This is a genomic window from Streptomyces sp. NPDC092045 (assembly GCF_044756005.1).
Lineage (GTDB): Bacteria > Actinomycetota > Actinomycetes > Streptomycetales > Streptomycetaceae > Streptomyces.
This window is the reverse complement of the sequence record NZ_JBIVSC010000005.1, coordinates 1-54874: the sequence shown is the minus strand read 5'-3', so window position 1 is coordinate 54874 and position 54874 is coordinate 1. Positions and strand designations below refer to the sequence as shown.

Sequence of the window (54874 nt, the reverse complement as noted above, 5' to 3'; positions counted from 1 at the left end):
GCGGCGATGCGGCAGCGCGAGGCCCAGGTGCACGCCTCCTACCGGCGCGACCTCGTGCCGTACCAGGACGTGCAGCAGGCGAGCGCGCTGGTGGTCTGGCGCCCCAAGCGCGGCGAGTAGCGGCGCACTTCGCCCTCACCCCTCACGTCACGAGGCCCCCTCCGCACCCGCGGAGGGGGCCTCGCGCGTTCCGGGGTTCAGGGGATCAGCTCGGCCACGATGTCGCCGACCGTCTCCCACCAGGGGGCCGCCCCCGTGCCGAAGGCGGCGGCGAGGGCGGTGCCGACGGCGAGGTCGAGCGGTTCGGGGGCGCGGTCCGGCAGCCACTCGGCGTCCACGCGCCCGTCCCCGCCGGAGATCAGGGTGCCGAGCCGCCGGCCGTTCCGGGTCAGCCGGCTCTCCGCGTACGAGCAGGGGACGAGCCGGTGGCGGACCCCGCCGACGACGGCGTCCACCCGGTAGGAGCGGCGCAGCAGCCGTCCCCGGGCGGGGTGGAGGACGGCCGGGGCGCCGTCCACGGTGAGCGCGAGGAGGGCCGCCTTGCGGGTGCCGATCGGGACGTGGTCCACGGGCGTGGTCCCGGGGGTCCGCACGAGCTCCACGACGGGCAGTCCCGGCCCGGAGACGCGCAGGGTCCCGGCGGGCCCGTCGAGTTCGATCCGTACGTCCGCGTCCCTGCCCATGGAGGTGTTCACCGTGCTGGTTCGTCCTGTTCGAGGATGCCGGACTGGGCGATGAGGTAGCCGAGCTGGGCCCGGCTGCCGCTGCCGAGGGTGGCGGCGAGTTTGGCGATGTGGGCCCGGCAGGTGCGCACGTTCATGCCGAGCCGGCGGGCGATGGCCTCGTCCACGTGCCCCTCGACGAGGAGCCGGGCGATGGAGCGCTGGACGCCGCCGATGCCGTCCACGGACGGCTTGTAGGGGATCTCCTCGTCCCAGGGCACGCCGTGCAGCCAGAACTGCTCGAAGACGCCGACGAGGTACTGGACGAGCCCTTCGTGGCGCAGTTCCAGGGCGACCTGGCGGTCGCTGCGGGCCGGGACGAACGCCACCTTCCGGTCCACGATGATCAGCCGGTCGATGATCTCTTCCAGGGTGCGCAGGGCGAGCCCGTAGGGGGCGACCCGCTCGACGTAGGCCAGGGTGGCGGGGTGGTGCCGGGCGGTGTGCTGGTAGAGCGTGCGCATGCGGACGCCCCGGTCGAGCAGGGGTTCCATGCGGCGCAGGGCCGCTTCGAGGGTCTCGGGGCGCCGTCCGCTGCCCGGCTGGACGGTGAGGAGTTCCGTCGTGCACTCGTTGATGACGCGGTCCAGCGTGGCGTTGATGACGCTGAGGCCTTCGAGGACGGTGATCGCCTGTGTGGCGGAGGGGTCCGGTGTGTGGATCGCGAGAAACGGCTCGAACACGTCGGCCAGGGCGATGGCGTGCTGGCGGCGCGCCTGGATCTCCTGCTCTATGGGGTGGATGAGCTGGTTCAGGGCGATCGTGGGCGGGATCGGGTGCAGCCACTGGCTGTCGTCCGGGTCCGGGTGCAGGAGCGACAGTTCCTTCAGACAGGGGGCGGCCTCGGCCTCGGAACGGGCTATTCGGCCCGTGCGGAGGGCTTTCGCGTACAGGTCCTTGCCCACGGCGCACAGTTCCCCGTGACTGTGCTTATGTGCGGAAGCGTCACATTCAAGCCCCATTTACACCCCCTCAGGGTCATGCATTACAGGAACATGATGCCCGGCTTGGGTGGTGAAAAGGAGCTGGTGTGAGCCATCGTCTAAAGCGCGGGGGGGAGGTAGTGATCAAAAGAGGTGGAGATCGGCCATGACCAGGATGGTTCGTGCACTTGGCGCCATAGCCGTTGCGGCGGCTGCTCTCGGTGCGCTCGCCGTTGGCGAGCCCTCGTGGGAGACGCACCCGGCGCACTCGGTGGCGGGGCAGAACGAGCCCTCGTGGGAGACCGCCCCGGCGCGCGAGCTGCTCGCCAAGCCCGGTGAGCCCTCGTGGGAGACCGCCCCGGCACGTGAGGTGCTCGCCGAGCCGGGCGAGCCCTCGTGGGAGGTCGCCCCGCTGGAGGGCGAGCCCTCCTGGGAGATCGCGCCCAGGGGTGTCGGAGCGTGAGCGTCCCCCCGGACGACCGCAGGTTCCGCCGGGAGATGGCCTCGGCCTACCGGTCGGGCTGGCACTTCGTCGACCTCGCCACGGCCATCCCCCACCGTGGCGACTCGCTGAAGGTCACCCTCTTCGGAGAACCGATCGTCGTCGCGCGGGAGCAGGACGAGGACGTCCGCGCCTACCGGTGCCTGCGCCGGCCGCGCGGCGCCCCGCAGCCCATCCGCTGTGCCATCCGGTACGGCATGATCTTCGTCAACCTCGATCAGCGGGACCACCAGCTGATCGAACCCGAGACCATCACCGCCACCCCCCGCAGTGCCTGAGCGATCCCCCCGTCGTTGTAGGTCGCCCAGGTACTTCCCCCACACAGCGGCGCCATCGCGGACCTGAAACGCGATGGCGCCGCTGTGCTGCGCCCGTGTTCTCTCCGGGCGCCGCGCCTTCTTCCGGGGTCCTGGCGCCCCGCCGGTCCGAGAGCTCCGGCGGCCCCGGGCGCCCCGCCGGTCCGAGAGCCCCGGCGGCCCCGGGCGCCCCGCGCCCGTCTCAGGCGCGGCCCATCGCCCGCGTGAGGGCGATCTCGATCACGACCCGGTCCGGGTTCGGGGTCGGCGTGCGGCCGTAGCGCTCCGCGTAGCGGGCCACGGCGTCCTCGACGGCCTCCGTCTCCGTGCGGATCCGGGCGACGCCCTCCAGGGTGGCCCAGCGCCCCCTGTCGACCTGGCAGACCGCGACCCGCGCGCCCTCCGCGCCCGCCGCCAGGACGTTGGCGACCTTCCGGCTGTTCTTGTTGGTGATCACGCGCGCGTACCCGCCCTCGGGGTCGTACGTGACGCCGACCGCGACCACGTGCGGGGTGCCGTCCGGCCGCGGGGTGGTCAGGGTGCACATGTGGTACTCGCGCCAGAAGCCGAGGTACGAGTCGGTGGGGTTCCTGGGATCCGTTGCCATGCCCGGAAACTACCCGGGAGGGACTCCCTCCGTTAACTTGAGCGCAAGCGACTCAACTTTGTGTACTCTTGAGGAGTCACAGAAGTCATGGAGCGGATCCGGACGGATCCGCGAGGCACCCGCACGCCGAGGAGGAGCACCGCACATGGACGCCGAACTGACCCACAGGAGCCGGGACGCGATCAACGCGGCCACCGGCCGCGCCGCGTCCGGGGGACACCCGGACCTGACCCCGGCCCATCTGCTGCTCGCCCTCCTCGCGGGTCAGGACAACGAGAACATCACCGACCTGCTCGCCGCCGTCGAGGCCGACCAGGCGGCCGTGCGCTCCGAGGCCGAGCGGCTCCTCGCCGCCCTGCCGAGCGTCACCGGCTCCACGGTCGCGCCCCCGCAGCCCAACCGCGAGCTGCTCGCGGTCATCGCGGACGCCGCGCGGCGGGCCAAGGAGCTCGGGGACGACTTCCTCTCCACCGAGCACCTCCTCATCGGCATCGCGGCCGAGGGCGGCCGGGCCGGTGAGATCCTCGACCGGCAGGGCGCGAGCGCGAAGAGGCTGCTGGACGCCTTCGAGACGAACAGGGGAGGACGCCGGGTGACCACACCCGACCCGGAAGGGCAGTACAAGGCGCTGGAGAAGTTCGGCACGGACTTCACCGCCGCCGCGCGCGAGGGCAAGCTGGACCCGGTCATCGGCCGCGACCACGAGATCCGGCGCGTGGTCCAGGTGCTCTCCCGCCGCACCAAGAACAACCCGGTCCTCATCGGCGAGCCCGGCGTCGGCAAGACCGCCGTCGTCGAGGGCCTCGCCCAGCGGATCGTCAAGGGCGACGTCCCCGAGTCCCTGAAGGACAAGCGGCTCGTCTCGCTCGACCTCGGCGCGATGGTCGCCGGCGCGAAGTACCGCGGCGAGTTCGAGGAGCGCCTGAAGACCGTCCTCTCCGAGATCAAGGAGAGCGACGGCCGGATCATCACCTTCATCGACGAGCTGCACACGGTCGTCGGCGCGGGCGCCGGCGGCGACTCCGCCATGGACGCGGGCAACATGCTCAAGCCGATGCTGGCCCGCGGCGAGCTGCGCATGGTCGGCGCGACCACCCTCGACGAGTACCGCGAGCGGATCGAGAAGGATCCCGCCCTGGAGCGCCGCTTCCAGCAGGTCCTGGTCGCCGAGCCGACGGTCGAGGACACCGTCGCGATCCTGCGCGGCCTCAAGGGCCGGTACGAGGCCCACCACAAGGTGCAGATCAACGACTCCGCCCTGGTGGCCGCCGCGACCCTCTCCGACCGCTACATCACCTCCCGCTTCCTGCCCGACAAGGCCATCGACCTCGTCGACGAGGCCGCCTCCCGGCTCCGCATGGAGATCGACTCGTCCCCGGTCGAGATCGACGAGCTCCAGCGCTCCGTGGACCGGCTCCGCATGGAGGAGCTGGCCCTGAAGAACGAGACGGACGAGGCGAGCAAGCAGCGCCTGGAGAAGCTGCGGCGCGACCTCGCGGACCGCGAGGAGGAGCTGCGCGGCCTCACCGCCCGGTGGGAGAAGGAGAAGCAGTCCCTCAACCGGGTCGGCGAGCTGAAGGAGCGCCTGGACGAGGCCCGCGGCCGCGCCGAGCGCGCCCAGCGCGACGGCGACTTCGACACCGCCTCCAAGCTGCTCTACGGCGAGATCCCGGCCCTGGAGCAGGAGCTGGAGGAGGCCTCCGAGGCCGAGGCCCAGCAGGAGTCCTCGAAGGACACCATGGTCAAGGAGGAGGTCGGTCCCGACGACATCGCGGACGTGGTCGGCTCCTGGACCGGCATCCCCGCCGGCCGCCTCCTGGAGGGCGAGACGCAGAAGCTGCTGCGCATGGAGGACGAGCTCGGCAAGCGGCTCATCGGCCAGTCCGAGGCCGTCCGGGCCGTCTCCGACGCGGTGCGCCGCACCCGCGCCGGGATCGCGGACCCCGACCGGCCCACCGGCTCCTTCCTCTTCCTCGGCCCGACCGGCGTCGGCAAGACCGAGCTGGCGAAGGCGCTCGCGGACTTCCTCTTCGACGACGAGCGGGCCATGATCCGCATCGACATGTCGGAGTACGGCGAGAAGCACTCCGTCGCCCGCCTGGTCGGCGCGCCCCCCGGCTACGTCGGCTACGAGGAGGGCGGCCAGCTCACGGAGGCGGTCCGCCGCCGCCCGTACAGCGTGGTCCTGCTCGACGAGGTCGAGAAGGCGCACCCGGAGGTCTTCGACGTCCTGCTCCAGGTCCTGGACGACGGCCGGCTCACCGACGGGCAGGGCCGGACGGTGGACTTCCGCAACACCATCCTGATCCTGACCTCGAACCTGGGCAGCCAGTACCTGGTCGACCCGGCGACCTCGGAGGAGGTCAAGAAGCAGCAGGTCCTGGAGGTCGTGCGGGCCAGTTTCAAGCCGGAGTTCCTCAACCGGCTGGACGACCTGGTGGTCTTCTCGGCCCTCGACCGGGCCGAGCTGGGCCGGATCGCCCGGCTCCAGATCGACCGGCTCGCCAGGCGGCTCGCCGAGCGGCGCCTCACCCTGGACGTCACCCCGGAGGCCCTGGAGTGGCTGGCCGAGGAGGGCAACGACCCGGCGTACGGAGCCCGGCCGCTGCGCCGTCTGATCCAGACGGCGATCGGCGACCGGCTCGCCCGGAAGATCCTGGCGGGCGAGGTCCGGGACGGCGACACGGTCCGGGTGGAGCGCTCCGGGGGCGACCTGGTCGTGGGCCCGGCGGCCCGCTAGGGCGTGTGTCGAAAGTAGCGCCGTCTGCTCGGAGGGCGGGCCCGGCGGTGTCCGGTGCGTGCGATCGCAAGGCGGAGGGTCGCCCCGATACTGGTTGTATCGGGGTGATCCCGACAACGCGGCGAGCGTGCGTGCCGGGCGCCGCCGGGCAGGCGGGACTTTCGACACACGCCCTAGGCCCCGGTCAGAGGTCGAAGGCGACGACGCGTACGAGGGCGGTCCCCCCGTCCTCGTACGCGATCGAGACGTCCACGAACAGCACCTCGTCGTACGACGCCCGCACGCACGCGTCCGCCTCGCAGAAGGACTCGGGCTCCCCGGCCGGATAGGTCGCGGCCAGCCAGGCCCCGACCCCGGCCCGGTCCGTCCGGAACTCCGCCTCGACCCGCGTGTCCTGGAAGTGCGCCGCCGTGCACCGGGCGTCCCGGGCGTCCGCCGGGAGCGCCCCCCGGGCGAACTCCATGGCCTTCGCGCAGTCGACCCGCTGCGTCCGGCCCGTCTCGCTCCAGGCCGTGGCGCCCCAGGCCAGCAGGGCCGGCGGCCCGCCGCAGACCACCGTCGCCACGGCCGTCGCCCAGACCCAGGTCCACGGGCGCGCCCTCACCGGCTTCCGTTTCGGCACCGCTTCTTCCCCCATGCGCACCAGATCTTGTCAGCCCGCAGCGGATCGCGGGAGCGGGGGTTGCCACGGACCGGCAGGGATGGGGGAGGATGGCGAGCATCCGTACGAAGGGAAATACACGGTGAGCATCGACCCGTCCTCGATTCCGAATTTCGGGGGCCAGCCCCAGCCTCAGGCCGCAGGACCGGCGGGCCCCGTCGTCCCCGACCAGGACCTCGTCAAGCAGCTCCTCGACCAGATGGAGCTGAAGTACGTCGTCGACGACGAGGGTGACCTCGCGGCGCCGTGGGAGGAGTTCCGCACCTACTTCATGTTCCGCGGCGAGGACGAGCAGCAGGTCTTCTCGGTCCGGACGTTCTACGACCGCCCGCACTCGGCCGACGACCGCACGAGGATCCTCGACGCGATCGACGACTGGAACCGCCGCACCCTGTGGCCCAAGGTCTACACCCACCTGCACGAGGAGGAGGACGGCTCCGCCACCCTCCGCCTCATCGGCGAGGCCCAGATGCTGATCGGCACCGGCGTCGCCCTGGAGCACTTCGTGTCCTCCACGGTCAGCTGGGTCCGCGCCTCCATCGAGTTCGACAAGTGGATCGTGGAGCAGTTCGGCCTGGAGTCCCCGGAGGACAAGGCCGACGGCGACGAGGCCTGAGCCCCACCGGCACGCGAAGGAGCCCGGCCCCCCGCCACGGGGGAGCCGGGCTCCTTCGTCCTTTCCCCCGGGCTCTCCTAGGCCAGCCGCCTGAGCCGTGCCACGGCCTCCTCCAACAGCTCGACCCTCTTGCAGAAGGCGAAGCGGACGAAGGGGGCGCCCGCCTCGCGGTCGTCGTAGAAGACGGCGTTGGGGATGGCGACGACGCCGGCGCGCTCCGGGAGGGAGCGGCAGAAGGCGAAGCCGTCGGTGGCGCCGAGGGGGCGGATGTCGGTGGTGACGAAGTAGGTGCCGGACGGGCGGTAGACCTCGAAGCCCGCCTTCGCGAGGCCCTCGGCCAGCAGGTCCCGCTTGGCCGCCAGGTCGGCGCGCAGGCCGTCGAAGTACGCGTCCGGGAGCCGGAGCGCCTCGGCGACCGCGTACTGGAACGGACCGGAGGAGACGTAGGTGAGGAACTGCTTGGCCGAGCGGACGGCCGAGGTCAGCTCGGGGCTCGCGGTGATCCAGCCGACCTTCCAGCCCGTGAACGAGAACGTCTTGCCGGCCGACGAGATGGTGACCGTGCGCTCCCGCATGCCCGGCAGGCTCGCGATCGGCACGTGCTCGGCGCCGTCGAAGACCAGGTGCTCGTAGACCTCGTCCGTGACGACCAGCAGGTCCCGTTCGACCGCGAGCTCGGCGACGGCGGTCAGCTCGGCCCGGGTGAGGACGGTGCCGGTGGGGTTGTGCGGGGTGTTGAGCAGGATCAGCCGCGTCCGGTCGGTGACGGCGGCCCGCAGCTCGTCCAGGTCGAGGACGTAGGCGCCCTGGTGGGGCCGCAGGGTGACGGGGACGCGGGTGCCGCCGGCCATCGCGACGCAGGCCGCGTACGAGTCGTAGTACGGCTCCAGGGCGATCACCTCGTCGCCCGGCTCGACCAGGGCGAGGAGCGAGGCCGCGATCGCCTCGGTGGCGCCCGCCGTGACGAGGACCTCCGTGTCGGGGTCGTACTCCAGGCCGTACCGCTCCCGCTGGTGGTCCGCGATCGCCGTCCGCAGCTCGGGGACGCCCGGCCCCGGCGGGTACTGGTTGCCCCGGCCGTCCCGCAGGGCGCGCACCGCCGCCTCCCTGACCTCCTCCGGTCCGTCGGTGTCCGGGAAGCCCTGGCCGAGGTTGATCGCGCCGGTCCCGGCGGCGAGCGCGGACATCTCGGCGAAGATCGTCGTGCCGAACTCGGCGAGGCGGCGGTTGAGCGGCGGTCGTGTCATGCCCGCCATCCTGGGCCCAAGCTCTGGACTTGCTCAAGTGTGCTTTGGGCCGGGAACGGCGTGGGAATCCCCCTCGCACAGAAGAACGGGGGAAGTACTCATGGCACTCTTCATCGGCATCGTCCTCGTGGTGGCGCTCGTCCTCGTCGTCGTCCTCGTCGCCACCGCCGAGAAGCGGCGCGCGGCCGCCGCGCAGCGCGCCGCCATCCGCAGGTCCCTCGCCGCGTACCGCGTCGCGGCCGCCCGCTCCGGGAGCGCGAAGCGGAGCGGGCGGCGGAAGAACGGCAGCGACAGTGGCGGCAGCGGCGGCTGGGTCGACGGGGGCAGCTCCTGCGGTTCCGGAAGCTCCTGCGGTTCCAGCAGCTCCTGTGGTTCCAGCAGCTCCAGCTGCGGTGGCGGCGGCTGCGGCGGCAGTTGAGCGGGCGGGCCGCCGGCCACGGGGGTGTCGGCGGCCCGTCGGCACGTCCGCGCGGGCGGCGGTCCCGGGTGTGCCCGGGGCCGCCGGCGGCGCCGAGCACACGGGGCCGTCCGCCGGCGTGCGCCGGGCGATCGATTCCGGTTGAACAAGTGAACTGTGGGGTCCCCGAAGGGGTTGGAAACCACGGCAAGTTGGGTAAAAACGCTGCGAGTCGTCCGGCGTCCGTGGTTCTCTCGCTCCTGACAAGACAGCCCTCGGACCGTGTGTGGACCCGAGCCGGCGATTCCCCACTCCCGTTGAAACCCTTCACCGGGGCGCCCCCGGCCCACCCGTCAAACCGTGTTTGCGGAGCCGACCCATGCTCACCACCCTGAAGACCTCCTACACCGACACGCGCGCGGCCGACCTGGCCTGGGCGCTCGGGCGCGAGCCGCTGCCCGCCCTCGCCGTCCTCGACCTCGAACTCTCCGGCGCCAAGCTCCAGTTGAGGCTGCTCGGCGCCTCGCACCAGGTCCTCCTGGAGGAGGGGGGGCGCACCTGTTCGGAGACCGTGGCGTGCATGCCCGGCAGCAGCACCCCGCTCCCGCTCGGCGTCTCCAAGCGCGTCGGCGGCTGGGAGTACGAGTTCGCCGCGCGCGTCGAGACGCTCTCGGAGGGCTCCTTCGCGGGCCGCGCGCAGGAGTTGCTCGCCCTCGTCGCCGACCACCCCCACGGACTCGCCGGCACCTTCCCCGGCTCCCCGCACGCCTTCACCGCGATGCTGGCCCAGCGCCACGAGGGCCAGGTCCGCTGGCGCACCTGGCACGCCTACCCGCAGGAAGGGCAGTTGGTGGTGACCAGGACCAGGATCGGCGCGCGCATGCCCGCCGCACTCTGATGCGCCCCCCGAAAGCCCCCCGCGCACTCGCCCCGGTGACCGGGGGCGTCCGGGGCGTGACGTAGCGTTACGGCATGATCGAGCCGACCCTGACCGTGCCACCCGAGGAACGGGCACGGCGGGCGCCCGCGCGGCGGCCCGTCCGGCCGCGCGAGGCGGTACGGTTCCCGGTCCTCGCGGTGGTCTTCGTCTGCGCCGCCTGCGGCCTGGTCTACGAGCTCGAACTGGTGGCGCTCTCCTCGTACCTGATCGGGGACTCGGTCACCCAGGCCTCCGTCGTGCTCTCCGTGATGGTCTTCGCGATGGGGGTGGGCTCGCTCCTCGCCAAGCGGCTGCGCTGCCGCGCCGCCGTCGGCTTCGGCCTGGTCGAGGCCGCGCTCGCGCTGGTCGGCGGCTGCTCGGCGATGGTGCTGTACGCGGCGTTCGCCTGGCTCGGCGAGTCGCGGTACGTCGTCGTGGCGTTCTCGCTCGCGATCGGGGTGCTCATCGGCGCGGAGATCCCCCTCCTGATGTCGCTGATGCAGCGGACCGGGCGGAAGGCCGGGGCCGGGGACCCGGACGACGCGGCCGGGACGGTCGCCGACCTCTTCGCCGCCGACTACGTCGGCGCGCTGGTCGGCGGCCTCGCCTTCCCGTTCCTGCTGCTTCCCTGGCTCGGCCAGCTCACCGGCGCGCTCGTCACCGGAGCGGTGAACGCCGTCGCGGGCGGCGGGCTCGTCCTCTGGGTGTTCCGCCGCGACCTGACCGCCCGCTCCCGGGCCCTGCTCCTCGCCGTGAACCTGGGCGTCCTGGCCGTCCTCGCCACCGCGACCGTCCTCGTCGACGACTTCGAACAGGCCGCGCGCCGGGCCGTGTACGGGGAGGACGTGCGGGTCGCCGTCCACACCGACCTCCAGGAGGTCGTGGTGACCGGGGGCCCGGAGGGGCCGCCCGACCTGTTCCTCGACGGCCGGCTGCGGGTCTCGGGCCGGGACGAGTACCGCTACCACGAGGCGCTCGTCCACCCCGCGATGAACGGCCCGCACGCGCGCGTCCTGATCGTCGGCGGCGGGGACGGGATGGCCGTCCGCGAGGTGCTGCGCCACCCCGGCGTCCGGTCCGTGACCGTGGTGGAGCTCGACCCCGGGGTCGTCCGCCTCGCCCGCACCGATCCGGCGCTCGCCCGGCTCAACGCGCGGGCGTTCCTCGACCCGCGCGTCCGGGTCGTCCACGAGGACGCCTTCCACTGGCTGCGGGGCGCCGCCGACCGGGTGCGGGAACGTTACGACGTGGTGCTCTCCGACCTGCCCGACCCCGGGATCACCTCCAGCACCAAGCTGTACTCGGAGGAGTTCTACGGGCTCGTGGCCCGGGTCCTCGGCCCGTCCGGGCGGTTCGCCGTCCACGCCGGCTCGGTCACCGACCGGCCCCGCACCTACTGGACGGTCGACGCCACCCTGCGCGCCGCCGGGTTCGCGACCCGGCCCTACAGCGCGAGCGGCCGCACCCCCGGCTTCGCCGCCGGCCCCGACCGCGCCGACCGCTCCGCCGGTACGGGGCCGGGGCCCTGCGACTGGGGCTTCCTCCTGGCGGTCCCGGGCGACCGGCCGCCCGTCCTCGGTCTCGCCCCCGACGCGCCCCGGCCGCGCTCGCTCGGCGCGGACGCCCTGGCGGTCGCCGCCGCCCGCGCCGAACGCACCCGGGGCGCCGCACCGCCCTCCTCGACGCTGGTGCACCCGCGGTACGGCGACTGAGGGACGGGCCCGGGGCCTTCGACGCGGGGCGAACAGGCGACGCGGAGCCCCGGTCTGAGTAGGCTCGGCTCCCATGGAGCATGAGGTGTTCGTCCCGGTACCGGCCGAGGCCCTGCGCGCGACGCTCACGGACCCGGCCCGCGTGGTGCGCTGCGTGCCCGGTCTCCAGCGGGACGCCGACGCGGAGCCCCTGGCGGGCAGGCTCAGGGTCCGGGTCGGCGGTCACACCATCACCTACCGGGGCGCGCTGCGGATCGTCGAGCGGGACGGCGCCATCACCTACGAGGGCGAGGGCGCCGAGGTCCGGGGCGGGGGCGCGGCGGAACTGTCCCTCACCGTGGTCCTCACCCCGCTGGCCGAGGGCACGAACCTGAGCTTCACGGGCGCCCTGACGGCGACCGGCCGGCTCGCCGACGAGACGGACGCGACCAGGGCGGCGACGGGCACGCGGCTGCTCGAACGGTTCGTGGAGTCGCTGACGGAGGCCGCGGGGGAGGGGGCGGGCGAGAGCGCCGGTGCGGGCGTCGTCGCCGGTGCCGGTCCCGGGCTCGACGTGCCCGACGCCTTCGACGCCCTCGGTACCGAAGACACCGAAGACACCGGAGGCACAGGAGGTGCCGGGGACGCTGCGGGCGCCGCCGCCGCCGCCGACGACGACGACGGCGCCGCCGACGACGACGGTGTCGACGACGGGGTGGAGGAGCCCGCCGACCACGGCGCCGTCTTCGACGCCCCGGTGCCGCCGCCCGCCCTCGATCCCCTCCCCGACGAGGGCTTCGGGGACGCGCCGGTCGAGTTCCCCGCCCCGCAGCCCGCCGCCGAGGCCGCCCACGCGCGCCGGACCATGATCGGCCGGAGCGCCGAGGAGGTCGACCACGCCCCGCCGCGCGGCCGGTACGCCCCCGTTCCCGCGCCGGAGGCGACCAGCGCCGGGGCCGCCCTGCGCTGGATCGCCCCGGCCGCGGCCCTCGCGCTCGCCTCCGCCGTGGTCGTCGGCCGGGCCCTGCGGCGACGCCGCTGAGGAATCGCCAGGCGAAGCCGCCGGGGGCGCCTCGCGGAACGCTCCGGCGACGCCCCCGAAACGGTCGGCCGCGTTCCGTGCCGCGCGGGCTTAGGGTCGAAGCGTGAGCATGCAGACGCGACTGACGGCGGGCGACGCCGAGTTGACCATCAACCCCGACAACGGCTGCCGGATCGAGGGCCTGCGCATCGGCGGCACCGAGGTGCTGCGCCAGGGCGAGCGGTACGGAAGCTTCCCGATGGTGCCCTGGTGCGGGCGGACCGGGAACGGGCGCTTCCGCAACGGCGCCACCACCCACCGACTCCCGGTCAACGCGCCTCCGCACGCCATCCACGGCACCGTCCGCGACCTCGCCTGGAAGACCGCCCGCACCTCCGCGACCGAGGCCGTGTTCGTCTGCGAGCTCGGCGACCCCTGGCCGTACGGGGGCCGGGTCACCCAGGTCTTCGAGCTGGCCGAGGACTCCCTCACCCTCCGCTTCGGCGTCGAGGCCTACGACGACTCGTTCCCGGCCCAGGCCGGCTGGCACCCCTGGTTCCTGCGCAACCTGGGGCGGGGCGGCCAGGACGTCCGGGTCGACTTCGCGCCCGCCTGGCAGGAGGAGCGCGGCGAGGACCACCTCCCCACCGGCCGCCGGATCGACCCCCTCCCCGGCCCCTGGGACGACTGCTTCGGCATGCCCGGCGGCGTCGACGTCACCCTCACCTGGCCGGAGGAGCTGGAGCTGAGGGTCACCGGCCGCACCGAGTGGGTCGTGATCTACGACGAGCAGGCGGAGGCGGTCTGCGTCGAGCCGCAGTCCGGCCCCCCGAACGGCCTCAACACCCACCCGCGCCTGGTCACCCCGATCGACCCCCTGGAGATCGAGAGCACGTGGAGCTGGCGGCGCCTCTGACCGGCGGGCCCCCGGGCCCGACCGGCGGGCTCCCAGGACCTGACCGGCGGCCCCCCGGGCCTGACCGGCGGGCCGGGGCCGACCAGGCCCTAAGCTCAGGAGCATGACTGACGTACGCGCTGAGCTGCTCCAGCAGATCAAGGACAAGGCCGTGGTGCACGGCAAGGTGACCCTCTCCTCGGGTCTGGAAGCCGACTACTACATCGACCTGCGCCGGATCACGCTGGACGGCGAGGCCGCGCCGATGGTCGGTCGGGTCATGCTCGACCTCACGGCCGATCTGGACTTCGACTGCGTCGGCGGTCTGACCCTGGGCGCCGACCCGGTCGCCACCTCGATGCTGCACGCCTCCGCCGCGCGCGGGCAGCGCCTGGACGCCTTCGTCGTGCGCAAGGCGCAGAAGGCGCACGGCATGCAGCGCCGCATCGAGGGGACGGACGTCAAGGGCCGCCGCTGCCTCGTCGTCGAGGACACCTCGACCACCGGCGGCTCGCCGCTGACCGCCGTCGAGGCCGTCCGCGAGGCGGGCGGCGAGGTCGTCGCCGTGGCGACGATCGTGGACCGGGGCGCCGCCGGCGCCATCGCGGAGGCGGGGCTGCCGTACCTCACCGGCTACCAGCTCGGCGACCTCGGCCTGGCGTAACTGCCGCGAAGTCGTGACGTAGGGCCCGGGGCGGGGCGAGAACGGCCCTGACCTGCTCTTTCTTCCAGGGGCGGGGTGTTTCACGTGAAACACCCCGCCCCTCGGCGCGCAGGGCCCATGGGAGCCCGCACAAGAGTCTGGAAGGATGGGGGCGACGATGACGTCGCCCCCAGGTCAGGGACAGCAACAGCACACACCCCGCACATCACAAGGAGCGGACGAATGCCCATCGCAACCCCCGAGGTCTACAACGAGATGCTCGACCGGGCGAAGGCAGGCAAGTTCGCCTACCCGGCCATCAACGTGACCTCGTCCCAGACCCTGCACGCTGCTCTGCGCGGCTTCGCGGAGGCCGAGAGCGACGGCATCATCCAGATCTCGACCGGCGGTGCCGAGTTCCTGGGCGGTCAGTACAACAAGGACATGGTCACGGGCGCCGTCGCCCTGGCCGAGTTCGCGCACATCGTCGCCGCGAAGTACGACATCACGGTCGCCCTCCACACCGACCACTGCCCGAAGGACAAGCTGGACGGCTACGTCCGTCCGCTGCTCGACGTCTCCGCCGAGCGCGTCGCCCGGGGCGAGAACCCGCTGTTCCAGTCGCACATGTGGGACGGCTCCGCCGAGACCCTCGCGGACAACCTGGCCATCGGCCAGGAGCTGCTCGCGAAGGCCGCCGCCGCCAAGATCATCCTTGAGGTCGAGATCACCCCGACCGGCGGCGAGGAGGACGGCGTCACGCACGAGATCAACGACGAGCTGTACACCACCGTCGACGACGCCATCCGCACCGCCGAGGCCCTGGGCCTGGGCGAGAAGGGCCGCTACCTGCTCGCCGCGTCCTTCGGCAACGTGCACGGCGTCTACAAGCCGGGCAACGTCGTGCTCCGCCCCGAGCTCCTCAAGGACCTCCAGGCCGGCGTCGCCTCGAAGTTCGGCAAGGCCGACCCGTTCGACTTCGTCTTCCACGGCGGCTCGGGCTCCACGGCCGAGGAGATCGCCACCGCCCTGGAGAACGGCGTCGTGAAGATGAACCTCGACACCGACACCCAGTACGCCTTCACCCGTCCGGTCGTGGACCACATGTTCCGCAACTACGACGGCGTCCTGAAGGTCGACGGCGAGGTCGGCAAGAAGTCCACCTACGACCCGCGCACCTGGGGCAAGCTGGCCGAGGCTGGCATGGCCGTCCGCGTGACCGAGGCGTGCGCCGCGCTGCGCTCGACCGGCACCAAGCTCAAGTAAGCACGTCGTGAGCGAAGGGCCCGGCACCCCCGAGCGGGGATGCCGGGCCCTTCGTCCGTCGGGAGAGAACCGGGAAGAGAGGGACGAGAGGGCCTGATGTACGACTTCGACCGGGAGATCGACCGGCGCGGCACCTGGTCCGTCCAGTGGGACGGGATCGCGGACCGCTTCGGGGTGCCCGACCTGCTCCCCTTCACCATCTCCGACATGGACTTCGCCTCCCCGCCGGAGGTGCTCGCCGCCCTCCGCGAGCGCGTCGGCCACGGGGTCTTCGGCTACACGGACTGGCGGCTCGGCGACTTCCGCGGGGCGATACGCCACTGGTACGCCAGCCGCCACGACACCGCGATCGACCCGGACTCCCTGGTGTACGCCCCCTCCGTGCTCAACCAGCTCTCGCAGCTCCTGCGGATGTGGACGGAGCCCGGTGACGGCGTGGTCGTCCACACCCCCACGTACGACGGCTTCCGCAAGGCCGTCACCGGGCTCGGGCGCGAGCTGCGCGGGGTCCCGGTCGGGGACGCGGAGGCCCTGGAGCGCGAGCTGGCCCGGCCGGACAGCCGGATGCTGCTGCTCTGCTCCCCGCACAACCCGACCGGCCGGGTGTGGACGGAGGCGGAGCTGACCGCCTTCGCGGAGCTCGCCGAGCGGCACGGCGCGAGCGTCGTCAGCGACGAGATCCACGCGGACCTGACCGGCGAGGGCCACCGGCACGTGCCGTGGACCCGGATCGCGGAGCGGGGCCGGGGGCGCCGCTGGGCGCTGGTCACCTCCGCCACCAAGGCCTTCAACTTCCCCGCGCTCTCCGGCTCGTACGGGATCGTCGGCGACCCCGACGAGCGCGAGGCCTTCGTGCGGCGCATGGAGACCGGCGAGGGGCTCGCCTCGCCCGCCGTGCTCTCGCTGACCGCCCACATCGCCGCGTACCGGCAGGGCGCGGCCTGGCTGGACGAGCTGCGCGGCTATGTCGCGGGCACGATGGAGCTGGTCCGGGAACGCCTCGCCGAGGGCCTTCCCGGGGTGGTCTGGGAGCCCCCGCAGGCCGGCTACCTGGCGTGGATCGACCTGCGGCCCCTCGGGATCGAGGAGACCCGGCTCCAGGAGGAGCTGGTGACGGCGGAGAAGGTCGCGATCATGCCGGGCGGGACGTACGGCACGCCGGGCTTCGTCCGGCTGAACGTGGGCTGCCCCCGGAAGAAGGCGGAACGGGGCGTGGAGGCCCTGGTCAGGGCGGCGGGCCGGCTGCGGACCGCCTGAGGGCGCTCCGCACGGGGGCGCGGGGCGGCGCGTTTCGCGGGACCATGCGGACATGGGCGAGCGGAACGTACGGATGGCCTCCGGGACCGGTCGGTGGATCGTCTTCACCACCGTCCTGGGCTCCGGGATGGCGCTGCTCGACTCCACCGTCGTGAACGTCGCCCTGCCGCACATCGGCGAGGACCTCGGCGCCGACCTCGCCGTCCTCCAGTGGACGGTCAACGCCTACATGCTGACCCTGGCCGGGCTCATCCTGCTCGGGGGCTCGCTCGGCGACCGGTTCGGGCGGCGCCGGGTCTTCGTGACCGGGGTGGTGTGGTTCGCCGCCGCCTCGCTGCTCTGCGGGCTCGCCCCGAACGCCGGGGTCCTGATCGCGGCCCGCGCGCTCCAGGGCGTGGGCGGGGCGCTGCTCACGCCGGGCTCGCTCGCGCTGATCCAGGCGAGCTTCCACGAGGACGACCGGGCCAGGGCCGTGGGGCTCTGGTCGGGCTTCGGCGGGGTGGGCGCGGCGATCGGACCGTTCGTCGGCGGCTGGCTGGTGGACGGGCCCGGCTGGCGGTGGGTGTTCCTCCTGAACGTGCCGCTCGCCCTCGTGTGCGTGCCGGTCGCCCTCCGGCACGTGCCCGAGTCGCGGGACGGGGCCGCGCACGGCCGCTTCGACGTGCTCGGCGCGATCCTGGGCGCGGCGGCGCTCGCGCTCGTGACGTACGCGCTGATCGGTTCGGCCTGGTGGGCGGGGGCGGCCGGGGTCGTCACCGGGGCCGGGTTCGTGGTGCTGGAGCGGCGGCGGGGCGAGGCGGCGATGGTGCCGCCGTCGATCTTCCGCTCGAAGACCTTCACCGCCGTCAACCTGGTGACCCTCTGCGTGTACGCCGCTTTCGGCGGGTTCTTCTTCCTGGCGGCCCTCCAGCTCCAGGTGGTCTCCGGCTACTCGGCGCTCGCCGCCGGTACGGCCCTGCTGCCGACGACCGTGCTCATGCTGCTGTTCTCGGCGAGGTCCGGGGAGCTGGGGGAGCGGATCGGCCCCCGGATCCCGCTCACGGCGGGACCGCTGCTGTGCGCCGCCGGAATGCTGCTGATGCTGCGGGTCGGGGAGGACGCCTCGTACGTACGGGACGTGCTGCCGGCCCTGCTCGTGCTCGGGCTCGGTATGACGGCCCTGGTCGCCCCGCTGACCGCGACCGTCCTCGCCTCGGTGGACGTGTCCCGGGCCGGTCTGGCGAGCGGGATCAACAACGCGGCGGCGCGGGCGGCCGGGCTGCTCGCGGTGGCCGCGCTGCCGATGCTGGCCGGGATGGGCCCGGAGGCGTACCGCTCGGCGGCCGAGTTCGGGGAGACCTTCCGGCGCGCGATGCCGATGTGCGCGGGGATCCTGGTGGCGGGCGCGGTCCTGGCGTGGACGACGGTGCGGACGCCGGCCGCGGTGCCGTCCGGGACGGGTGCCGGGGCCGGTGACCGCTGCCATCCGGAGTGCCGGGTGCACTGCGGGGTGCAGGCCCCGCCGCTCGACCCGGGAGGCCGGGGCGGCCGGGACGCGGACCGCTGAGCCGGGGCCGTCGGGCCGGAGGGACCGTGGCGGGGCCGGAGGTGTCGTGACGGGGCCGGGCTGTGGTGGTGCCGGAGGCGTCGTGGCGGGGTCGGGTGACCGGGACGCCGTCGGGCCGTCGGGCCGGGGCGGTTCGGGGCGCGGGTACTGAGGCAGACTGGGCCCATGGCCATCCACGAGAACCTCCTGGGGGGACCCGCCCCCACCCACCTGCCCGACGAACCGGGTCCGCGCGAGCTGCTCGCGAGCGGCACGGCTCCGGCGGAGGTCGCCGCGAAGTACCCGACCTCCTCGCTCGCCTGGGCGCGCCTCGCCGACGACGCCTTCGAGGGCGGCCGGGTCGTCGAGTCGTACGCCTACGCCCGCACCGGCTACCACCGGGGCCTGGACGCCCTGCGCCGCAGCGGCTGGAAGGGCCACGGCCCGGTCCCGTGGGAGCACGAGCCGAACCGCGGCTTCCTGCGCGCGCTGCACGCGCTGGCCCGGGCGGCCGGTGAGATCGGCGAGAAGGAGGAGTACGAGCGCTGCACGACCTTCCTGCGCGACTCCTCGGAGACGGCGGCGGAGACGCTCGGCTGAGACCGGCGGATCCCGGGGCGGCGGCCGTCGAACGGCCGCCGCCCCGGCGCCTTTCCGAGACCCCTCGCCTTTTCGCACCCTCGCCTCTTCGCCCCCGTCTTTTCGAAACCTCCCGCCTTTTCGGAACCGCCCCCGCGCTTTTCGGCTCTGTTCGAACGAGCCCGGTACGATCCCCGGGACCACAGCACCGACGCACGCCGGTACCGAGGCCCCACTTCCTCTTCCCCCAGGCCGGCCGACACAGGGGAGAAGTCTGTCGTGGGCAAACGTGCCGCACCCGCAGGACGGCGACGGGCGCAGAGCCGCCGACGGGGCGGGCGCGGACGCGGCCCCGTGCGCCGGCTCGCCCTCCCCGCCCTGCTCCTGGCGTCCCTCGCGCTCGGCGCCGGCGCGGCCCTCGCCCACTTCAACGGCGGGGTGACCGACGGCCGGGCCGCCCCGGCCCTCCCCGTGCCCGGCCCCGAGGCCGGGAGCGCGGCCCCGGTGACCGGCCCGCCCGCGCCCCGGCCCGCCACGGCGAGACCGGTCCCGGCCCCGACCCCGTCACCGCGGCCGGAACGGACGCGCACCCCGGCCCCGGCGCCGACGCCGACGCCCACCCCGGAACGGGTCCCCACCCCGACGGTCGGGGCCGTCCCGCAGAAGCCCGTCGTGCCGGAGTCCGGCCCCGGCACCTTCACCATCGCGCGGGCCTCCGGCGTCCCCACCGGCGCGAGCGGCGAACTGCGCCGCTACCGGGTCGAGGTCGAGAACGGCATCGACGTCGAGGCGGACGGCACGGCCGCCGAGATCCAGGGGATCCTGGCCCATCCGCGCGGCTGGGCCGCCCACGGGCGGGGCCGCTTCCAGCTCGTCTCCGAGCGGGAGGAGGCCGACTTCGTCATCCGGATCGCCACCCCGGACACGGCCGACGCGCTCTGCCTCCGCGAGGGCCTCGACACCGGCGGCGAGCTGAACTGCGAGACCACCGAGGGCGTCGTCGTGAACCTCCGGCGGTGGATGCTCGGCTCCCCGACCTTCGCGGGCCCGCCCGCCGAGTACCGGCACCTGATCATCAACCACGAGGTCGGCCACGAGCTCGGCATCCGGGAGCACATGGCCTGTCCGGGCCCGGGGAGGCCCGCGCCCGCGATGATGCAGCAGATCAAGGGACTGGACGGCTGCGTTTCGAACGCTTACCCGTATGGCGAAGACGGGAGCTACATCACCGGGCCGATCGTGCCATGATGCGACTGGGACGGCGCGCGACGGAGCGCGCCTCCCGAGGGGACCGGAGCTCCCGTGCCGCACGAGGTGCCGCACGGTGCGAGCGGACCGCTACCCGGTAGAACGTACCGAGGAGACAGAAATGTCCACCTTCCCGGGTTCTCCCGATTCCTCCGGGGCTTCTCCCGACGGCTCGGGGGCCGCTCCGGCCGCCGACGCCCCGAACCTCGACTTCGCGGGCACGACGCCGTACGAGGACTACGTCCAGGCGGACGTCCTCACCCACCTCCAGCACCTCCGCTCGGACGACCCCGGCGAGATGGTCTTCCTGGTCACCACCCAGGTCATGGAGCTGTGGTTCACGGTGATCGTCCACGAGTGGGAGACCGCGAGCCGCGCCCTGCGCGAGGACCGCGTCCCCGTCGCGACGGACGCGCTCAAGCGCTCCGTGCGCGAGCTGGAGGCCCTGAACCACTCCTGGCGGCCGCTCGCCCAGCTCACCCCCGCCCAGTTCAACGCCTACCGGGGCGCGCTCGGCGAGGGCTCCGGGTTCCAGTCCGCGATGTACCGGCGGATGGAGTTCCTGCTCGGCGAGAAGTCCGCGTCCATGCTCGTCCCGCACAGGGGCGCGCCCCGCGTCCACGCCGAGCTGGAGAAGGCGCTCCACGAGCCGAGCCTGTACGACGAGGTCCTCGGCCTGCTCGCCCGGCGCGGCCTGCCCGTCCCCGCCGCCGTCCTGACCCGTGACCTGGCAGGGCGGTACGAGCCCTCGCCCGAGGTCGAGGCGGTCTGGGCCGGGATCTACGCGGACCCCGACCAGAACGCCGAGCTGGTCCGGCTCGGCGAGGCCCTGAGCGACGTGGCCGAGCTGGTCTGGCGCTGGCGCAACGACCACCTGGTGGCGACCCGGCGCGCGATGGGCGCCAAGACCGGCACCGGCGGTTCGGCGGGCGTGGCCTGGCTGGAGAAGCGGGCCCAGAAGAACGTGTTCCCCGAGCTCTGGACGGCCCGCAGCCATGTCTGACCTCCTCAAGGGCCGCCTCAAGGACCAGCTCAAGGACCGCCTCAAGGGCCGCCGCGAGGAGCACCTCGCGGCCCGCGCCGGGGACCTCGACGCGGCCGACGGCCTCGCCGGGCACCGCGCGAGGTTCGTCCTCGACGCGGACACCGTCTACCTCGACGGCAACTCGCTCGGCGCCCTGCCCGCCCACGTCCCCGCCCGCATGGCCGACGTCCTCACCCGCGAGTGGGGCGAGCTGCGCATCCGCTCCTGGGACGAGTCGGGCTGGTGGACCGCTCCCGAACGGATCGGCGAGCGGATCGCGCCGATCGTCGGCGCCGGTCCGGGGCAGGTCGTGGTCGGCGACTCGACCAGCGTGAACGTCTTCAAGGCGGTCGTCGCCGCCGCCCGTCTCGCGGGCGACGGACGCGACGAGATCCTGGTGGACGCCACGACCTTTCCCACGGACGGGTACATCGCGCAGTCGGCCGCGCGGATGACGGGCCACCGGATCGTGCCCCTCGACCCGGCCGCGATGGCGGAGGCGGCGGGCCCGCGCACGGCCGCCGCGCTCGTCAACCACGTCGACTACCGCAGCGGCCGGCTGCACGACCTGCCGGGCGTCACCGCCGCCCTGCACGCGGCCGGCGCGCTCGCCGTCTGGGACCTGTGCCACAGCGCGGGCGCCCTGCCCGTCGGCCTGGACGCCCACGGGGTCGACCTGGCCGTCGGCTGCACGTACAAGTACCTGAACGGCGGACCCGGTTCGCCCGCCTACCTGTACGTCGCCGAGCGCCACCAGGCCGCCTTCGACTCGCCGCTGCCCGGCTGGAACTCGCACGCCGACCCGTTCGGGATGACCTCCGGGTACGAGGCGGCGGCGGGCGCCGTGCGGGGCCGGGTCGGCACCCCCGACATCCTCTCCATGCTGGCGCTCGAAGCGGCGCTCGACGTGTGGGACGGGGTCGCGGTCGAGGACGTGCGGGCCAAGTCCCTGGCCCTCACCGACTTCTTCCTGGAGTGCGTGCGGGCGTACGTCCCCGGGGGCCGGGTCGAGTCGGTCACGCCCGAGGCCCACGGCGAGCGCGGCAGCCAGGTCGCGCTGCGGTGCGCCGGGGCCCCGGCCGTGATGGCCGAGCTGATCCGGCGCGGGGTCGTGGGCGACCTGCGCCGCCCGGACGTGCTGCGGTTCGGCTTCACGCCGCTGTACGTCGGGTTCGCGGACGCGGAGCGGGCGGCCCGGATCCTGGCCGAGGTCCTGGCGGACGTGCCGGCGGGCGCTCCCGCCGGGTGACGGGCGCGAAGGTCCCGTCGTAGCTCCGGGGCCAGGTGCGCGGACGTGCCCGGCCGGTCCCCCGGCCGGGCACACGGTCCGACGACCACCTGATCCGCACGGCTCCGATCCTGGTACCGTCCCCGCAGGTCAGGTCGGCTCGGCCCCGTACCCGAGAGGTTGGAACAGCCCATGGATCCCGCCGCGCGCGACGCCGCCGAAGAGGCGTCGGCCTTCTCGCACCCGGTCGTCGCCCCGGACGCCACCGCCGCGTACGGCGACCACCCGGACCAGGTGGTCGACTTCTACGCCCCGCGCGACGGACGCGACCGGGCCCCGCTCGTCGTCGCCCTGCACGGCGGCGCCTGGCGGGCCCCGTACGACCGGGGGCACCTGACGCCGTTCGCGGACTTCCTGGCCCGGCGCGGCTTCGCCGTCGCCAGCGTCGAGTACCGGCGCGGCGGCGGCCTGCCGCGCCAGGGCGGCACGGCCCCGGTCGCCGGGCGCTGGCCCGAGACCTTCGACGACGTGGCCGCCGCGCTCGACGCCGTACCGGAGCTCGCCGCCGTACACCTGCCGCGGGCCGACACGGGCCGGATCGTGCTCACCGGGCACTCGGCCGGCGGGCACCTGGCCCTGTGGGCCGCCGCCCGGCACGTCCTGCCAGCCGGCTCCCCGTGGCGGCTGCCCGCCCCGCCGCCGCTGCGCGGGGTCGTCGCCCTCGCCCCGATCGCCCACTTCGCGCGGGCGGTCGAGCTCGGGGTGTGCGGCGGCGCGGTCACCGAACTCCTCGGCGGCCCGGAGGCGTACGAGGAGCGCGCGGCCTCCGCCGACCCGGCCGCCCTCCTCCCGACCGGCATCGCGACCACCGTGGTGCAGGGCCGCGAGGACGTCGTCGTGCCGTACGCGGTGGCCGACGCGTACGCGGAGGCGGCGGCGGGGGCGGGCGAGGCGGTCGGCCTGACGCTCCTGGAGGAGACCGGCCACTTCCCGCTCGTCGACCCGGCGACGGACGCGTGCGCGGTGGTGGCGGAGGAGATCGCCCAGCTGGCCTGGTGAGGCCGCCGGTACCGGTCCGGCTCTTCCGTAGTACTCAGGACGGACGGGGAAGGATCCGTACGGAGCGGGACGACCCGCTCCGGCCTCCCCCGTACCGTGAACGGCGTGACTCAGACACAGACCCCCGGGACGAACCGGGCCCCCGAGTTCCACCTGGTCCAGGTCGCGCTCGGCGGGCTGCGGCAGGAACTCCTCCACGACGCCCCGGCCTACCGGCCGCTGGCGCCCGTGCAGGTGACCAGCAGGCTGGCGCGCCTCCTGCCGAAGCGGATACGGGCCCGCGCCGGGTTCTTCCCGCACGCGGTCGTGGTGTTCCTCGCCTTCGTCGCCTTCGCCATGGGATACGAGCGCGTCGACACCCACTTCGGCCCGCTGGCCCTCCTGATCGCCTGCGCGCCGGCCGCGATCGTGCTGCTCACCCTGGTCCGGCCGGTCCTCGCGTTCTGGACCTCGCTCGGCTCCGCGCCCTTCATCGGGTACCTCACCGGCTACGACGGCGGCTGGCCCTGGTCGAACACGACGTTCTTCTCCCACCTGGTGGTCCTCGCCGTGGTCGCGGCCCGCACCCGGCCCCGCGCCGCGGCGTGGATGTGGCTGGTGACGTCGGCCTTCGGCGCCTTCACCGGGATGTTCCTCGGCGCGGGGGGCGACTCCGAATCCGTGGCGATGGCCTTCGCCTCGGCCCTGGTCCTCCTCACCGTCACCGTCTTCCAGGTCCGCCGCCAGGCCGACCGCGAGGTCACCGCGCAGCAGACGGTCACCGCGCAGGAGCGGTCGAAGCGGACGCTCCTGGAGGAGCGGACCACGATCGCCCGCGAGCTGCACGACGTCGTCGCCCACCACATGTCGGTGGTCGCGATCCAGGCGGAGGCCGCGCCGTACCGGGTCGAGAACCCGCCGCCGGAGCTGGAGCAGGCCTTCCTCACCATCCGGGAGAACGCGGTCGCCGCGCTGACCGAGCTGCGCCGCATCCTCGGGGTCGTCCGGGCCGAGGACTACGAGGCGCCCGACGCCCCGCAGCCGACCCTGGCCGATCTGGACGCGCTGGTCGCCAACGTGAGCGAGGCCGGTCTCGACGTGGAGAAGACGGTGACCGGCGCGGTGCGCGAGCTGCCGCAGGGCGTGGAGCTCTCCGCGTACCGGATCGTGCAGGAGGCCCTGTCGAACGTGCTGCGGCACGCGCCGGGCGCGGCGGCGAAGGTCGAGGTGTCGTACGTGCTCGGCGGCCTGGGCCTGCGCATCGCCAACGGTCCGGCGCGCGGCCTGGTGAAGCCGTCGCCGGGTGCGGGCCACGGCATCACGGGCATGCGGGAGCGTGTGACGATGCTGGGCGGTGAGATGACGGCCGAGGCGACCGAGGACGGTGGCTACGAGGTGACGGCCTTCGTCCCCGTGAGCCGTGAGGAGGCCGGGTCGTGATCCGTGTGCTGATCGTCGACGACCAGATGATGGTCCGGGAGGGCTTCTCGGTCCTGCTGGGCGCGATGCCGGACATCGAGGTCGTCGGCGAGGCGGTCAACGGCCGGGAGGCGATCGCCCAGGTGGCGGCCCTGCGTCCGGACGTGGTCCTGATGGACATCCGGATGCCGGAGCTGAACGGGATCGAGGCCACGCGGGAGATCGTCGCGGCCGACGCGGACGCGAAGGTGCTGGTCCTGACCACGTTCGACCTGGACGAGTACGTGTACCAGGCGCTGCGCGCCGGAGCCTCCGGATTCCTGCTCAAGGACGCCTCGGCCCGGCAGCTCGCGGACGGCGTCCGGGTCGTCGCGGCGGGCGAGGCGCTGCTCGCGCCGACCGTCACGAAGCGCCTGATCACCGAGTTCGCGAAGGCGCCGGGGTCCTCCCCGCGCCCGCCGGCGATGGCGCAGATCGGGGAGCTGACCGAGCGCGAGACGGAGGTCCTGGTGCTGATCGCGCAGGGCCTGTCGAACGCGGAGATCGCGGACCACCTGGTCGTCGCGGAGTCCACGATCAAGACGCACGTGAGCCGGATCCTGGTGAAGCTGGGCCTGCGGGACCGGACGCAGGCGGCGGTGTTCGCGTACGAGGCGGGGCTGGTGCGGGTGGGTGGGTAGCGTCCGCCCATGGACACCACCGCGTACGACCCCTGGTCGCCGGAGTTCACCGCCGACCCCTACCCCGCCTACGCCGCGCTGCGGGCGGGAGGCCGGGTCCACTGGCACGAGCCGACCCGCCAGTGGCTGGTCCCGCACCACGAGGACGTCTCGGCGCTCCTCCGGGACCGGCGGCTCGGCCGGACGTACACGCACCGCTTCACGCACGAGGAGTTCGGCCGGGAGGCCCCGGACCCGGCGCACGAGCCCTTCCACACCCTGAACGACCACGGGCTCCTCGACCTGGAGGGAGCGGACCACGCCCGCATCCGCCGCCTGGTCTCGAAGGCGTTCACGCCGAGGACGGTGGAGAACCTGGCCCCGGCGGTACGGCGCCTGGCCGCCGGCCTGGTCGGGGACCTGCTGGCGGCGGGCGGCGGCGACCTCCAGGCGCTGGTGGCGGAGCCGCTGCCGGTCGCGGTGATCGCGGAGATGCTGGGGATTCCGGAGGAGGACGAGGAGCGGGGCCGGCTGCGGCCCTGGTCGGCGGCGATCTGCGGGATGTTCGAGCCGAACCCGTCGGAGGAGACGGCGCGGCGGGCGGTGGGGGCGTCGATCGAGTTCTCGGACTACCTGCGCGGACTGATCGCGAGGCGCCGCAAGGCCCCCGGAGAGGACCTGATCTCGGCGCTCCTCGCCGTTCCGGAGCTGACGGAACAGGAGATGGTCTCGACCTGCGTCCTGCTCCTGAACGCGGGCCACGAGGCGACGGTGAACACCACGGTCAACGGCTGGCGGATCCTCCTCCGGGAGGGCGTCCGCCCGTCTCTCGAAAACTTGTCCACAGCTGTGGAAGAACTCCTGCGCTACGACACCCCGCTCCAGATGTTCGAGCGCTGGGTCCTCGACGACATCGAGCTGGACGGCCGGCTGATCCCCCGGGGCTCGGAGGTCGCCCTCCTCCTGGGCTCGGCCAACCGCGACCCGTCCCGCTTCGGCCCCACGGCCGACGCCCTCGACCTCTCCCGCCCCGACAACCCCCACCTCACCTTCGGCGCGGGCATCCACTACTGCCTGGGCGCCCCCCTGGCCCGCCTGGAACTGACGACGCTCTTCGGCGAACTGCTGAGCCGGGCCCCGGGGATGCGGCTGGTGTCGGAGCCGGTGCGGAGGGCGGGGTACGTGATCAGGGGGTTCGAGGGGTTGGTGGTGGAGGTGTGAGGGCCGGTTCGGGAGAGCGGTGCTCCGCCCTCCGGGGCGGCCCTCCGCCCGGACGACGTGCGCGCGGCTGCGCTTGCCGGGGCGGTGCGCAGGTCGGTGACGTGAGTCGGGAGGAACCCCCTAGGCCGGGGCGCAGCAGGCGGACGCGGCCTCGGTGGCCTTGGCGAGGGTGTCCGCGTCCGCCTTGACCACGTAGATCTCCCACGGCTCCCCGCCGGGGCCCGTGACCCAGACCTTGTCCTGGAGCGCGTAGCAGCAGGACGTGTCGTTCTCCTCGGCGGTGATGAGACCGGCGTCCTTCAGGCGGTTGGTGGCCGCGGTGACCTGCTCGGTGCTCCCGACCTCGACGCCGAGGTGGTCGAGCCGGGCGTCCTCGTCGGCCTCGCCCTCGATCAGGACGAGCTTGAGCGGGGGTTCGACGACGGCGAAGTTGGCGTACCCGGGGCGGCGCTTGGCGGGTTCCACGCCGAAGAGCTTCGTGTAGAAGGCGACCGATCCTTCGAGGTCGGCGACGCGCAGGGCGAGCTGGACGCGGGACATGACCGTCTCCTTGTTTCGATGGTTGTCGATATGGATCGACGGGGTCGAGGTTGCCACCGGGATGGATGACTGTCAATATCGATGCATGTCGAAGTGGGAACTGCCGCTGGTCGGGCAGGAAGAGACGGCGGCCTGCTGCTCGCCGATGGTCCGGGAGCCCCTGGACGAGGCCTCCGCCGTCGACCTGGCGAAGACGTTCAAGGCCCTGTCCGACCCGGTCCGGCTGCGTCTGCTCTCGCTGATCGCCTCGCACGAGGGCGGCGAGGCGTGCGTCTGCGACCTCACCGGGCCGTTCGACGTCTCGCAGCCGACGATCTCCCACCATCTGAAGGTGCTGCGCGACGCCGGACTGGTCGGCTCCGAGCGCCGGGGCACCTGGGTCTACTACTGGGTGCTGCCCGCCGCCCTCGCCCGGCTCTCCTCCCTCCTCCGGGCCCCGGCCGACGCCGTGCCCGCCGGAACGCCCTGATGGAGGCGCCGCTGTGGCGCCGCGCGCTCGCAGAGCTGATCGGCACGGCCGCGCTCGTGGCCGTCGTCGTGGGCTCCGGCATCCAGGCCGCCGAGCTGACCCAGGACGCCGCCGTCCGGCTGCTCGCCAACGCGCTGGCCACCGTCCTCGGCCTCGTCGTGCTGATCGCCCTGCTCGGTCCGGTCTCCGGCGCCCACTTCAACCCGGCGGTCACCCTGGCCCTGTGGTGGACCGGGCGCCGCGACGGGAGCGGACCGGCGGCGCGCGACGTCGCGGCCTACCTGCCCGCCCAGACGGCCGGGGCGGTCGGCGGCGCGATCCTGGCCAATGCCGTGTTCGCCGGCCCCCTCGTCTCCCTCTCCACCCGCGACCGGTCCGCCGGCCACCTCTGGCTGGCCGAGACCGTCGCGACCGGCGCACTCGTCCTCCTGGTCCTCGGACTCGGCCGGACCGGGCAGCGGCACCTCGCCCCGGTGCTGGTGGCCTCCTGCATCGGCGCGGCCTACTGGTGCACCTCGTCCACGAGCTTCGCCAACCCGGCCGTCACCGTCGGCCGGGTCTTCTCCGACACCTTCGCGGGCATCGCCCCGGCCTCCGTACCGCCCTTCGTCGCGGCCCAGGTCCTGGGCACCGGAGCCGGGGTCGCCCTGGCCGCCGCCCTCTTCGGCCGTGCTCCGGAAGCCGGGCGCGCTCCGGAAGCCGGCCGTGCTCCGGAAGCCGGGCCCGTGCCCGTGCCCGCCCCGACCCGGGAAGTACCCACATGACCCCCGCCCCGCCCCCCTCCGTCCTGTTCGTCTGCGTCCACAACGCCGGACGGTCCCAGATGGCCGCCGCCTTCCTCGCCCGCCTCGGCGGCGACCGCGTCGAGGTCCGGTCCGCCGGGTCCGCCCCCGCCGACGCGGTGAACCCGGCCGTCGTGGCCGCCATGGCGGAAGTGGGCGTCGACCTCGCCGCCGAGACCCCCAAGGTGCTCACCGCCGGCGCCGTCCGGGCCTCCGACGTGGTCGTCACCATGGGCTGCGGCGACGCCTGCCCGTACTTCCCCGGCAAGCGCTACCTCGACTGGAAACTGGACGACCCCGCGGGCCGGGACGTGGAAGCGGTCCGGCCCGTCCGCGACGCCGTCGAGCGACACGTCCGCGACCTGCTCGCGGAGCTGGGCGTCGAGGCCCGCGCATGAGCGGCGCCGTACGCCTCGCCGCGATGCGCCCCGAGCACGCCGACCGGGTCCTGGAGATCTACCGGCTCGGCATCGCGACCGGGGACGCGACCTTCGAGACCACCGCGCCCGCCTGGCCCGAGTTCGACGCCTCCCGCCTGCCGGACCACCGCTTCGTCGCCCTGGACCGGGCGGACGGCGTCGTCGGCTGGACCGCCGTCACCCCGGTCTCGGACCGCTGCGCCTACGCGGGCGTCGTCGAGCACTCCGTCTACGTGCACCCCGACGCCCGGGGCCGGGGCGTCGGCCGCGCCCTGCTCACCGCCCTGCTCGCCTCCACCGACGCGGCCGGCGTCTGGACCGTCCAGTCCGGGATCTTCCCGGAGAACACCGCCAGCCTGGCCCTCCACCACCGCGCCGGCTTCCGCACCGTCGGCGTCCGCGAACGCCTCGGCCGCCACCACGGGACCTGGCGCGACGTGGTCCTGCTCGAACGCCGCAGCCCGGTCGTCGGGTAGGGGTCTGCGGCCGCTACGGGAGCGTCCGCGGATCGGGGACCGGCGGCGGCGCGAGCCGGTCCAGGAAGGCCGTGGCCTCCGGCGTGCCCGTCTCCCGGTACGGGCCCGCCGGCCACAGGGGGCGGTCGTCGATCCACGGCACGACGACCGGTCGGCCGTCGTCGGTGCGGTCCAGCCAGCCGCGCAGTTCGGCCGTTCCGGTGGGGACCGGGGGGAGGCCGAGGCGGGAGTCCTTCTGCGTGCCGGGCGGCGCCAGCGACAGGACCGCCTCCGGCAGGTCGTCCGGGCCGCCGTGGGCCGGGAAGAGCACGAGCACGGGGGTGTCGTCGCGCGGGTCGTGCAGCAGCGCGTACCTGCGGACGACGGGTACGGGGGCGGTCGCCGCCCTCGCCAGGAGCCGGGCGGCCCCGGCCCCGCCCCTCAGGACCCGGAAGCTCCAGAGGGCCAGCAGGACCAGGAAGACGGTGCCCAGTCCGAAGAGGTAGACGCGCTGGAACCCCTCCATCGGCAGCAGCAGGGACCCGCCCACGAACGCGCAGCAGGCCGCCGCGGACAGCAGCCCGTTCAGGCCGGAGGCCCGGCGCAGGCCCCGCACCCGCCACCACGGCGCCGACCGTACGTCCGCCTCGGGGCGGCGGGGCCCCGGCACGGGTTGCTGTTCGGCGAGGGCGGCCAGCCGTGCGTACGTCGGGGAGGGCGGAGGTGCGGCGGCGACCGGGGGCGCCATGACCGGCACCGGCGGCCTCGGAACGCGCCGCCGCCACAGGCCCACGGCGCCGCCGGCCAGCCCCGCGAAGAGGCCCAGGGCCCCGCCTACGGCGAAGCCGTCGAGCACTTTCCACGCCCGGGGGCCGCGCAGCTCGTCGTCGTCCCAGCGGTACAGCTCCCCCTTCCAGAAGCCGTCCGACACGACGAAGGCGGTCTCCCAGTCCGCGAGCTGCGGGTCGCGGTCGGGGTCGCACGTGAACGGGCCGGTGCGTTCCCGCCCGTCCCACGGGTCCTTCCAGCGCACCTCGCAGCCGCCGTCGGGTTCCTCGCTCAGCACGGTCAGCTCGATCTGCGGGTCGGCGGGCGACGTGGCGTCCGGGGAGAGGACGACGCAAGCGCCCAGGACCAGGACCGACGCCGACACCAGCCAGCGCCAGCGGCCCCTGCGGCGGGCCTTCGGCCGGGGGACGGTCCCCCCTCCCGCCCGCTGAGGGCCGGACGGGGCCGCGAGGGAGGTCGCGAGGGCCGGCAGCCCCCGCTCCTCCGCCCGCCGTACGATCCGGCGCCGCGCGTCCCCGCCCCGTACCGGCTTCGCCCAGAACAGCTCCCCGCTGTGGGGGCGGGTGAGCACCCCGCCCGTGCGCGGGTCGCCGCACCACCACAGCACGCCGCCCGGGCCCGGCCGGGCCGAGTCCTGGCGCCACCGCACGGCCGTGACGGTGAGCGGCCACCGTTCGCCGGTCGCGGGGGAGCGCAGGACGACCACCGGGGAGTGCAGGCGCCGGGCCACCGGCACGGCGGTGTGCGCCGACCACTCCCCGGCGGCAAGCACGGCCCGCATCCTGCGGGCGATCACCAGGGCCCCGGTCCCGACGAAGACGAGCGCGACGCCGAAGCAGACGGCCCACGCCACCACGTCACCGGTCCACGCGGGCCCCGACAGCACCCCGACGACCACACCCCCGACGAGCGAGACGACGCCCCCGGCCAGCGTCTGCCCGGCCCGCTCCCGGTACCTGTCCAGCGCCTCGGCGGTCCCCGCCGTGTCCAACGCGCGCGTCATCACGCCCCCCTCGGTCTCCCCACCCGTGACGCTATCCCCACCCCGTGGGGAATTCCCTGCGCGCCTCCGGCAATCCCACCCCCTCCCCGACGTCACCCCCTCGGCAGCCTCAACCCCCACGCCCCCTCCCGCACCGCCCACGTCCGCCGCCGCACCGGGCCCGTCAGGCGGCCGTCCGCGCGGTAGCGGAAGTCCGGGCCCGAGACGGTGAGGGTGTGGGCGGTGGCGTGGCGGGGCGGGGCGGACGGGGGGTGGACGGTCACCTCCGCCGTGCCGGCGACCGAGCGGGCCGTCAGGGCCTCCAGGGGGGTGTCCACGTCCGCGAGGAGGACGCCGTCCGCCTCGACCCGCAGGGGGTGGAGGCGGACCGCCGGGGGCACCAGGGTGCGGACCAGGGAGCGGCAGGTGCCCCAGACCGACGGGGCCGCCGGGGCCGGGACCGGGACGGCCGGGACCAGCAGGTCCCCGAGGACGACGCCGTCGCTGTCGTCCACCAGGAGGTCCAGGCGGCGCACCGCCCCGTCCAGGGCCGCCCGCGCCGCCGCCGGCGTGGAGCGCGGCACGCCGAGCGCGCACGCCACCTCCACGGTCTCCGGCGCGCCGATCGGGACCAGGGAGAGGGCCCCCTCCGCGAGGTCCCGCTCGCGGTGCAGCAGCGTCACCGCGCGCAGCAGGGCCCGGTCGTCCCCGAGCAGCACGGGGCGCCGGGAGCCGCGCCGGGACAGGGCCCGGGAGAACTCCTCCGGACCCTCCGGCAGGCATATCTTCGCCTCCGCGCCGGCGGACAGGACATCCTTCGCGATCCGTACGGACTCGCCGTCGCTTCGGCGGGCGACCGGGTCGACGATGACCAGCAGCTGGTCGTGATCCGACACCTCGGTCCTTCCTCGGGTAGCATCTTTGTGCAAGAGCCCCTTGCGCTATTGCGCCAGGGGCTTCGTCTATTCCGGGGCACACCGGTGAGGCGGCGTACGCCCCCTGACCTTGGACATGCCCCACCCGGAAGGGGTGTACGCCTGTGCCCGCACTTGTGCTGCTCGGTGCTCAGTGGGGTGACGAGGGCAAGGGAAAGGCCACCGACCTGCTCGGTGGATCCGTTGACTATGTGGTGCGCTACCAGGGTGGCAACAACGCCGGCCACACGGTCGTCGTGGGCGACCAGAAGTACGCGCTGCATCTTCTCCCTTCCGGAATCCTCTCGCCGGGGTGCACCCCGGTGATCGGAAACGGTGTCGTCGTCGACCCGGCGGTCCTGCTCTCCGAGCTGAGTGGGCTGAACGAGCGCGGCGTCGACACGTCGAAGCTCCTGATCAGCGGCAACGCCCACCTGATCACCCCGTACAACGTCACCCTCGACAAGGTGACGGAACGGTTCCTCGGCAAGCGCAAGATCGGCACCACGGGTCGGGGCATCGGCCCGACCTACGCCGACAAGATCAACCGCGTCGGCATCCGGGTCCAGGACCTGTACGACGAGTCGATCCTCGCCCAGAAGGTCGAAGCGGCCCTGGAGGGGAAGAACCAGCTCCTCGCCAAGCTGTACAACCGGCGGGCCATCGAGGCCGAGCAGATCGTCGAGGAGATGCTCCAGTACGCGGAGCAGCTCAAGCCGTTCGTCGCCGACACCACCCTGATCCTCAACAACGCGCTCGACGAGGACAAGGTCGTGCTCTTCGAGGGCGGCCAGGGCACCCTGCTCGACGTCGACCACGGCACGTACCCCTTCGTCACCTCCTCGAACCCGACCGCAGGCGGCGCCTGCACCGGCACCGGCGTGGGCCCGACGAAGATCAGCCGGGTCATCGGCATCCTCAAGGCCTACACCACCCGCGTCGGCGCCGGTCCGTTCCCGACCGAGCTCTTCGACCAGGACGGCGAGGACCTGCGCCGCATCGGCGGCGAGCGCGGCGTCACCACCGGCCGCGACCGCCGCTGCGGCTGGTTCGACGCGGTCATCGCCCGCTACGCCACCCGCGTCAACGGCCTGACCGACTTCTTCCTCACCAAGCTGGACGTGCTGACCGGCTGGGAGCAGATCCCGGTCTGCGTCGCGTACGAGATCGACGGCAAGCGCGTCGAGGAGCTGCCCTACTCGCAGTCCGACTTCCACCACGCGAAGCCGGTCTACGAGATGCTGCCGGGCTGGTCCGAGGACATCACCAAGGCCAAGACCTTCGCCGACCTGCCGAAGAACGCGCAGGCCTACGTGAAGGCCCTGGAGGAGATGTCGGGGGCTCCGATCTCCGCCATCGGCGTCGGCCCCGGCCGCACCGAGACGATCGAGATCAACTCCTTCCTCTAGGAGCCCCGGAAGAAGTACGCGCGGGGGCCCGTGCCCCGGTCACCGACCGGGGCACGGGCCCCCGTCCGTACTAGGACCGCCGCCGGTACTCGCCCGGCTCCCCGTCGAGCATCGGGTACACCAGGAGCCGTTCCTCGCCCTTCCACCGCACGATCCCCAGGTAGCTGGAGCCGTTCTCGGCGCACTCCGGGTCCCAGGCGGCCTGGTCGCGGACCTGCGGGCCGACGACCAGCAGGTTCCCGGAGCCGCCGAGGACGGCGCTGGAGCCGCAGGAGACCGTCCCGGCGGTGGGGGAGCCCTCCTCGTCCGTGCGGGGGAAGACGTCCCGGAACCGGACGACCCGTGTCCCGACCGGCCCCTGGGTGACCGTCACCCACGTCCCGTACCGCCCGTCCAGGTCGCCGTGGACCTCCGGCCGGGGGACGTTCTGCCACTCGCCGAGGAAGCGGGCGGGGACGACGGACGTGCCGGTGGGGGCCTTGCGGAAGGTGGCCCTCGCGGCGCCCGAGGTCCACTCCAGGACGTCGGGGGAGCGCAGGGAGAGGGTCTGGTGGGCGGCCGGGGTGCAGCGCGCGGCGGGCACGCTGGTGGTCACGTCCGACTCGCCGTAGACGACCTCGTCCTCGTCGGCCGAGACGAGCCGGGAGCGGCCCATGCACAGGCGGCCCTCGGAGACCTGGACGTAGACGGCGTTCTTGGTGCCGGCCGGACCCTGCGTGATCTCGATGCGGGCGGTCTCCCTGGGATGGTCCTCGCCGCCCTGGAGCACGCCCTCCCAGGCGCCGAGGAAGGCGGCCGGGACGATCCCGGCGGGGGCCGTCGTCCGCCCCTTCCCCTGCTTCCCCTTCCCGTCGGTCCCGTCGGCGCCCGCGCCGGTCGCCGGGCCGGGCCAGAAGGCGTACGCGGCGGTGGCCGCGGCCGCCACCGCGAGGGTCGTGAGGGCGGCGAGCAGGGCCCGGCGGCGGTGCCGGGGGCGGGGCGGGGCGACGGTGGATCCGGACGGGTCGGCGGCGGGCGGGGCCGGGGTCGGGGTCGGGTCCACGGGTGCCGGGCGGCCCCCGGCGGTCGGCTTCCCGGCGGCCGCACGGCCCGCGTCCCCGGTGCCCGGATCGCCCGGGGCCCCCGGGGCCGGCTCCGCCCCCGCCTCCGCCCCCGCCTCCGCCCCCGCCTCCGCCCCCGCCTCCGCTTCGAGCAGCCGGGCCGCGTGCCGGCCCAGGCGGGCCAGGACGTCCGCCGGGAGCCAGGGGTCGGCGACCGGGAGCGCGCCGACGAGTTCGCCGGTCGACGGGCGGGCCGCCGGCTCCTTGGCGAGGCAGGCCCGGATCAGGCCGGAGAGTTCGGGCGGCAGGCCCGTCAGGTCGGGCTCGTCGTGGGCGATGCGGAACATCGTGGCGTGGACGCCGCTGTCCGCCGAGCCGAACGGCGCGCGCCCGGTCGCCGCGTAGACGAGGACCGAGCCCAGGCAGAAGACGTCCGACGCGGGCGTCAGGCGCTCGCCGCGCACCTGCTCCGGCGACATGAAGCCGGGCGAGCCGACGACGGCCCCGGTGGCGGTGAGGTCGCCGCCCTCGGCGACCGTGTCGACGGCGCGGGCGATGCCGAAGTCGACGATCTGCGGCCCGTCGACGGTCAGCAGGACGTTCGAGGGCTTGAGGTCGCGGTGGACCAGCCCGGCGGTGTGGATCCGGCCGAGGGAGCGGGCGAGCCCCGACGCCAGCGTCCGTACGGTCTCGGTCGGCAGCGGCCCGTGCTCGTCGCCCACCACCGTCCGCAGCGACGGGCCCGGCACGTACCCGATGGCGACCCACGGGGCCGCGGCGCCGGTGTCCGAGCCGAGGACGGGGGCCGTGCCCGTGCCGCCGACCCGCTCCAGGGCGGCGACCTCGCGGGCGAACCGGCGCCGGAACTCGTCCCGGGCCGCCAGTTCCGCGTGCACCACCTTCACGGCGACCGTGCGGCCCCCGGCCGAGCGCGCCAGGAAGACCCGGCCCATCCCCCCGACCCCGAGGCGGCCGAGCAGTCGGAACGGGCCGATGCCCGCCGGGTCTTCCGGGTTCAATGGCTCCACGTCGTCAGAGCATGCCAGACCGGTCGGCGCCCGTCCCCGGGAGTCGCCGGGCCGCCCGGGGGGGCGCTCAGCCGTCCCCGCAGGCCCTCAGCCCCTTCGGGGTGGCGCAGGGCAGGTGGCCGTGGACGCGGACGACGTCCTGGCCGCCGCCCCGGGTGAGATAGGTGAGGAAGCCGGCCGTCAGGGAGCCGGCCGGCGGCTCGCCCCAGGTGTAGGCGTACTCGATCTCCCGGTACGGGTAGGGGGACGCGCCCGGTTCGTCGGCGTCGGCCCCGCGGCCGTCGATCGCCACCCGGTGCAGGCCCTTCACGGTGCCGCTCGCGCGCAGTTCGCCGTAGCCGACGGCCCCCGGGAGCCCGGCGACGGTGTCCAGGACCTGTTCGGTGGAGTCGAGTTCGCAGCGGGTCACCTTCGCCCGCGGGTCGTCGCGGTGCTCGCAGTCGAGGGAGGAGTGGGCCGGTTCGTTCTCTCCGAGGACCCGGCGCTGGAAGACCTCCCTGGTGCCGGAGCCGGCGTTCCGGCTCACCAGCCGGATCGGCAGGTCCGGGCCGCCGAGCGCGCTCCAGTTGGTGATGTCGCCCCGGTAGACGCGCCGGATCTGGTCCCGGCTCAGGTCGGCGACGGGTATCCCGTCGTGGACGACGAGGGTGAAGAGGGAGACGGCGACCGGGGTCTCGCGCAGCTCCGGGTGGCCGTTCGGCTTGCGGCCGTCGGAGAGCGCGACGACGGCGGGCGGGCCCTTCTTCGCCGCGGCCGCCTTCCTCCCGGCGGCGTCCAGTTCCCGGACGCCGGTGGTCGAGCCGTGCGCGTCCACGATCACCGTGGCGCCCTCGCACTCCTTCTCGTACCGCTTCGCGAGCTCCTTCGCGACGGGCGCGAAGGCCGTCGAGCCGGTGACCGTGAGGGTGCCGCGGGCGCAGCCGATCGGCGGCGGGGCCTCCTCCCGGACGATGATCGCGGCGAGGGCGACGACGCACGCGGTGAGGACGACCGTGACGGTCAGCGCGGCCCGGCTGAAGACGGGCAGCTTGTCGTCCGGGGTGAGGCTGCGGGTGGGGTGGACGCGGCCCTCGGCGATGCTGCCGTCGACCCTGACCGCGCTGCCGATCGGGCCGCCGCCGAGCAGGACGAGCAGCTTGTAGTAGGCGCCCCGGTTGAGCGGGACCTTGGGCAGCGGGATGCTGGTGGCGCCCTCGGCGGGGCCCGTCCAGGTCCCGGGGAAGTGGCTGAGGAGGCGGGGGTGGTCGGGGGCGGTGACGACGACCGCCTTCACGTGCCGCCCCTCGAACTCCACCGTGAGCCCGTGGTCGTCCCCGTCCGTGTAGTGGTCGGCGGTGACGGTCAGGGCCCCGTCGTTCTCGATCCTGAGCAGGACGAGGGTGGCGTCCTCCAGGCCGGGGCTGGCGTCGAAGTAGCCGCGCCGCACGGCCGCGCCGGTGCTGGCGGCGGCGCCGTTCGCCCCGCCGCCGATGGCCGTGTCCAGCTGGACGCGGTAGCCGATCCGCCGCTGGCGCAGCACCCACCACTGGTACCAGGCGACGCCGATCGAGACCAGGACGCCGATGAGCGCGGTGACCACGGCGACGAGGTTCTCGGAGGTGAACCAGTCCATGCGCGTGACGGTACGGACGCGTGTGCGGTTCCGTGGGGGGTGTCGCCACCCGTCACCTGGTGTTCTTCCTTCCGCAAGCCGGATTCCGGACGCGTGTCCGGCGGCCTGCCCGACCGTCCTCCCGCTCGCCTTCCGGCCGCCCCGCCGACCGTCCTCCCGGAGTCGCGCGGCCGGGCCATCAGCGGTTGCCGGAGGTGGGGAGCCTCTGTGTAATGGCCACGAGGGGGCATCCGTACGAGGAGTACACGAGCAGCACCGAGCAGTGCAGGAGTGCCCCATGCGCGTCGTCGAAGTGATCTCCTACGGCGGACCCGAGGTCCTCAGGATCGCCAACCGCCCCGAGCCGGAGGCCGGTGACGTCCCGGGCCGGGTGCGCGTACGGCTCAAGGCCGCCGCCGTGCACCAGGCGGACCTGCGGATCCGCTCCGGGCAGTGGGCCGCCTTCCTGGGCGAGCTGGCCCCGCCCTTCGTCCTCGGCTTCGACTTCGCGGGCGTGCTCCTGGACGCCGCGCCCGGCCTCCCCGAGGGCACCCGGGTGGCCGGTTTCATCCCCTGGGTGTCGGAGGGGACGGGCGAGGGCTCGTACGCGGAGGTGATCCGCGCCGCCCCCGAGTGGCTGGCGCCGATCCCGGACGACATGGACTTCACGACGGCCGCCTCGGTTCCGCTCTCGGCGCTGGTCGCCGACCAGGCCGTCGACCTCCTGGACCTTCCCGAGGGCTCCCCGGTCCTGGTCAGCGGGGCCGGCGGGGTGGTGGGCCGCTTCGCCGTCCAGCACGCCGCCGCCGCGGGGTACCGGGTGGTCGCCCTCGCGGACGAGGACGTCCGGCACGAGCTGCTGAAGCTCGGCGCCGAGGAGCTGGTCCCGCGCGGGGACCCGGCGGACGTCGTCGCCAAGGTGCGCGCCCACGTCCCCGAGGGCGTCGCGGCCGTCCTGGACGCCGCGCTCATCGGCGCCCCGCTGCTGCCCGCCCTGCGGGACGGTGGGAGGTTCGTCTCGGCCTCCGGGGAGCGGCTGCCGGACCGGGTCCGGGACATCGACGTCACCGCGGTCCGGCCCCGCCCGGACGCGGCCCGTCTGAAGGCGATCCTGGACGGCGTCGCCGCCCGCGAGCTGGCCACCCGGACGGCCGACATCGTGCCCCTGGCGTCCGCCGCCGAGGCCCACCGCCGGGCGGAGGCCGGCCACCGGCCGGGCCGGATCGTGCTGCTGATCTGACCGCCGGCGCCCGGGGTTTCCTAGACTCCGGGGATGCTGATCTGGATCAACGGACCGTTCGGCGGGGGCAAGACGCAGACCGCGTACGAGCTGCGGAGGCGGCTTCCGGGGAGCGTGGTCTGCGATCCCGAGCACGTCGGCTTCGGCCTGCACCGCATGACGCCCCCGGGCCTCCGGGGCGACTTCCAGGACCTCCCGGCCTGGCGGCAGGGCGTGTACGAGGTCCTGGACCTGGCGCTCCGGAGGCACCCGGGCGTGGTGATCGCGCCGATGACGGTCGTGGAGCCCCGGTCCTTCGACGAGACGGTCGGGCGGCTGCGCGCGGCCGGACACGACGTGCGGCACTTCGCGCTGCTCGCCGAGCGCGCGACGGTCCTGCGCCGGCTGCGCGAGCGCGGCTTCGGGCACGCGGTGCGGGTCCTGGGCGGGAAGGACGCGCCGCTGCGGCGGGAGAGCTTCGCCGTGTCGAAGCTCGACCTGTGCCTGGAGCGGCTGCGCGGCGAGGAGTTCGCGGAGCACGTCCGCACCGACCGCCTGACGGTCCCGCGGGTGGCCGACCGGATCGCCGCCTCGGCCGGGCTCGACCTCACGCCCGACACCGGCGGCCCGCTCCGGGCGCGGCTGCGCCGGGCGGCGGTCGGGATCCGGCACGTCCGCTTCGACTGAACCCGGGGGCGGAGGAGGGGAGGCAGGGCGGAAGAACTCGTGTGCGTGCTGTCAGACCCGCGTGAGAGGGTCGTGATCACCGGTGGACGCAGCACGCGCCGCCGTGGGGACCTCACAGGGGGGACACCTGATGAAGACCGAACGACGTCTGCGCGCGCTCAGGGCAGCGCTCGTGACCACCGCCGTCGCCGTCGCGGCGGCGACCACCGCCGGCACGGCCTTCGCCACCGGAGCCCCGGGCGGGGCCGACCGGGCGCGGGCCGAGGCCGAGGCCCGGCACCGGGCCGCCGAGCCGCCGAAGGCGGGCGCGCTCACCGGCGAGCCCGGCACGGTGCACACGCCGTCCTTCTCGATGACCGCCGTCGACAGGCAGACGCAGAACCTGTACCTGTACTTCCCGGACGAGGCGGGCGGCTTCGACCCGCGCTACGACGTCGGGGTCTCCTTCGAGGGCTTCGTCAACTCGATCGACGTCGACAACGACAAGGACGGCTGGAGCGACGGCGGTTGGTCCCGCATGGTGGACGGACGGCTGTTCTACTCCTGGATCGACGAGGACCTCGAGTCCCACCGGAGGGACGTCGGCACGGGCTGGAACATCTACACCCAGGTCCTCTCGCCCGGCGACCTCGGCGGGGCCGGGGAGGCCGACCTGCTCGGCCTCGACAAGACCGGCGTCCTGTGGCTGTACCTCGCCTACCCGGAGGGCGCGCTCACCCCGCGCATCCGGGTCGGCGGCGGCTGGGACCAGTACACCCAGCTCGCGGGCCAGGGCGACCTGACCGGTGACGGGAAGGCCGACATCGTCGCCCGGGACAAGAGCGGCGTCCTGTGGCTCTACAAGGGGACCGGCGACTACAAGGCCCCGTTCACGGGCCGCACGAAGATCGGCGGCGGCTGGAACACCTTCGACCGGCTGCTGTCGGTCGGCGACCTCGACTCCGACGGCACGGCGGACCTGATCGCCCGCAAGCCGAGCGGCGACCTGCTCCGCTACTCGGGCACGGGCGAGGGCCAGACCGTGTTCAAGTCGCCGGTGCGGATCGGCACCGGCTTCCAGGTCTACAACCTGCTGTAGGCGGCGCGTTCCGGGCGGGCGGCCTCCAACCGCCCGCCCGGAGAAGCCCGTCGAGGCATCCCACTGTCACGATTTCTGGTCTAGACCTTGACAGGTCCAGACCAATCACGCTTCGCTGGCCCTTCCCGAACCCGGACCCCCCCACCCGGAAGGACGAGCGATGCTCCGTAAGCTGCTCACCCTGTTCGCCGCGCTCTGTACGGCCGTCGGTGTCGCCGTACTGGTGCCCGCGGCCTCGGCAGGGGCGGCTCCCGCCTGCGTGACGGCGTGGAACTCCTCCACGGTCTACACCGGCGGCAAGACCGCCTCGTACAACGGCCACAACTGGTACGCGAAGTGGTGGACGCAGAACGAGCGACCCGGCTCCTCGGACGTCTGGCGCGACGAGGGCGCCTGCGGCACCGGCGGCGGTGGCGACGGCGGCCAGAACAACGGCTTCGTGGTCTCCGAGGCCCAGTTCAACCAGATGTTCCCGAACCGGAACCCGTTCTACACGTACGCGGGCCTGGTCAACGCCCTCAAGTCGTACCCGGCCTTCGCCAACACCGGCAGCGACACGGTGAAGAAGCAGGAGGCCGCGGCCTTCCTCGCCAACGTCTCCCACGAGACCGCCGGGCTCTACTACATCGTCGAGCAGAACACGGCCAACTACCCGCACTACTGCGACGCCGGGAAGCCCTACGGCTGCCCCGCCGGCCAGGCCGCGTACTACGGCCGCGGGCCGATCCAGCTCTCCTGGAACTTCAACTACAAGGCCGCCGGTGACGCCCTCGGCATCGACCTCCTGGGCAACCCGTGGCGCGTCGAGCAGGACCCGGCCGTCGCCATGGCCACCGGCCTCTGGTACTGGAACACCCAGAACGGCCCCGGCACGATGACCGGCCACAACGCCATGGTCAACGGCGCGGGCTTCGGCGAGACGATCCGCTCGATCAACGGCACCCTGGAGTGCAACGGCGGCAACCCGGCCCAGGTCCAGAGCCGGGTCACCAAGTACCAGCAGTACACCCAGATCCTGGGCGTGCCGACCGGCGCGAACCTGTACTGCTAGCGGTCAGCTCTGCCAGGCGACGAACTGGCTCCAGGCGGCGGGCTCCACGGCGAACGTGGGCCCGCCGTCCTGCTGCTTGGAGTCGCGCAGGTGCACGGCGTGGGGGCAGGCGGCGACCTCGACGCAGTTGCCGCCGCTGGCATCGCTGTACGAGGACTTGCGCCACGCGAAAGCCACCTCGATGCAGTTGCCGCCACTGCTGTCGCTGTAGCTGGACTTGAACCACTGCAGGGTGTCGTTCATCTCCGTACTCCCGCCAACTCCTCGATGACGCCCAGCGACCTGCGCGGATCCAGGGCCTGTGCTCGGATCTTCGCATACTGCTGCATGTGCCCACTGACCTTCGCCCGGTCGGTGATCAGCAGGCTCTCTCGCTGCACCTCCAGGTAGGTCACCCGGTCGTGGGCCGAGGTCTCCACGATGTTCAGTTCGCCGTGCGCACCTGCGTACTCTCCGTCCAGCCCTGCGTCCATGGGTAGCACCTGAAGGTTCACGTTCCTCCTCCGCGCGCACTCCGCCAAGTACTCCAGCTGCTCCCGCATGACCTCGTTGTTCCCGAACGGCCGCTTCAACACCGACTCGTCGAGGATCAGCTCGATCTCGCACACCGGCTTCCGGTCGAACAACACCTTCCGCGCCATCCGGCCGACCACCAGCTCCTCGGTCCGCTCCGAAGTCGGCTCCGGGTGGCCGCCCGCGATCAGCGCCCACGCGTACGCCTCCGTCTGGAAGAGGCCGTGGACGACGTGGTTCGCGTACAGCCACAGCGCCACCGCCTTCTGTTCGATCGGCGCGTACCCACGGAACTGCTCCGGCAGTTTTTCCAGCCGTACGAGTTCCCGCAGCTCCTGGAAGATGCCCGTCCCGTTGCTCAGCGCCTCTTCGAGCTGCGCCAGCATTTCGTCGCTCACCGGCTGGATCATCCGCTCCATCGCGCTGATCGCCGCGCCGGTATAACCCATCTCCGTGCCGAGCTGTTCCTGTGTCATGCCTTTCTTCACGCGCATTCTCTTGGCCAACGACGCCGCCATCCGCGCCGCCGGGCCCATCGGTTCCCTGTTCTCCACTCGTGCCATCGCGCTCCCCATTCGAACTCAACCGGTCTCAACCGGTCTCAAATGCTCCCCGCCCAATTCGCCTGCATTCAAGCTGCGTTGACGCAGGTCGACAGAATGCCGACGCACCGTCAGCAGTCGTGGAAAACGCTAGCGTCGGCGCGGGAACATGTCCTGGTGATTGAAGAGAATCGGGAAGTGAACGTCGACTGGATTCCAGTTTCCGGATTCCAGCTTCGTAAGGCCGGCGTACAATTCGACGCCGTTCGAGTGGACGGCGACGACGGGCGTCGGCTGGCCGACTGGATGGAGGCGCTCACCAACGGCGATCCGGGGCCGGTCGTCATCGAGGCGAACGGGCGGCGCGGGGTCTACTTCCTGGTGCCGCCGGGGACGACGTCCCACACGTCGTGGCCGCGCGGGGTGACCCGGTTCGGTGCCGGGCCCGCGCACGTGAGTTACGTGCCGGTGCCCGCGCTGACCGGCCGGACCTGGCCGCTCGCGTGGCGGTGCCCGCCGACAGGACCCGACCGGTTCGTGCATCCGCTGCTCCTGAGGAGCGCCGTCACGGAGCTGATGGATCGGCGTCCGCCGCTCCCGGCGCAGACCCCTCCAGGGCCGTGAGGGCCCGGGAGAGGCGTTCCAGGACCCGTACGGTCTCGTCGAACGCCTCCTGCCCGCCCAGTTCGCGCTGGAGGAGCGCCGCGAGCTCCGCGTGGCCCGGGTCGACGCGGCGGACCGCCGCCCGGCCCGCCTCGGTGGGGGAGAGGAGCTTGGCGCGGCGGTGGGCCGGGTTCGGCTCGTAGGACGCGAGGCCCTCCCGTACGAGGAGGTCGGCCACGCGCTGGACGCTCTGGCGGGTGATGCCCATGACGCGGGCGATCCCGGCGACCGGCAGGGGTTCGGGGAGGACGGCCCCGAGGACCTGCCACCAGGCGGCGGTCAGGCCCGCGGGCTCGGCCAGCTTCTCCGAGACGGCGAGGAACTGGCCGTTCAGGCGGAAGACGCCCAGGGCCGTGCGGGACAGGGCGTCCTGCTGCGCGCGGCTCATCCGTTCAGTTCGGCGAAGGCCGCCGGGTCCGAGTCGTGGAAGAGGCGGAACCAGGCGTCCCGCTTCCCCTCGTACGCCCCGAGGCGGGCGAAGATCTCGCGGGCGAAGGCGACCGGCTCGGTCGGGCCCGCCGTGATGAGGTCGCCGTCCCGCACCGCGTCCGCGTCGACGTAGTGTTCGGCGCCCGCGTAGCCGGTGGCGGCCAGGTAGAAGGAGACCGCGCTGGTGTGGCGGCGGTCGTCGAGCAGGCCCTCGCGGGCCAGGCCCGCCGTGGCGCCGCAGATCGCGGCGACCGGGACCCCGGCGTCGAGGAAGGCGCGGGCCTTGGCGGTGAACGGGGCCAGTTCGTCGCCCTCGTCGTACTTCTCGGCCCCCGGCAGGATCAGCAGGGCGCTGTCCTCGGGGCGCAGGTCGGAGAGGGCCAGGTCGGGGACGATCCGGATGCCGGCGAGCGTGGTGACGGGCTCGCCGGCGACCGGGCCGACGGTCCTGATCGTGTGTCCCGCGCGGGCGAGCCAGGCCGTGGCGTGGCCGGTCTCCCAGTCCGCGAGGGTGTCGTAGACGGCGAGGTGGACGGTCGGGGTGTCGCTCTCGGATGCCATGACAGGAGACTGTCATTTCGACAGTATGCTGTCAATGGTGACGGGCCGGGAGCGCGGGGGGAGCGCCGGGAGAACAACGTGTCGCGTCCCTCCCGGTCTCGGTGGACAAGATGGCCATGGCCCTTCCCACCTGCGGTTCCTTACCCTCGGCCGCATGACCCCTCACGCCGCACCCGATCCGCAGGCCGGCGCCGCCGTCAAGGCCGCCGACCGCGCCCACGTGTTCCACTCCTGGTCCGCCCAGGGCCTGATCGACCCGCTCGCCGTCGCCGGCGCCGAGGGTTCGTACTTCTGGGACTACGACGGGAACCGCTACCTCGACTTCACCAGCGGCCTCGTCTACACCAACATCGGCTACCAGCACCCGAAGGTCGTCGCCGCGATCCAGGAGCAGGCCGGGAAGCTCGCCACCTTCGCGCCCGCCTTCGCCGTCGACGTCCGCTCCGAGGCCGCACGCCTCATCGCCGAGCGCACCCCGGGCGACCTGGACAAGATCTTCTTCACCAACGGCGGCGCCGAGGCCGTCGAGAACGCCGTCCGCATGGCCCGGCTGCACACGGGCCGCACCAAGGTGCTCTCCGCCTACCGCTCGTACCACGGCGCCACCTCCACCGCGATCAACCTGACCGGCGACCCGCGCCGCTGGGCCTCCGACACCGGCTCCGCGGGCGTCGTGCGCTTCTGGGCGCCGTTCCTCTACCGCTCGCCCTTCCACGCCACCACCGAGGCGGAGGAGTGCGCGCGGGCCCTCCAGCACCTGGAGGACACGATCGCCTTCGAGGGTCCGGCGACGATCGCCGCGATCGTCCTGGAGACCGTCCCCGGCACCGCCGGCATCATGACCCCGCCGCCCGGCTACCTCGCCGGCGTGCGCGAGATCTGCGACCGGTACGGCATCGTCTTCGTCCTGGACGAGGTCATGGCCGGCTTCGGCCGCACCGGCGCGTGGTTCGCCGCCGACCACTTCGACGTCGTGCCCGACCTGCTGACCTTCGCCAAGGGCGTCAACTCCGGCTATGTGCCGCTCGGCGGCGTCGCCATCAGCGCCGAGATCGCCGCCACCTTCGACGAGCGCCCGTACCCCGGCGGCCTGACCTACTCCGGCCACCCGCTGGCCTGCGCCGCCGCCGTCGCCACCCTCCGGGTCATGGAGGACGAGAAGGTCGTCGAGCACGCCGCGCACATCGGCGAGACCGTCCTCGGCCCCGGCCTGCGCGAGCTCGCCGAGCGCCACCCCTCGGTCGGCGAGGTCCGCGGCCTCGGCGTCTTCTGGGCGCTCGACCTGGTCCGGAACAGGGAGACGCGCGAGCCGCTCGTCCCGTACAACGCGTCCGGCGAGGCCAACGCGCCCATGGCCGCCTTCGCCGCCGCCGCGAAGAAGAACGGCCTGTGGCCCTTCGTGAACATGAACCGCACCCACGCCGTCCCCGCCTGCAACGTCTCCGAGGCGGAGGCGAAGGAGGGCCTCGCGGCCCTGGACGCGGCCCTCTCGGTGGCCGACGAGCACACGGTCTAGACCCCTGCTCGACCGCGTACCGGAGAGGTTCCCTCCGTCTGGATTAGGGTGTCCTGAGCCGGACGGAGGGGACCCACCACCATGCCCGCGAGCGGAGGCGTCACCCGCAGCACCCTGCGACAGCAGATCGCGGACGCGCTGCGTGACGAGGTGCTCGCGGGCCGTCTCAAGGCCGGGCGCGAGTTCACCGTCAAACAGATCGCGGAGCAGTACGGCGTCTCGGCCACGCCCGTGCGCGAAGCCCTCGTCGACCTCTGCGCGCAGGGGCTCCTCGACTCCGACCAGCACCGGGGCTTCCGCGTCCACCAGTACTCCGTCGACGACTACCGGCGGATGGTCGACGCCCGGATGCTCGTGGTCGACGGCATCTTCCGCCGCCGCGCCACCGCCCTCCCGGCCCCGCCCCCGGGCCCCGGGCCCGGCATCGGGGTCGCGCTCGTCTCCGTGCGCCGCCGGGGCGAGGCCGCCGCGCGCGCGGCCCGCGCCGGCGACCTGGACGTCCTCATCGGGTACGACATCCGCTACTGGCGCGAGCTGGGCCGGCTGATCGCCGCCAACGACCACCTCGCGGACTTCCTGCACCGGCTCCGCGTCCAGGCCTGGGCCTTCTCCGTGCCCCACCTGCGCTCCGAGCGGGACCTCATGGGCTGGCTGTGGGGCGGGCACGTGGAGCTCGTCGACGCGATCACCCGGGGCGACGCGGAGGCGGCCGTGACGATCGTGCGGGCGTACAACGCGCACGCCCTCGAGTGGGCGGACCGGCTGGAGCGGCGGGGCGAGTAGGGCGGGCCCGGCGGGTTGAGGGACCGCGTCCGGGGGCAGGTCCCCAACGGGTGGGCGTCGTCCGACGATCCGACTACCCTGGCCGTCCCTGCAACCGACGGAGAGCGAGCCTCCCTTGGCCTGTGACCTGTGGCTGGTCCCCCTCGTCGACGTGCTGTGCCACAGCCCCGACAATCCCTTCGCCGAAGAGATCGCCGCCTACGACGCCGTCCTCAGCGCCTCGGGCCTGCCGACCGTGCCCGTCTACGCGTACATGCCCGGCCTCTCCGGCGACGTCGCCCCGGTCGCCGGCTTCGACTACGAGGCCCTGCACTTCCTGCGCCGCGCCTACCTCCTCCAGGTCCACGGACTGCCGGTCGAACCGGTCGGCGAGCTGGGCGGGGACTACGAACAGCTCCTGGAGATGTTCGAGGCGACCGCCCAGCAGTCCCACCTGGTCTGGCACTACGACCACGCGGGCTCGTACGTGCCGGTCGACTTCCCGGCGCCGCTCGCCAGCGACGAGCTCCTGGAGGGCGGCGGGCCGCTCGGCTCCTCGCACGGGCTGCTGCGGGAGCTGCAGTTCGTGGCGCCCGCGATCGGCATCGACCCGGCGAACCCGCCGGCCGCCCCGCTGCCGCCGGAGCGGCCGACCGCCCTGGACGAGCCGGCCGTCGGCCCCTCCCCGCACGACCAGGGGCCCTTCGCCCGGGAGCGGCACGTGTGGCTGGGGCTGCACGCGGCGGCGACCCGGAGCCTGGCCCAGGGCTCGATGATCATCCTGAGCTAGCCCCGCTCCGCGACCGGCGCCCCCGGAGAGGCCTCAGCGGGTCTCCGGGGGGCGCTGGCGCGGCATGTTCGGCCGGGTGCCCGGCGGCAGCGGGAAGCGCCCGCCCGTCGGCTGGACGCTCTCGGGCCGGGACGGCACCACGCCGACCGACTGGAGCGCGAGCGGCGCCGGGCCCGAGCGGAACTCGACCATCCAGTCGGCGGTCTCCGCCCGCACCAGCTCCGTCACGTCCTCCGAGAAGCGGCGCAGCACCCCGAGACAGCGCTCGGCGGCCTCGCTGGCGGTGCCCTCCGTGGGCCCCAGGACCTCCCGGACGCTCTCCGAGGCCCAGTCGAACTGGAGCGCCTGGAGCCGCCGCTGCACCGCCTGTGCCGTCGCCACGTCCCTTATCCAGCCCGACGTCACCCCGAAGTACCGGTCGCAGGCCAGGCAGGCGGCGCCGAGCAGCAGCGAGAGGTAGCCCCAGCCGGCCGTGCCCGCCGCGACCCCGGTCAGGTCGAGCAGCGGCAGCGCGGCGCCCGCGATCACCCCGACGGCGGTGCCGATCCGCAGGAGCCGGGCGGCGCGGCGCTTCCAGACCCGGTCGGAGAGGTACCACTCGGCGGTGCGCAGCGCGCTCGCCTCCACCCAGCGGTACAGCTCGTCGAGCCGCTCGGCCGGCTCGCCCCAGTCCCCCAGGGGGAAGGGCCTGCCGGTCAGGTCGCGGCCGCTCAGGTCACGGCCGGTCGGATCGGGGCGGACGTCTCCCCCGGGGTGCCCCGGCGGCGGCATCTCCGGCTGCTGGCTCACCGGGGGACTCCTCTGTTCAGCTCAGCGCCTCTGCTCGGTTCGGCGCTCGTGTCGCTCGTGTCCTTCTGTGGCGTGCGGTGCACGTGGTGCCTGCCCTTCCTACCGCCGAATGGAGGGCGATGGGCCCGGAATCCCGGGATTTCCGCCCGTAAGTGGGTGTTGATCAGGTAGGGGAGCCCGCAGTTTCTCACCCGAAAGAGTGATGGAGGCGGGGTGGGCGGGGACCACGTAGGCTCGGCGTACCGAGCCAGACAAATTGACCCTCAGGAGTGACCGTGATTCCCGGTGGCGGCCAGCCCAACATGCAGCAGCTCCTCCAGCAGGCGCAGAAGATGCAGCAGGACCTCGCGCGGGCGCAGGAGGAGCTCGCCGCCACCGAGGTCGACGGACAGGCGGGCGGCGGCCTGGTCAGGGCGACCGTGACCGGCTCCGGGGAGCTGCGCGGCCTGGTGATCGACCCCAGGGCGGTCGACCCGGAGGACACCGAGACGCTGGCCGACCTGATCGTCGCCGCCGTGCAGGCCGCCAACGACAACGCGCAGCAGCTCCAGCAGGCCAAGCTGGGCCCGCTGGCGCAGGGCATGGGCGGCATGCCGGGCCTCGGCTTCTGAGACCCCGGTTCCGGGACCCCGGCCGCGGCGCCGTTCCCGCGGGGCTTCTAAGGCCCGGCCGCAGCCACTACCGTAAGAATCAAGCACACCCGAGAAGGGCGTTCCGTTGTACGAAGGCGTGGTTCAGGACCTCATCGACGAACTGGGCAGGCTGCCCGGCGTCGGTCCCAAGAGCGCGCAGCGGATCGCCTTCCACGTCCTCCAGGCGGAGCCGACGGACGTCCGCCGGCTGGCGCACGCGCTCCTGGAGGTCAAGGAGAAGGTCAGGTTCTGCGCGGTCTGCGGCAACGTGGCACAGCAGGAGCAGTGCAACATCTGCCGGGACCCGCGCCGGGACCTGACCGTCATCTGCGTGGTCGAGGAGCCCAAGGACGTCGTGGCGATCGAGCGGACGCGAGAGTTCCGCGGGCGCTACCACGTCCTCGGCGGCGCGATCAGCCCCATCGAGGGCGTCGGCCCGGACGACCTGCGCATCCGGGAGCTGCTCGCGCGGCTCGCGGACGGCACGGTCACCGAGCTGATCCTCGCGACCGACCCGAACCTGGAGGGCGAGGCCACCGCGACGTACCTGGCGCGGATGATCAAGCCCATGGGCCTGCGGGTCACCCGGCTCGCGAGCGGCCTCCCGGTCGGCGGCGACCTGGAGTACGCGGACGAGGTGACCCTGGGCCGCGCCTTCGAGGGCCGGAGGCTGCTGGATGTATGACGACGCCGGGGGTGTCTTGTGGGTCAGGCCGGATCAGGGAGCGGCGCCTGGCGCCGTGGATCGCAGGGCGGAGGAGGGAGTCATGGCGGAACCATGGCGAGTGACGACAACGCGGCGAGGCGCGGTGCCAGGCGCCGCGAGCCCGGCATGACCCACAAGACACCCCCGGCCCACGCGTGGGTGCTCCGAGGAAGGCAGCTCGATGTCTGACCCCACACTGCACTCCGTCACGCAGGACCCCGACGACTTCGCGGTCCAGATCGCCGACTCCATCGAGAGCTTCATCGTCGCGACCACCGAGGTGGCCAAGGGCGACGAGCCGGACAGCACAGTGCCCTTCCTGCTCCTGGAGGTCTCCCAGCTCCTCCTGGCGGGCGGCCGGCTCGGGGCGCACGAGGACATCGTCCCGGACGAGCGCTACGAGACGGACACCGGTCCGGAGCCGGACGCGGACGACCTGCGCGAGCGGTTCGCCGCCCTCCTGGAACCGGTCGACGTCTTCTCCGAGGTCTTCGACCCGTACGAGCCCCGCAAGGCCCCGGTCCCGGCCCGGATCTCCGACAACCTGGCCGACATCGTCGCCGACCTGAGCCACGGACTGGCCCACTACCGGGCGGGCCGGACCAGCGAGGCCCTGTGGTGGTGGCAGTTCTCGTACTTCTCCAACTGGGGCCCGACCGCCTCGGCCACCCTCCGCGCCCTCCAGTCCCTCGTCGCCCACGTCCGCCTCGACCAGCCGCTCGCCGCCCTGGACGGCCTCGACACGGACGAGGACCTCGGCGACGACGACCTGGCGGAGGAGGCGGGCCGGGTGATGATCCGCGAGATCGCGGGACCGCTGGGGCTGGGTCTGCGGCAGTAGCGCGGGCGGGGACGGTCCGTGGAAGGCGCGGACGGGGACGGCTCCCGGAAGTGGCGCGCGGGCGGGGACGGCCCCCGGGAGCGGCGCACAGGGGCGGGAACGGTCTCCGGAAGGGACCGTTCCGGCGCATTTCAGTCAGGTGATCACCTGCTGAGCGGCTTGTCTCACCATTCGGTATCTCGTAGGCGTTTTCGAGTCCCTCGTTAGACTGAGCCGATCGCAGCGCCGGCTGCGGCACAGACTGAGCGAGGAGCGCACGTGGGCCTTGTCGTGCAGAAGTACGGAGGCTCCTCCGTTGCCGATGCCGAAGGCATCAAGCGCGTCGCCAAGCGGATCGTGGACGCCAAGAAGAACGGCCACCAGGTGGTCGTCGTGGTTTCCGCGATGGGCGACACGACGGACGAGCTGATCGATCTCGCCGGGCAGGTATCCCCGATTCCTTCCGGGCGTGAGTTCGACATGCTGCTGACCGCCGGGGAGCGGATCTCCATGGCCCTGCTGGCCATGGCGATCAAAAACCTGGGCCACGAGGCCCAGTCGTTCACCGGCAGCCAGGCCGGTGTCATCACCGACTCGGTCCACAACAAGGCGCGCATCATCGATGTCACGCCGGGCCGGATCCGCACCGCCCTCGACGAGGGCAACATCGCCATCGTCGCCGGCTTCCAGGGCGTGTCCCAGGACAAGAAGGACATCACCACCCTCGGCCGCGGCGGCTCGGACACCACCGCCGTGGCGCTCGCCGCCGCGCTCGACGCCGAGGTCTGCGAGATCTACACCGACGTCGACGGCGTGTTCACCGCCGACCCGCGCGTGGTGAAGAAGGCGAAGAAGATCGACTGGATCTCCTTCGAGGACATGCTGGAGCTCGCCGCCTCCGGCTCCAAGGTGCTGCTGCACCGCTGCGTCGAGTACGCGCGCCGTTACAACATCCCGATCCACGTCCGCTCGTCCTTCTCCGGACTCCAGGGCACGTGGGTCAGCAACGAACCGACAGGGGACTCCAAGGTGGAGCAGGCCATCATCTCGGGTGTCGCCCACGACACCTCCGAGGCGAAGATCACCGTCGTCGGCGTGCCGGACAAGCCGGGCGAGGCCGCGGCCATCTTCCGCGCCGTCGCGGACGCCGAGATCAACATCGACATGATCGTCCAGAACGTGTCCGCCGCCTCCACCGGCCTCACGGACATCTCCTTCACCCTCCCCAAGGCCGAGGGCCGCAAGGCCATCGACGCCTTGGAGAAGGCGAAGAGCGCGATCGGCTTCGACTCGCTGCGCTACGACGACCAGATCGGCAAGATCTCCCTGGTCGGCGCCGGCATGAAGACCAACCCGGGCGTCACCGCGGACTTCTTCCGCGCGCTCTCCGACGCGGGCGTGAACATCGAGCTGATCTCGACCTCCGAGATCCGCATCTCGGTCGTCACCCGCGCCGACGACGTCAACGAGGCCGTGCGCGCCGTCCACACCGCCTTCGGCCTGGACAGCGACTCGGACGAGGCCGTGGTCTACGGCGGCACCGGGCGCTGACCCCGCCCGTTCCGCCTGTTCTTCCCCGTCTCCCCCCGTGCGGCGGCCCGCGGCCGTCCGCCCGGGGGGAGACGTGCGTCACGCGGTCCCGGATCGGGGGACGCGGGTCGGGAGCCCCGGACGGGAGTCGCGCGCCGGGAGCCGTGTGTCATGGATTTGTGTGATCTGTGAACGACCTGTGAGCAAATAGGCGTCAGATATCCCTTGAACTGCGACGATGTCCTGGACGACGATGCACTTCCCCCTTGCTGCAACCAGTAGTTGGGCGGGGCGCGTCTCAGCGGGCACCCATGGGCGTGCGGCGCCGGGCGCGCTGTGAAAGCGGGGCATCGGGGGAGAACGGTTGCGCATGAGGACGAACAACCCGTCGTCGAAAAGGACGGCGAGCGCGTACAACCCTGCCGGGGGTGGGCGTGTCCAACAGGCGTGGCAGAGGTACTCGACATCGCGACCATCGCCCCGCTGCGCGGCGCGGGCACGGCGTTGCTCCCCGCACGGAGCGGCGTCGCCGGCACCGTGCGCGGACCCGTCGTCGCCCCCTTCCGGCGTCCGCGGGCCCTCGGCGGGATGCCGGTGATCGCTCCCGTGTCCACCGATTCCCGGCCCCACCGGGTGGACGGCGTTCCGTCGCCGCGCACGAGCGGCGAGGACGCCCCGGCCGTCGGCACCACCGTCGACCACCTCACCGAGACCTACCGCGCCCACTACCGGTCGCTCCTCGGACTCGCCGCGCTGCTCCTCGACGACACGGCCTCCTGCGAGGACGTGGTCCAGGAGGCGTTCATCCGCGTCCACTCGGCCCGCAAGCGGGTCCGCGAACCGGAGAAGACGCTCGCCTACCTGCGCCAGACCGTCGTGAACCTCTCCCGGTCCACGCTGCGCCGCCGCATCCTCGGCCTCAAGCTCCTCTCGAAGCCGATGCCGGACATGGCCAGCGCGGAGGAGGGGGCGTACGACCTGCTGGAGCGCGACGACCTGATCAAGGCCATGCGCGGGCTCCAGCGGCGCCAGCGCGAGGTGCTCGTGCTGCGCTACTTCGCCGACATGACCGAGGCCCAGGTCGCCGAGACGCTGGGGATATCCCTGGGCTCGGTGAAGGCGTACGGCTCGCGGGGCATCGCGGCCCTGCGCGTCACGATGGGAGCGACGTCGTGAGCGGGGCGCGCGGCGAGAAGGGCAGGATCCCCGAGGAGGGGGCCGCCGAGGACGCGGTGACCCCGGAGGGCCGCGAGGCCCCCGAGGGGGGCGCGCCCGCCGAGGACCGCACCGAGGACCACGGGGAGGCCGGGGAGCCCGAGGAACGCGGGACGGGCGCCGGGGGCGACGGGGGCCGTAAGGTCGCCGGGGGCCCCGGGACCCGTGCCCGGGACGAACGTGACGATCTGAGTGGACAGCGCATGGTGAACATCGAGTCCGGGCCCGGCGAGGGCGACGGGGACGAGGAGCTGGCGCTGCGGCGGATGCTCCACGGCGCCGTGGAGGGGCTGGAGCCCTCCCCCGGCTCGCTGGAGCACCTGCGCCGCGCCGTGCCCGCCCGGCGCGCCCGCAAGCGGCAGGCCGTCGTCGGCGCCGCGGCCGCCGCCGTCCTCATCGGAACGGCCGTGCCGGCCTTCGTGCACGTCGCCTCCTCGGAGGGCACCACCACCGCCAGTCCCGTGAACGCCGGTCACGGCGAGGAGGCCCAGGGCGGCACCGGCACCGAGACCGGCATCGAGGGCGGCCAGAGCGCCAAGACCCCCGCGAGCAGCGCCTCCCCGAGCCGGGACGGCGAGGAGGGCGCGGCCGACGGCTCCTCCGGCGAGCCGGAGACCGACGCCGGGGCGTCCGGCGAGGCCTCCGGGGACGCGCAGGAGATCGACCCCCGGACCGACCGCTGCACCCCCGGCCAGCTCTCCGGCGGAGGCGCGCGGTCCGGCGGACCCGACGCCGAGGGCAAGGTGTACGGCAGCTTCCGCGTCGTCAACGTCTCCGGCACCGCCTGTGTCGTGGACGGCGCCGGGACCGTCGGCTTCGAGGCCCGGGGAGCGGCCGACCCCGGACGCATCGCGGTGGTCCGGAGCACCGCGTCCGGCGAGGGCGGCGGACTGTCCGGCGCCGCGCGGGAGTCCTCCCGCCTCCTCCTGAAGCCGGACGGCTCCTACGAGGTGAAGTTCGTCTGGGTGCCCAGCGAGACCTGTCCGACGACCGGGACCACCCCGACGCCGACCCCGACCGCCCCCGTCGACCCGCCGACCACTCCGCCGCCGACGCCCGTGCCGACCGAGCCCACCGGCAACCCCGACCCCAGCGGGGGCCCGGGGCCCGGCGGAACCGGCGGCAGCCCGGAGCCGGGACCGGCCGACGGCGGCCCGGCAGCCCAGCTGCTCCCGGCGGCCGGCGGCCCGGCGGACGGCAGCGTCGTGGTCAGCCACACCGCGGAGCCCGGCGGCCCCTCGATGTCGGCCGTCGTCCCCCACGCCTGCTCCGGCACGGTCTACCGCACCGGCCTCATCGGCACCCCCTGAGCCGCCCCCCGGGGCACGACACGAGTCCCCGGGGCCTCCGGAGCCGGGCGGCTGCCGAGCGCCCGGGGCGCCGGGTCCCACGCCGGGACCCACGGGCCTTGCCGGGTCCTTCGAGCCTTGCCGGGTGCCGGGTGCCGGGTGCCGGGCCTCACCGGGCCCTGGGCCCTACAGCCCCAGCGCCTCGTCCCGGGACGCCTCCGCCTCGCGGCGGACCAGGCGGAACCACATGAAGAGCACGAAGCCGGCGAAGACGAACCACTCCGCCGTGTAGCCGAGGTTCTGGAACGCCTTCGCGTCCAGACCCGTGCCCGCGGCGGCCGCCGCGGGGACCGGGGTGAGACCGGCGGGGGAGTCCGCGAGGGTGATCCAGGCGTCGTAGACGTCGTCCGTCACCACGTTCACCAGGGATGCCGCGCTGATCATGCCGAGCTGCCCCTCGGGCAGCCCGCCCGCCGCGCGGACGCCCTTCGATCCCTGGTTCTCCGAGGCCTGGAGCGCGCCCACCACGGTGACCTCGCCGGACGGCGGGACGGGCGCACGGGCGCCCTCCGGGAGCCAGCCACGGACCACCGGGAGCGACCGGCCGCCGTCCGTCCGCAGCAGCGTCAGGACGTACGACCCGGTCCGGCCGTCCAGCTCGCGGCCCGGCACGAGGAACTGGTCCCCGAACCGGCCGCGCGCCTCGGCCGTGCGGCCCGAGGTCTCCTTGTCCACCGGGAGCAGCGCGTCCAGCGGCTCGGCCTTCGCCCCGCTCGGCACGACCCGCTGCTCCGCCTCCTGGTGGGAGTCGACGCGGTCCTCGAACTTCCCCAGCTGCCAGGTCCCCATGAAGACGCAGAACGGGATCGCGAGGAGGACGAAGAGGTTGATCCCCCACCAGCGGGGAGTTCTCAGGAACCGGTACACGCCCCCACGGTACGCAAGGCCGCTCGGCCCCCCGTCGGCCGGGTGCCCGACCGGGGCGTGTCCGGCGGATCGGGTCCGGGGCGGGCCAGGACGGGCCGGGGCGGGGCCGTGGCGGGGACGGGGCGCCGCACCGGACACCATGGCCTGTCCGACCCCGATCCGCCGCACCGGACACCGCGGCCTGTCCGACCCCGATCCGCCGGACACCGCTCCCCGATCCGGCCCGATCGGCAAGGCGCCCCTAAAGGGTGTTGCAGAAGGCTCAGTTCTGGGCATTTTGCCTGTATGGGCGGGGTGTTGCGGGCTGAGCCGTTGTGGGTGGAGACGTTCACGGGCTTGCGGATGGACCGGTTCGCGAAGCTGGTGAAGGCGGTGCGTGAACGGGGCGGGAAC

Annotated in this window: 57 protein-coding genes and 1 pseudogene (1 of these 58 cut by a window edge); 42 read left to right on the top strand and 16 right to left on the bottom strand. The window is 73.6% G+C overall.

Going from position 1 to position 54874, the window contains the following annotated elements; translation table 11 throughout:
* Positions 1 to 120: the final stretch of a heat shock protein transcriptional repressor HspR gene (locus ACIQKA_RS16050; RefSeq protein WP_121830304.1), read on the top strand. It extends 324 nt beyond the left edge of the window; 120 of the gene's 444 nt are visible here — the last part of the coding sequence; its start codon lies off the left edge, out of view; it ends in the stop codon at positions 118 to 120.
* 77 nt (positions 121 to 197) lie between these two features.
* Here ACIQKA_RS16050 and ACIQKA_RS16045 read toward each other — a convergent pair whose 3' ends face one another.
* Both ACIQKA_RS16045 and ACIQKA_RS16040 read right to left on the bottom strand, forming a co-directional pair.
* The gene (locus ACIQKA_RS16045) at positions 198 to 695 is read right to left on the bottom strand and encodes a hypothetical protein (RefSeq protein WP_383150074.1); all 498 of its coding nucleotides are present in this window, start codon (positions 693 to 695) and stop codon (positions 198 to 200) included.
* Entirely contained in the window at positions 692 to 1684 is a 993-nt protein-coding gene (locus ACIQKA_RS16040; protein ID WP_383150076.1) for a helix-turn-helix transcriptional regulator, read from the bottom strand. Before ACIQKA_RS16040 ends, ACIQKA_RS16045 begins: the two co-directional genes overlap by 4 nt.
* A gap of 136 nt (positions 1685 to 1820) precedes the next feature.
* On the opposite strand from ACIQKA_RS16040, the gene ACIQKA_RS16035 reads away from it, so the two are divergent.
* Complete coding sequence (locus tag ACIQKA_RS16035; protein WP_383219300.1) at positions 1821 to 2108, top strand: hypothetical protein; 288 nt, start codon at positions 1821 to 1823, stop codon at positions 2106 to 2108.
* On the top strand, positions 2105 to 2425 hold the full coding sequence (locus ACIQKA_RS16030) for a hypothetical protein (protein ID WP_030206166.1): 321 nt from the start codon (positions 2105 to 2107) through the stop codon (positions 2423 to 2425). The genes ACIQKA_RS16035 and ACIQKA_RS16030 overlap by 4 nt, the downstream gene beginning before the upstream one ends.
* Positions 2426 to 2645: 220 nt before the next feature.
* On the opposite strand, the gene ACIQKA_RS16025 is transcribed toward ACIQKA_RS16030, so the two are convergent.
* A complete protein-coding gene (locus tag ACIQKA_RS16025; RefSeq protein ID WP_383436240.1) occupies positions 2646 to 3050 on the bottom strand; it encodes a pyridoxamine 5'-phosphate oxidase family protein in 405 nt (134 codons plus the stop codon).
* Between the two features lie 145 nt (positions 3051 to 3195).
* Between ACIQKA_RS16025 and clpB the strand changes: the two genes are divergently transcribed.
* Positions 3196 to 5790 carry an ATP-dependent chaperone ClpB gene (gene clpB / locus ACIQKA_RS16020; RefSeq protein ID WP_383150080.1) on the top strand — a complete coding sequence of 865 codons (2595 nt, stop codon included), beginning with the start codon at positions 3196 to 3198 and terminating at the stop codon, positions 5788 to 5790.
* 184 nt (positions 5791 to 5974) lie between these two features.
* On the opposite strand, the gene ACIQKA_RS16015 is transcribed toward clpB, so the two are convergent.
* The gene (locus tag ACIQKA_RS16015; RefSeq protein WP_391094777.1) at positions 5975 to 6412 is read right to left on the bottom strand and encodes a hypothetical protein; all 438 of its coding nucleotides are present in this window, start codon (positions 6410 to 6412) and stop codon (positions 5975 to 5977) included.
* Between the two features lie 121 nt (positions 6413 to 6533).
* On the opposite strand from ACIQKA_RS16015, the gene ACIQKA_RS16010 reads away from it, so the two are divergent.
* Complete coding sequence (locus ACIQKA_RS16010; RefSeq protein ID WP_383150084.1) at positions 6534 to 7067, top strand: YbjN domain-containing protein; 534 nt, start codon at positions 6534 to 6536, stop codon at positions 7065 to 7067.
* Positions 7068 to 7144: 77 nt separating this feature from the next.
* On the opposite strand, the gene ACIQKA_RS16005 is transcribed toward ACIQKA_RS16010, so the two are convergent.
* A complete protein-coding gene (locus tag ACIQKA_RS16005) occupies positions 7145 to 8323 on the bottom strand; it encodes a pyridoxal phosphate-dependent aminotransferase (RefSeq protein ID WP_383150086.1) in 1179 nt (392 codons plus the stop codon).
* A gap of 91 nt (positions 8324 to 8414) precedes the next feature.
* Between ACIQKA_RS16005 and ACIQKA_RS16000 the strand changes: the two genes are divergently transcribed.
* The 17 genes from ACIQKA_RS16000 (at position 8415) to ACIQKA_RS15920 (ending at position 26344) form a co-directional block, all read left to right on the top strand.
* Complete coding sequence (locus ACIQKA_RS16000; protein WP_383436246.1) at positions 8415 to 8732, top strand: hypothetical protein; 318 nt, start codon at positions 8415 to 8417, stop codon at positions 8730 to 8732.
* 358 nt (positions 8733 to 9090) lie between these two features.
* The gene (locus ACIQKA_RS15995) at positions 9091 to 9609 is read left to right on the top strand and encodes a DUF2617 family protein (RefSeq protein WP_383150089.1); all 519 of its coding nucleotides are present in this window, start codon (positions 9091 to 9093) and stop codon (positions 9607 to 9609) included.
* A gap of 74 nt (positions 9610 to 9683) precedes the next feature.
* A complete protein-coding gene (locus ACIQKA_RS15990; RefSeq protein ID WP_383440982.1) occupies positions 9684 to 11342 on the top strand; it encodes a polyamine aminopropyltransferase in 1659 nt (552 codons plus the stop codon).
* A 73-nt stretch (positions 11343 to 11415) separates the two neighbouring features.
* Positions 11416 to 12363: an SRPBCC family protein gene (locus ACIQKA_RS15985; protein ID WP_402541292.1), complete on the top strand. Its 948-nt coding sequence runs from the start codon at positions 11416 to 11418 to the stop codon at positions 12361 to 12363.
* A 109-nt stretch (positions 12364 to 12472) separates the two neighbouring features.
* A complete protein-coding gene (locus ACIQKA_RS15980) occupies positions 12473 to 13258 on the top strand; it encodes an aldose 1-epimerase (protein ID WP_383150343.1) in 786 nt (261 codons plus the stop codon).
* A gap of 103 nt (positions 13259 to 13361) precedes the next feature.
* Positions 13362 to 13901, top strand: a complete 540-nt coding sequence (pyrE, locus tag ACIQKA_RS15975) for an orotate phosphoribosyltransferase (RefSeq protein ID WP_383150094.1) — start codon at positions 13362 to 13364, stop codon at positions 13899 to 13901.
* A gap of 222 nt (positions 13902 to 14123) precedes the next feature.
* Positions 14124 to 15146 (top strand): class II fructose-bisphosphate aldolase, encoded by a 1023-nt coding sequence (gene fbaA / locus ACIQKA_RS15970; RefSeq protein WP_383150095.1) that lies wholly within the window; start codon positions 14124 to 14126, stop codon positions 15144 to 15146.
* A gap of 96 nt (positions 15147 to 15242) precedes the next feature.
* Positions 15243 to 16403: a MalY/PatB family protein gene (locus tag ACIQKA_RS15965; protein WP_383150097.1), complete on the top strand. Its 1161-nt coding sequence runs from the start codon at positions 15243 to 15245 to the stop codon at positions 16401 to 16403.
* Positions 16404 to 16455: 52 nt separating this feature from the next.
* Positions 16456 to 17949, top strand: coding sequence for an MFS transporter (locus ACIQKA_RS15960; protein WP_383436255.1), 1494 nt, complete (start codon positions 16456 to 16458; stop codon positions 17947 to 17949).
* 165 nt (positions 17950 to 18114) lie between these two features.
* Positions 18115 to 18528 (top strand): DUF3151 domain-containing protein, encoded by a 414-nt coding sequence (locus ACIQKA_RS15955; protein WP_356539314.1) that lies wholly within the window; start codon positions 18115 to 18117, stop codon positions 18526 to 18528.
* A 333-nt stretch (positions 18529 to 18861) separates the two neighbouring features.
* Complete coding sequence (locus tag ACIQKA_RS15950; RefSeq protein WP_402541290.1) at positions 18862 to 19755, top strand: DUF3152 domain-containing protein; 894 nt, start codon at positions 18862 to 18864, stop codon at positions 19753 to 19755.
* Between the two features lie 121 nt (positions 19756 to 19876).
* Entirely contained in the window at positions 19877 to 20758 is an 882-nt protein-coding gene (locus tag ACIQKA_RS15945; RefSeq protein ID WP_383436261.1) for a tryptophan 2,3-dioxygenase, read from the top strand.
* Positions 20751 to 22028 (top strand): kynureninase, encoded by a 1278-nt coding sequence (gene kynU, locus ACIQKA_RS15940; protein ID WP_402541289.1) that lies wholly within the window; start codon positions 20751 to 20753, stop codon positions 22026 to 22028. Before ACIQKA_RS15945 ends, kynU begins: the two co-directional genes overlap by 8 nt.
* Positions 22029 to 22199: 171 nt before the next feature.
* Positions 22200 to 23066 carry an alpha/beta hydrolase family protein gene (locus ACIQKA_RS15935; protein WP_383440971.1) on the top strand — a complete coding sequence of 289 codons (867 nt, stop codon included), beginning with the start codon at positions 22200 to 22202 and terminating at the stop codon, positions 23064 to 23066.
* A gap of 105 nt (positions 23067 to 23171) precedes the next feature.
* Positions 23172 to 24485, top strand: coding sequence for a histidine kinase (locus ACIQKA_RS15930; RefSeq protein ID WP_391094768.1), 1314 nt, complete (start codon positions 23172 to 23174; stop codon positions 24483 to 24485).
* Positions 24482 to 25144 carry a response regulator transcription factor gene (locus ACIQKA_RS15925; protein WP_351973453.1) on the top strand — a complete coding sequence of 221 codons (663 nt, stop codon included), beginning with the start codon at positions 24482 to 24484 and terminating at the stop codon, positions 25142 to 25144. The genes ACIQKA_RS15930 and ACIQKA_RS15925 overlap by 4 nt, the downstream gene beginning before the upstream one ends.
* Before the next feature lie 9 nt (positions 25145 to 25153).
* Entirely contained in the window at positions 25154 to 26344 is a 1191-nt protein-coding gene (locus ACIQKA_RS15920) for a cytochrome P450 (protein ID WP_383440970.1), read from the top strand.
* Between the two features lie 120 nt (positions 26345 to 26464).
* Here ACIQKA_RS15920 and ACIQKA_RS15915 read toward each other — a convergent pair whose 3' ends face one another.
* Positions 26465 to 26884, bottom strand: a complete 420-nt coding sequence (locus ACIQKA_RS15915; protein ID WP_402541287.1) for an ArsI/CadI family heavy metal resistance metalloenzyme — start codon at positions 26882 to 26884, stop codon at positions 26465 to 26467.
* A gap of 85 nt (positions 26885 to 26969) precedes the next feature.
* On the opposite strand from ACIQKA_RS15915, the gene ACIQKA_RS15910 reads away from it, so the two are divergent.
* The 4 genes from ACIQKA_RS15910 to ACIQKA_RS15895 are packed head-to-tail and all read left to right on the top strand — an operon-like array spanning position 26970 to position 29030.
* Entirely contained in the window at positions 26970 to 27353 is a 384-nt protein-coding gene (locus tag ACIQKA_RS15910; RefSeq protein ID WP_383436276.1) for an ArsR/SmtB family transcription factor, read from the top strand.
* Positions 27353 to 28117, top strand: a complete 765-nt coding sequence (locus ACIQKA_RS15905; RefSeq protein WP_402541285.1) for an aquaporin — start codon at positions 27353 to 27355, stop codon at positions 28115 to 28117. The genes ACIQKA_RS15910 and ACIQKA_RS15905 overlap by 1 nt, the downstream gene beginning before the upstream one ends.
* Entirely contained in the window at positions 28114 to 28533 is a 420-nt protein-coding gene (locus ACIQKA_RS15900) for an arsenate reductase ArsC (protein WP_402541284.1), read from the top strand. The genes ACIQKA_RS15905 and ACIQKA_RS15900 overlap by 4 nt, the downstream gene beginning before the upstream one ends.
* The gene (locus tag ACIQKA_RS15895; protein ID WP_383150119.1) at positions 28530 to 29030 is read left to right on the top strand and encodes a GNAT family N-acetyltransferase; all 501 of its coding nucleotides are present in this window, start codon (positions 28530 to 28532) and stop codon (positions 29028 to 29030) included. Before ACIQKA_RS15900 ends, ACIQKA_RS15895 begins: the two co-directional genes overlap by 4 nt.
* Positions 29031 to 29043: 13 nt before the next feature.
* Here ACIQKA_RS15895 and ACIQKA_RS15890 read toward each other — a convergent pair whose 3' ends face one another.
* Both ACIQKA_RS15890 and ACIQKA_RS15885 read right to left on the bottom strand, forming a co-directional pair.
* Positions 29044 to 30801 (bottom strand): hypothetical protein, encoded by a 1758-nt coding sequence (locus ACIQKA_RS15890; RefSeq protein WP_402541282.1) that lies wholly within the window; start codon positions 30799 to 30801, stop codon positions 29044 to 29046.
* Between the two features lie 92 nt (positions 30802 to 30893).
* On the bottom strand, positions 30894 to 31676 hold the full coding sequence (locus ACIQKA_RS15885; protein WP_402541281.1) for a diacylglycerol kinase: 783 nt from the start codon (positions 31674 to 31676) through the stop codon (positions 30894 to 30896).
* 143 nt (positions 31677 to 31819) lie between these two features.
* Between ACIQKA_RS15885 and ACIQKA_RS15880 the strand changes: the two genes are divergently transcribed.
* Positions 31820 to 33103, top strand: a complete 1284-nt coding sequence (locus ACIQKA_RS15880; RefSeq protein WP_383436289.1) for an adenylosuccinate synthase — start codon at positions 31820 to 31822, stop codon at positions 33101 to 33103.
* A 70-nt stretch (positions 33104 to 33173) separates the two neighbouring features.
* Here ACIQKA_RS15880 and ACIQKA_RS15875 read toward each other — a convergent pair whose 3' ends face one another.
* Positions 33174 to 35171 (bottom strand): serine/threonine-protein kinase, encoded by a 1998-nt coding sequence (locus tag ACIQKA_RS15875; RefSeq protein WP_402541280.1) that lies wholly within the window; start codon positions 35169 to 35171, stop codon positions 33174 to 33176.
* Positions 35172 to 35238: 67 nt separating this feature from the next.
* A complete protein-coding gene (locus tag ACIQKA_RS15870; RefSeq protein ID WP_383150128.1) occupies positions 35239 to 36783 on the bottom strand; it encodes a substrate-binding domain-containing protein in 1545 nt (514 codons plus the stop codon).
* A 277-nt stretch (positions 36784 to 37060) separates the two neighbouring features.
* On the opposite strand from ACIQKA_RS15870, the gene ACIQKA_RS15865 reads away from it, so the two are divergent.
* From ACIQKA_RS15865 to ACIQKA_RS15850, 4 genes are all read left to right on the top strand, one after another.
* Positions 37061 to 38002 (top strand): NADP-dependent oxidoreductase, encoded by a 942-nt coding sequence (locus ACIQKA_RS15865; protein ID WP_383150129.1) that lies wholly within the window; start codon positions 37061 to 37063, stop codon positions 38000 to 38002.
* A 33-nt stretch (positions 38003 to 38035) separates the two neighbouring features.
* Complete coding sequence (locus tag ACIQKA_RS15860) at positions 38036 to 38668, top strand: AAA family ATPase (protein WP_402541279.1); 633 nt, start codon at positions 38036 to 38038, stop codon at positions 38666 to 38668.
* 130 nt (positions 38669 to 38798) lie between these two features.
* Positions 38799 to 39746 carry an FG-GAP repeat domain-containing protein gene (locus ACIQKA_RS15855; RefSeq protein WP_383150133.1) on the top strand — a complete coding sequence of 316 codons (948 nt, stop codon included), beginning with the start codon at positions 38799 to 38801 and terminating at the stop codon, positions 39744 to 39746.
* A 160-nt stretch (positions 39747 to 39906) separates the two neighbouring features.
* Positions 39907 to 40797, top strand: coding sequence for a glycoside hydrolase family 19 protein (locus ACIQKA_RS15850; protein ID WP_383150135.1), 891 nt, complete (start codon positions 39907 to 39909; stop codon positions 40795 to 40797).
* Positions 40798 to 40800: 3 nt separating this feature from the next.
* On the opposite strand, the gene ACIQKA_RS15845 is transcribed toward ACIQKA_RS15850, so the two are convergent.
* Both ACIQKA_RS15845 and ACIQKA_RS15840 read right to left on the bottom strand, forming a co-directional pair.
* Positions 40801 to 41040: a DUF397 domain-containing protein gene (locus ACIQKA_RS15845; protein ID WP_391094757.1), complete on the bottom strand. Its 240-nt coding sequence runs from the start codon at positions 41038 to 41040 to the stop codon at positions 40801 to 40803.
* On the bottom strand, positions 41037 to 41873 hold the full coding sequence (locus ACIQKA_RS15840) for a helix-turn-helix transcriptional regulator (protein ID WP_402541277.1): 837 nt from the start codon (positions 41871 to 41873) through the stop codon (positions 41037 to 41039). The genes ACIQKA_RS15845 and ACIQKA_RS15840 overlap by 4 nt, the downstream gene beginning before the upstream one ends.
* A 177-nt stretch (positions 41874 to 42050) precedes the next feature.
* On the opposite strand from ACIQKA_RS15840, the gene ACIQKA_RS15835 reads away from it, so the two are divergent.
* The gene (locus tag ACIQKA_RS15835; RefSeq protein WP_402541480.1) at positions 42051 to 42476 is read left to right on the top strand and encodes a hypothetical protein; all 426 of its coding nucleotides are present in this window, start codon (positions 42051 to 42053) and stop codon (positions 42474 to 42476) included.
* Here the strand turns inward: ACIQKA_RS15835 and ACIQKA_RS15830 are convergent.
* Both ACIQKA_RS15830 and ACIQKA_RS15825 read right to left on the bottom strand, forming a co-directional pair.
* Positions 42418 to 42903 carry a MarR family winged helix-turn-helix transcriptional regulator gene (locus tag ACIQKA_RS15830; RefSeq protein ID WP_402541276.1) on the bottom strand — a complete coding sequence of 162 codons (486 nt, stop codon included), beginning with the start codon at positions 42901 to 42903 and terminating at the stop codon, positions 42418 to 42420. The genes ACIQKA_RS15835 and ACIQKA_RS15830 overlap by 59 nt on opposite strands.
* Positions 42900 to 43505 carry a DJ-1/PfpI family protein gene (locus ACIQKA_RS15825; protein ID WP_402541275.1) on the bottom strand — a complete coding sequence of 202 codons (606 nt, stop codon included), beginning with the start codon at positions 43503 to 43505 and terminating at the stop codon, positions 42900 to 42902. The genes ACIQKA_RS15830 and ACIQKA_RS15825 overlap by 4 nt, the downstream gene beginning before the upstream one ends.
* A 154-nt stretch (positions 43506 to 43659) precedes the next feature.
* Between ACIQKA_RS15825 and ACIQKA_RS15820 the strand changes: the two genes are divergently transcribed.
* From ACIQKA_RS15820 to ACIQKA_RS15810, 3 genes are all read left to right on the top strand, one after another.
* Positions 43660 to 45021: an aspartate aminotransferase family protein gene (locus tag ACIQKA_RS15820; RefSeq protein ID WP_383150141.1), complete on the top strand. Its 1362-nt coding sequence runs from the start codon at positions 43660 to 43662 to the stop codon at positions 45019 to 45021.
* A gap of 81 nt (positions 45022 to 45102) precedes the next feature.
* The gene (locus tag ACIQKA_RS15815; protein WP_383150143.1) at positions 45103 to 45804 is read left to right on the top strand and encodes a GntR family transcriptional regulator; all 702 of its coding nucleotides are present in this window, start codon (positions 45103 to 45105) and stop codon (positions 45802 to 45804) included.
* Positions 45805 to 45919: 115 nt separating this feature from the next.
* A complete protein-coding gene (locus ACIQKA_RS15810; RefSeq protein WP_383150145.1) occupies positions 45920 to 46573 on the top strand; it encodes a hypothetical protein in 654 nt (217 codons plus the stop codon).
* Between the two features lie 33 nt (positions 46574 to 46606).
* Here the strand turns inward: ACIQKA_RS15810 and ACIQKA_RS15805 are convergent, their stop codons facing one another.
* On the bottom strand, positions 46607 to 47344 hold the full coding sequence (locus ACIQKA_RS15805; RefSeq protein WP_383150347.1) for an SLATT domain-containing protein: 738 nt from the start codon (positions 47342 to 47344) through the stop codon (positions 46607 to 46609).
* A 293-nt stretch (positions 47345 to 47637) separates the two neighbouring features.
* On the opposite strand from ACIQKA_RS15805, the gene ACIQKA_RS15800 reads away from it, so the two are divergent.
* The 6 genes from ACIQKA_RS15800 to ACIQKA_RS15775 all read left to right on the top strand — a co-directional run bounded on the left by ACIQKA_RS15800 (position 47638) and on the right by ACIQKA_RS15775 (position 53575).
* Entirely contained in the window at positions 47638 to 47973 is a 336-nt protein-coding gene (locus tag ACIQKA_RS15800) for a YbaB/EbfC family nucleoid-associated protein (protein WP_383150147.1), read from the top strand.
* Between the two features lie 106 nt (positions 47974 to 48079).
* Entirely contained in the window at positions 48080 to 48679 is a 600-nt protein-coding gene (gene recR / locus ACIQKA_RS15795) for a recombination mediator RecR (protein WP_188271073.1), read from the top strand.
* Between the two features lie 202 nt (positions 48680 to 48881).
* On the top strand, positions 48882 to 49541 hold the full coding sequence (locus ACIQKA_RS15790) for a DUF5063 domain-containing protein (RefSeq protein WP_383150149.1): 660 nt from the start codon (positions 48882 to 48884) through the stop codon (positions 49539 to 49541).
* Between the two features lie 258 nt (positions 49542 to 49799).
* Positions 49800 to 51071, top strand: a complete 1272-nt coding sequence (locus ACIQKA_RS15785) for an aspartate kinase (RefSeq protein ID WP_062754156.1) — start codon at positions 49800 to 49802, stop codon at positions 51069 to 51071.
* Between the two features lie 426 nt (positions 51072 to 51497).
* Entirely contained in the window at positions 51498 to 52226 is a 729-nt protein-coding gene (locus tag ACIQKA_RS15780) for a SigE family RNA polymerase sigma factor (RefSeq protein ID WP_383150151.1), read from the top strand.
* Positions 52223 to 53575, top strand: a complete 1353-nt coding sequence (locus tag ACIQKA_RS15775; RefSeq protein ID WP_391094749.1) for a hypothetical protein — start codon at positions 52223 to 52225, stop codon at positions 53573 to 53575. Before ACIQKA_RS15780 ends, ACIQKA_RS15775 begins: the two co-directional genes overlap by 4 nt.
* Positions 53576 to 53740: 165 nt before the next feature.
* On the opposite strand, the gene ACIQKA_RS15770 is transcribed toward ACIQKA_RS15775, so the two are convergent.
* Positions 53741 to 54481: an SURF1 family protein gene (locus ACIQKA_RS15770; protein ID WP_383150155.1), complete on the bottom strand. Its 741-nt coding sequence runs from the start codon at positions 54479 to 54481 to the stop codon at positions 53741 to 53743.
* A gap of 285 nt (positions 54482 to 54766) precedes the next feature.
* On the opposite strand from ACIQKA_RS15770, the pseudogene ACIQKA_RS15765 reads away from it, so the two are divergent.
* A pseudogene (locus tag ACIQKA_RS15765) lies at positions 54767 to 54874 on the top strand (IS5/IS1182 family transposase); the annotation flags it as partial.

Excerpts from the sequence above, each read along its gene's own strand:
- ACIQKA_RS16040 (WP_383150076.1), bottom strand. The coding sequence starts at position 1,684 with ATGGGGCTTGAATGTGACGCTTCCGCACATAAGCACAGTCACGGGGAA.
- ACIQKA_RS16035 (WP_383219300.1), top strand. The coding sequence starts at position 1,821 with ATGGTTCGTGCACTTGGCGCCATAGCCGTTGCGGCGGCTGCTCTCGGT.
- ACIQKA_RS16025 (WP_383436240.1), bottom strand. The coding sequence starts at position 3,050 with ATGGCAACGGATCCCAGGAACCCCACCGACTCGTACCTCGGCTTCTGG.
- clpB (WP_383150080.1), top strand. The coding sequence starts at position 3,196 with ATGGACGCCGAACTGACCCACAGGAGCCGGGACGCGATCAACGCGGCC.
- ACIQKA_RS16005 (WP_383150086.1), bottom strand. The coding sequence starts at position 8,323 with ATGGCGGGCATGACACGACCGCCGCTCAACCGCCGCCTCGCCGAGTTC.
- ACIQKA_RS16000 (WP_383436246.1), top strand. The coding sequence starts at position 8,415 with ATGGCACTCTTCATCGGCATCGTCCTCGTGGTGGCGCTCGTCCTCGTC.
- ACIQKA_RS15995 (WP_383150089.1), top strand. The coding sequence starts at position 9,091 with ATGCTCACCACCCTGAAGACCTCCTACACCGACACGCGCGCGGCCGAC.
- ACIQKA_RS15990 (WP_383440982.1), top strand. The coding sequence starts at position 9,684 with ATGATCGAGCCGACCCTGACCGTGCCACCCGAGGAACGGGCACGGCGG.
- ACIQKA_RS15985 (WP_402541292.1), top strand. The coding sequence starts at position 11,416 with ATGGAGCATGAGGTGTTCGTCCCGGTACCGGCCGAGGCCCTGCGCGCG.
- ACIQKA_RS15980 (WP_383150343.1), top strand. The coding sequence starts at position 12,473 with ATGCAGACGCGACTGACGGCGGGCGACGCCGAGTTGACCATCAACCCC.
- pyrE (WP_383150094.1), top strand. The coding sequence starts at position 13,362 with ATGACTGACGTACGCGCTGAGCTGCTCCAGCAGATCAAGGACAAGGCC.
- fbaA (WP_383150095.1), top strand. The coding sequence starts at position 14,124 with ATGCCCATCGCAACCCCCGAGGTCTACAACGAGATGCTCGACCGGGCG.
- ACIQKA_RS15965 (WP_383150097.1), top strand. The coding sequence starts at position 15,243 with ATGTACGACTTCGACCGGGAGATCGACCGGCGCGGCACCTGGTCCGTC.
- ACIQKA_RS15960 (WP_383436255.1), top strand. The coding sequence starts at position 16,456 with ATGGGCGAGCGGAACGTACGGATGGCCTCCGGGACCGGTCGGTGGATC.
- ACIQKA_RS15955 (WP_356539314.1), top strand. The coding sequence starts at position 18,115 with ATGGCCATCCACGAGAACCTCCTGGGGGGACCCGCCCCCACCCACCTG.
- ACIQKA_RS15945 (WP_383436261.1), top strand. The coding sequence starts at position 19,877 with ATGTCCACCTTCCCGGGTTCTCCCGATTCCTCCGGGGCTTCTCCCGAC.
- kynU (WP_402541289.1), top strand. The coding sequence starts at position 20,751 with ATGTCTGACCTCCTCAAGGGCCGCCTCAAGGACCAGCTCAAGGACCGC.
- ACIQKA_RS15935 (WP_383440971.1), top strand. The coding sequence starts at position 22,200 with ATGGATCCCGCCGCGCGCGACGCCGCCGAAGAGGCGTCGGCCTTCTCG.
- ACIQKA_RS15920 (WP_383440970.1), top strand. The coding sequence starts at position 25,154 with ATGGACACCACCGCGTACGACCCCTGGTCGCCGGAGTTCACCGCCGAC.
- ACIQKA_RS15915 (WP_402541287.1), bottom strand. The coding sequence starts at position 26,884 with ATGTCCCGCGTCCAGCTCGCCCTGCGCGTCGCCGACCTCGAAGGATCG.
- ACIQKA_RS15910 (WP_383436276.1), top strand. The coding sequence starts at position 26,970 with ATGTCGAAGTGGGAACTGCCGCTGGTCGGGCAGGAAGAGACGGCGGCC.
- ACIQKA_RS15905 (WP_402541285.1), top strand. The coding sequence starts at position 27,353 with ATGGAGGCGCCGCTGTGGCGCCGCGCGCTCGCAGAGCTGATCGGCACG.
- ACIQKA_RS15900 (WP_402541284.1), top strand. The coding sequence starts at position 28,114 with ATGACCCCCGCCCCGCCCCCCTCCGTCCTGTTCGTCTGCGTCCACAAC.
- ACIQKA_RS15895 (WP_383150119.1), top strand. The coding sequence starts at position 28,530 with ATGAGCGGCGCCGTACGCCTCGCCGCGATGCGCCCCGAGCACGCCGAC.
- ACIQKA_RS15890 (WP_402541282.1), bottom strand. The coding sequence starts at position 30,801 with ATGACGCGCGCGTTGGACACGGCGGGGACCGCCGAGGCGCTGGACAGG.
- ACIQKA_RS15870 (WP_383150128.1), bottom strand. The coding sequence starts at position 36,783 with ATGGACTGGTTCACCTCCGAGAACCTCGTCGCCGTGGTCACCGCGCTC.
- ACIQKA_RS15865 (WP_383150129.1), top strand. The coding sequence starts at position 37,061 with ATGCGCGTCGTCGAAGTGATCTCCTACGGCGGACCCGAGGTCCTCAGG.
- ACIQKA_RS15860 (WP_402541279.1), top strand. The coding sequence starts at position 38,036 with ATGCTGATCTGGATCAACGGACCGTTCGGCGGGGGCAAGACGCAGACC.
- ACIQKA_RS15855 (WP_383150133.1), top strand. The coding sequence starts at position 38,799 with ATGAAGACCGAACGACGTCTGCGCGCGCTCAGGGCAGCGCTCGTGACC.
- ACIQKA_RS15850 (WP_383150135.1), top strand. The coding sequence starts at position 39,907 with ATGCTCCGTAAGCTGCTCACCCTGTTCGCCGCGCTCTGTACGGCCGTC.
- ACIQKA_RS15845 (WP_391094757.1), bottom strand. The coding sequence starts at position 41,040 with ATGAACGACACCCTGCAGTGGTTCAAGTCCAGCTACAGCGACAGCAGT.
- ACIQKA_RS15840 (WP_402541277.1), bottom strand. The coding sequence starts at position 41,873 with ATGGCACGAGTGGAGAACAGGGAACCGATGGGCCCGGCGGCGCGGATG.
- ACIQKA_RS15830 (WP_402541276.1), bottom strand. The coding sequence starts at position 42,903 with ATGAGCCGCGCGCAGCAGGACGCCCTGTCCCGCACGGCCCTGGGCGTC.
- ACIQKA_RS15825 (WP_402541275.1), bottom strand. The coding sequence starts at position 43,505 with ATGGCATCCGAGAGCGACACCCCGACCGTCCACCTCGCCGTCTACGAC.
- ACIQKA_RS15820 (WP_383150141.1), top strand. The coding sequence starts at position 43,660 with ATGACCCCTCACGCCGCACCCGATCCGCAGGCCGGCGCCGCCGTCAAG.
- ACIQKA_RS15815 (WP_383150143.1), top strand. The coding sequence starts at position 45,103 with ATGCCCGCGAGCGGAGGCGTCACCCGCAGCACCCTGCGACAGCAGATC.
- ACIQKA_RS15805 (WP_383150347.1), bottom strand. The coding sequence starts at position 47,344 with ATGCCGCCGCCGGGGCACCCCGGGGGAGACGTCCGCCCCGATCCGACC.
- ACIQKA_RS15790 (WP_383150149.1), top strand. The coding sequence starts at position 48,882 with ATGTCTGACCCCACACTGCACTCCGTCACGCAGGACCCCGACGACTTC.